The sequence below is a fragment of the Limnobacter sp. genome, from assembly GCF_043511195.1.
Taxonomy (GTDB): domain Bacteria; phylum Pseudomonadota; class Gammaproteobacteria; order Burkholderiales; family Burkholderiaceae_B; genus Limnobacter.
In genome coordinates, this window is the sequence record NZ_CP121330.1 from 1,432,865 (window position 1) to 1,490,535 (window position 57,671).

Annotated in this window: 50 protein-coding genes and 1 tRNA gene (2 of these 51 running past the window's edge); 22 read left to right on the forward strand and 29 right to left on the reverse strand. The window is 52.5% G+C overall.

Annotated elements, in window-relative coordinates; all coding sequences use genetic code 11:
* The 3 genes in view from rsgA to P0D43_RS06870 are tightly spaced (each overlapping or abutting the next) and all read right to left on the reverse strand, a layout consistent with a single transcriptional unit that may run on beyond the window.
* On the reverse strand, window positions 1-424 hold the start of the coding sequence (gene rsgA / locus P0D43_RS06860) for a ribosome small subunit-dependent GTPase A (protein WP_394673591.1). Its footprint begins 569 nt before the window's first position; only the first 424 of its 993 coding nucleotides appear in the window; its start codon is at window positions 422-424; its stop codon lies beyond the left edge, outside the window.
* Window positions 417-797, reverse strand: coding sequence for a 4a-hydroxytetrahydrobiopterin dehydratase (locus tag P0D43_RS06865; RefSeq protein WP_159572878.1), 381 nt, complete (start codon window positions 795-797; stop codon window positions 417-419). The genes rsgA and P0D43_RS06865 overlap by 8 nt, the downstream gene beginning before the upstream one ends.
* Window positions 794-2,050, reverse strand: a complete 1,257-nt coding sequence (locus P0D43_RS06870) for a M48 family metallopeptidase (protein WP_159572880.1) — start codon at window positions 2,048-2,050, stop codon at window positions 794-796. Before P0D43_RS06870 ends, P0D43_RS06865 begins: the two co-directional genes overlap by 4 nt.
* A 90-nt stretch (window positions 2,051-2,140) precedes the next feature.
* Between P0D43_RS06870 and orn the strand changes: the two genes are divergently transcribed.
* Window positions 2,141-2,773 (forward strand): oligoribonuclease, encoded by a 633-nt coding sequence (gene orn / locus P0D43_RS06875; RefSeq protein ID WP_394673592.1) that lies wholly within the window; start codon window positions 2,141-2,143, stop codon window positions 2,771-2,773.
* Here orn and P0D43_RS06880 read toward each other — a convergent pair.
* From P0D43_RS06880 to P0D43_RS06900, 5 genes are all read right to left on the reverse strand, one after another.
* Entirely contained in the window at window positions 2,715-4,133 is a 1,419-nt protein-coding gene (locus P0D43_RS06880) for an MATE family efflux transporter (protein ID WP_394673593.1), read from the reverse strand. The genes orn and P0D43_RS06880 overlap by 59 nt on opposite strands.
* A 9-nt stretch (window positions 4,134-4,142) precedes the next feature.
* Window positions 4,143-5,933, reverse strand: a complete 1,791-nt coding sequence (locus P0D43_RS06885) for a hypothetical protein (RefSeq protein ID WP_159572886.1) — start codon at window positions 5,931-5,933, stop codon at window positions 4,143-4,145.
* A 76-nt stretch (window positions 5,934-6,009) separates the two neighbouring features.
* Entirely contained in the window at window positions 6,010-6,261 is a 252-nt protein-coding gene (locus P0D43_RS06890) for a type B 50S ribosomal protein L31 (RefSeq protein WP_159572888.1), read from the reverse strand.
* 189 nt (window positions 6,262-6,450) lie between these two features.
* The gene (gene groL / locus P0D43_RS06895; protein ID WP_394673594.1) at window positions 6,451-8,097 is read right to left on the reverse strand and encodes a chaperonin GroEL; all 1,647 of its coding nucleotides are present in this window, start codon (window positions 8,095-8,097) and stop codon (window positions 6,451-6,453) included.
* Between the two features lie 29 nt (window positions 8,098-8,126).
* Window positions 8,127-8,417, reverse strand: coding sequence for a co-chaperone GroES (locus tag P0D43_RS06900; protein WP_159572892.1), 291 nt, complete (start codon window positions 8,415-8,417; stop codon window positions 8,127-8,129).
* 205 nt (window positions 8,418-8,622) lie between these two features.
* Between P0D43_RS06900 and P0D43_RS06905 the strand changes: the two genes are divergently transcribed.
* Window positions 8,623-9,480 carry a peroxiredoxin family protein gene (locus tag P0D43_RS06905; protein ID WP_394673595.1) on the forward strand — a complete coding sequence of 286 codons (858 nt, stop codon included), beginning with the start codon at window positions 8,623-8,625 and terminating at the stop codon, window positions 9,478-9,480.
* A gap of 3 nt (window positions 9,481-9,483) precedes the next feature.
* Here P0D43_RS06905 and P0D43_RS06910 read toward each other — a convergent pair whose 3' ends face one another.
* Entirely contained in the window at window positions 9,484-10,509 is a 1,026-nt protein-coding gene (locus P0D43_RS06910; RefSeq protein ID WP_159572896.1) for a TRAP transporter substrate-binding protein, read from the reverse strand.
* A 113-nt stretch (window positions 10,510-10,622) separates the two neighbouring features.
* Between P0D43_RS06910 and P0D43_RS06915 the strand changes: the two genes are divergently transcribed.
* Both P0D43_RS06915 and P0D43_RS06920 read left to right on the forward strand, forming a co-directional pair.
* Entirely contained in the window at window positions 10,623-12,614 is a 1,992-nt protein-coding gene (locus P0D43_RS06915) for a nitrogen regulation protein NR(II) (RefSeq protein ID WP_159572898.1), read from the forward strand.
* On the forward strand, window positions 12,601-13,269 hold the full coding sequence (locus tag P0D43_RS06920; RefSeq protein WP_236550923.1) for a response regulator transcription factor: 669 nt from the start codon (window positions 12,601-12,603) through the stop codon (window positions 13,267-13,269). The genes P0D43_RS06915 and P0D43_RS06920 overlap by 14 nt, the downstream gene beginning before the upstream one ends.
* Here P0D43_RS06920 and P0D43_RS06925 read toward each other — a convergent pair.
* The 3 genes from P0D43_RS06925 to P0D43_RS06935 form a co-directional block, all read right to left on the reverse strand.
* Entirely contained in the window at window positions 13,248-13,799 is a 552-nt protein-coding gene (locus tag P0D43_RS06925) for a hypothetical protein (protein WP_394673596.1), read from the reverse strand. The genes P0D43_RS06920 and P0D43_RS06925 overlap by 22 nt on opposite strands.
* On the reverse strand, window positions 13,796-15,178 hold the full coding sequence (locus tag P0D43_RS06930; protein ID WP_394673597.1) for a chloride channel protein: 1,383 nt from the start codon (window positions 15,176-15,178) through the stop codon (window positions 13,796-13,798). Before P0D43_RS06930 ends, P0D43_RS06925 begins: the two co-directional genes overlap by 4 nt.
* 126 nt (window positions 15,179-15,304) lie before the next feature.
* Window positions 15,305-17,161: a DEAD/DEAH box helicase gene (locus tag P0D43_RS06935; RefSeq protein ID WP_341236298.1), complete on the reverse strand. Its 1,857-nt coding sequence runs from the start codon at window positions 17,159-17,161 to the stop codon at window positions 15,305-15,307.
* Window positions 17,162-17,522: 361 nt separating this feature from the next.
* On the opposite strand from P0D43_RS06935, the gene P0D43_RS06940 reads away from it, so the two are divergent.
* The 5 genes from P0D43_RS06940 (at window position 17,523) to P0D43_RS06960 (ending at window position 20,866) form a co-directional block, all read left to right on the forward strand.
* Window positions 17,523-18,116, forward strand: coding sequence for a hypothetical protein (locus P0D43_RS06940; RefSeq protein WP_159572907.1), 594 nt, complete (start codon window positions 17,523-17,525; stop codon window positions 18,114-18,116).
* Window positions 18,117-18,191: 75 nt separating this feature from the next.
* A complete protein-coding gene (gene dacB, locus P0D43_RS06945) occupies window positions 18,192-19,643 on the forward strand; it encodes a D-alanyl-D-alanine carboxypeptidase/D-alanyl-D-alanine-endopeptidase (RefSeq protein ID WP_341236296.1) in 1,452 nt (483 codons plus the stop codon).
* 102 nt (window positions 19,644-19,745) lie between these two features.
* Window positions 19,746-20,045: a YqjD family protein gene (locus P0D43_RS06950; RefSeq protein WP_138518742.1), complete on the forward strand. Its 300-nt coding sequence runs from the start codon at window positions 19,746-19,748 to the stop codon at window positions 20,043-20,045.
* Between the two features lie 9 nt (window positions 20,046-20,054).
* Window positions 20,055-20,459: a phage holin family protein gene (locus P0D43_RS06955; RefSeq protein ID WP_394673598.1), complete on the forward strand. Its 405-nt coding sequence runs from the start codon at window positions 20,055-20,057 to the stop codon at window positions 20,457-20,459.
* Window positions 20,456-20,866: a hypothetical protein gene (locus P0D43_RS06960; RefSeq protein WP_159572913.1), complete on the forward strand. Its 411-nt coding sequence runs from the start codon at window positions 20,456-20,458 to the stop codon at window positions 20,864-20,866. The genes P0D43_RS06955 and P0D43_RS06960 overlap by 4 nt, the downstream gene beginning before the upstream one ends.
* Here P0D43_RS06960 and P0D43_RS06965 read toward each other — a convergent pair.
* Window positions 20,844-22,427, reverse strand: a complete 1,584-nt coding sequence (locus tag P0D43_RS06965) for a UbiD family decarboxylase (protein WP_394673599.1) — start codon at window positions 22,425-22,427, stop codon at window positions 20,844-20,846. The two genes, P0D43_RS06960 and P0D43_RS06965, sit on opposite strands and share 23 nt — an antisense overlap.
* A 417-nt stretch (window positions 22,428-22,844) precedes the next feature.
* On the opposite strand from P0D43_RS06965, the gene P0D43_RS06970 reads away from it, so the two are divergent.
* Window positions 22,845-23,705, forward strand: a complete 861-nt coding sequence (locus tag P0D43_RS06970) for a transglycosylase SLT domain-containing protein (protein WP_394673600.1) — start codon at window positions 22,845-22,847, stop codon at window positions 23,703-23,705.
* Window positions 23,706-23,714: 9 nt separating this feature from the next.
* Here the strand turns inward: P0D43_RS06970 and P0D43_RS06975 are convergent, their stop codons facing one another.
* On the reverse strand, window positions 23,715-24,881 hold the full coding sequence (locus P0D43_RS06975) for an aminotransferase class I/II-fold pyridoxal phosphate-dependent enzyme (protein WP_394673601.1): 1,167 nt from the start codon (window positions 24,879-24,881) through the stop codon (window positions 23,715-23,717).
* A gap of 123 nt (window positions 24,882-25,004) precedes the next feature.
* Between P0D43_RS06975 and P0D43_RS06980 the strand changes: the two genes are divergently transcribed.
* The 7 genes from P0D43_RS06980 to P0D43_RS07010 all read left to right on the forward strand — a co-directional run bounded on the left by P0D43_RS06980 (window position 25,005) and on the right by P0D43_RS07010 (window position 35,406).
* Window positions 25,005-27,320, forward strand: coding sequence for an NADP-dependent malic enzyme (locus P0D43_RS06980; RefSeq protein WP_305773823.1), 2,316 nt, complete (start codon window positions 25,005-25,007; stop codon window positions 27,318-27,320).
* Between the two features lie 85 nt (window positions 27,321-27,405).
* On the forward strand, window positions 27,406-28,608 hold the full coding sequence (locus tag P0D43_RS06985; RefSeq protein ID WP_394673602.1) for a patatin-like phospholipase family protein: 1,203 nt from the start codon (window positions 27,406-27,408) through the stop codon (window positions 28,606-28,608).
* A gap of 98 nt (window positions 28,609-28,706) precedes the next feature.
* Window positions 28,707-30,461: a chorismate-binding protein gene (locus tag P0D43_RS06990; protein WP_394673603.1), complete on the forward strand. Its 1,755-nt coding sequence runs from the start codon at window positions 28,707-28,709 to the stop codon at window positions 30,459-30,461.
* A 30-nt stretch (window positions 30,462-30,491) separates the two neighbouring features.
* Window positions 30,492-31,751: a putative Na+/H+ antiporter gene (locus P0D43_RS06995; protein WP_159572923.1), complete on the forward strand. Its 1,260-nt coding sequence runs from the start codon at window positions 30,492-30,494 to the stop codon at window positions 31,749-31,751.
* 21 nt (window positions 31,752-31,772) lie between these two features.
* Window positions 31,773-33,269, forward strand: coding sequence for a magnesium transporter (mgtE, locus tag P0D43_RS07000; protein WP_394673604.1), 1,497 nt, complete (start codon window positions 31,773-31,775; stop codon window positions 33,267-33,269).
* A gap of 14 nt (window positions 33,270-33,283) precedes the next feature.
* Entirely contained in the window at window positions 33,284-34,636 is a 1,353-nt protein-coding gene (locus tag P0D43_RS07005) for a TIGR04283 family arsenosugar biosynthesis glycosyltransferase (RefSeq protein WP_394673605.1), read from the forward strand.
* A gap of 20 nt (window positions 34,637-34,656) precedes the next feature.
* On the forward strand, window positions 34,657-35,406 hold the full coding sequence (locus P0D43_RS07010; protein ID WP_394673606.1) for a DUF3047 domain-containing protein: 750 nt from the start codon (window positions 34,657-34,659) through the stop codon (window positions 35,404-35,406).
* A 10-nt stretch (window positions 35,407-35,416) separates the two neighbouring features.
* Here P0D43_RS07010 and P0D43_RS07015 read toward each other — a convergent pair whose 3' ends face one another.
* Genes P0D43_RS07015 through tyrS form a run of 6 tightly spaced genes read right to left on the reverse strand, consistent with a single transcriptional unit; the run spans window position 35,417 to window position 41,025 of the window.
* Window positions 35,417-36,046: a riboflavin synthase gene (locus P0D43_RS07015; RefSeq protein ID WP_394673607.1), complete on the reverse strand. Its 630-nt coding sequence runs from the start codon at window positions 36,044-36,046 to the stop codon at window positions 35,417-35,419.
* A gap of 8 nt (window positions 36,047-36,054) precedes the next feature.
* The gene (gene ribD, locus P0D43_RS07020) at window positions 36,055-37,188 is read right to left on the reverse strand and encodes a bifunctional diaminohydroxyphosphoribosylaminopyrimidine deaminase/5-amino-6-(5-phosphoribosylamino)uracil reductase RibD (protein ID WP_394673608.1); all 1,134 of its coding nucleotides are present in this window, start codon (window positions 37,186-37,188) and stop codon (window positions 36,055-36,057) included.
* Window positions 37,189-37,202: 14 nt separating this feature from the next.
* The gene (gene nrdR / locus P0D43_RS07025; RefSeq protein ID WP_159568265.1) at window positions 37,203-37,715 is read right to left on the reverse strand and encodes a transcriptional regulator NrdR; all 513 of its coding nucleotides are present in this window, start codon (window positions 37,713-37,715) and stop codon (window positions 37,203-37,205) included.
* Window positions 37,716-37,733: 18 nt separating this feature from the next.
* Window positions 37,734-38,978, reverse strand: coding sequence for a serine hydroxymethyltransferase (glyA, locus tag P0D43_RS07030; RefSeq protein ID WP_159568266.1), 1,245 nt, complete (start codon window positions 38,976-38,978; stop codon window positions 37,734-37,736).
* A 53-nt stretch (window positions 38,979-39,031) separates the two neighbouring features.
* A complete protein-coding gene (locus P0D43_RS07035; protein WP_394673609.1) occupies window positions 39,032-39,757 on the reverse strand; it encodes a histidine phosphatase family protein in 726 nt (241 codons plus the stop codon).
* On the reverse strand, window positions 39,754-41,025 hold the full coding sequence (tyrS, locus tag P0D43_RS07040) for a tyrosine--tRNA ligase (protein WP_394673610.1): 1,272 nt from the start codon (window positions 41,023-41,025) through the stop codon (window positions 39,754-39,756). Before tyrS ends, P0D43_RS07035 begins: the two co-directional genes overlap by 4 nt.
* A gap of 281 nt (window positions 41,026-41,306) precedes the next feature.
* Here tyrS and P0D43_RS07045 point away from each other — a divergent pair, with 281 nt between their 5' ends.
* Together P0D43_RS07045 and P0D43_RS07050 are read left to right on the forward strand one after the other, a co-directional pair.
* A complete protein-coding gene (locus tag P0D43_RS07045; protein WP_159568269.1) occupies window positions 41,307-42,542 on the forward strand; it encodes a peptidoglycan DD-metalloendopeptidase family protein in 1,236 nt (411 codons plus the stop codon).
* Window positions 42,543-42,545: 3 nt separating this feature from the next.
* Window positions 42,546-43,664 carry an anhydro-N-acetylmuramic acid kinase gene (locus P0D43_RS07050; RefSeq protein ID WP_159568270.1) on the forward strand — a complete coding sequence of 373 codons (1,119 nt, stop codon included), beginning with the start codon at window positions 42,546-42,548 and terminating at the stop codon, window positions 43,662-43,664.
* 16 nt (window positions 43,665-43,680) lie between these two features.
* On the opposite strand, the gene P0D43_RS07055 is transcribed toward P0D43_RS07050, so the two are convergent.
* Window positions 43,681-45,384 carry a sensor histidine kinase gene (locus tag P0D43_RS07055; protein WP_394673611.1) on the reverse strand — a complete coding sequence of 568 codons (1,704 nt, stop codon included), beginning with the start codon at window positions 45,382-45,384 and terminating at the stop codon, window positions 43,681-43,683.
* 147 nt (window positions 45,385-45,531) lie between these two features.
* Entirely contained in the window at window positions 45,532-46,203 is a 672-nt protein-coding gene (locus tag P0D43_RS07060; RefSeq protein ID WP_394673612.1) for a response regulator transcription factor, read from the reverse strand.
* A gap of 317 nt (window positions 46,204-46,520) precedes the next feature.
* Between P0D43_RS07060 and fabR the strand changes: the two genes are divergently transcribed.
* The 3 genes from fabR to P0D43_RS07075 are packed head-to-tail and all read left to right on the forward strand — an operon-like array spanning window position 46,521 to window position 50,214.
* Window positions 46,521-47,222, forward strand: a complete 702-nt coding sequence (gene fabR, locus P0D43_RS07065) for an HTH-type transcriptional repressor FabR (protein WP_159568273.1) — start codon at window positions 46,521-46,523, stop codon at window positions 47,220-47,222.
* A complete protein-coding gene (locus P0D43_RS07070; RefSeq protein WP_159568274.1) occupies window positions 47,219-48,631 on the forward strand; it encodes a UbiA family prenyltransferase in 1,413 nt (470 codons plus the stop codon). Before fabR ends, P0D43_RS07070 begins: the two co-directional genes overlap by 4 nt.
* Window positions 48,632-48,645: 14 nt before the next feature.
* Window positions 48,646-50,214: an ArnT family glycosyltransferase gene (locus P0D43_RS07075; RefSeq protein WP_394673613.1), complete on the forward strand. Its 1,569-nt coding sequence runs from the start codon at window positions 48,646-48,648 to the stop codon at window positions 50,212-50,214.
* A gap of 21 nt (window positions 50,215-50,235) precedes the next feature.
* Here P0D43_RS07075 and P0D43_RS07080 read toward each other — a convergent pair whose 3' ends face one another.
* From P0D43_RS07080 to tolB, 7 genes are all read right to left on the reverse strand, one after another.
* A complete protein-coding gene (locus P0D43_RS07080) occupies window positions 50,236-51,207 on the reverse strand; it encodes a hypothetical protein (RefSeq protein ID WP_394673614.1) in 972 nt (323 codons plus the stop codon).
* On the reverse strand, window positions 51,194-53,485 hold the full coding sequence (locus tag P0D43_RS07085; protein ID WP_394673615.1) for a galactose oxidase-like domain-containing protein: 2,292 nt from the start codon (window positions 53,483-53,485) through the stop codon (window positions 51,194-51,196). The genes P0D43_RS07080 and P0D43_RS07085 overlap by 14 nt, the downstream gene beginning before the upstream one ends.
* A gap of 307 nt (window positions 53,486-53,792) precedes the next feature.
* Window positions 53,793-53,869 (reverse strand) — tRNA-Met (locus tag P0D43_RS07090).
* Between the two features lie 67 nt (window positions 53,870-53,936).
* Window positions 53,937-55,052: a YeeE/YedE family protein gene (locus tag P0D43_RS07095; RefSeq protein ID WP_341236277.1), complete on the reverse strand. Its 1,116-nt coding sequence runs from the start codon at window positions 55,050-55,052 to the stop codon at window positions 53,937-53,939.
* 86 nt (window positions 55,053-55,138) lie between these two features.
* Window positions 55,139-55,885 carry a tol-pal system protein YbgF gene (ybgF, locus tag P0D43_RS07100; RefSeq protein ID WP_159568279.1) on the reverse strand — a complete coding sequence of 249 codons (747 nt, stop codon included), beginning with the start codon at window positions 55,883-55,885 and terminating at the stop codon, window positions 55,139-55,141.
* Window positions 55,886-55,903: 18 nt separating this feature from the next.
* Entirely contained in the window at window positions 55,904-56,431 is a 528-nt protein-coding gene (gene pal, locus P0D43_RS07105) for a peptidoglycan-associated lipoprotein Pal (RefSeq protein WP_159568280.1), read from the reverse strand.
* 57 nt (window positions 56,432-56,488) lie between these two features.
* Window positions 56,489-57,671: the 3' portion of a Tol-Pal system beta propeller repeat protein TolB gene (tolB, locus tag P0D43_RS07110; protein WP_394673616.1), read on the reverse strand. The gene runs 155 nt beyond the window's last position; the window shows 1,183 of its 1,338 coding nt (coding positions 156-1,338); its start codon lies beyond the right edge, outside the window; it ends in the stop codon at window positions 56,489-56,491.

The following is a 57,671-nucleotide window of genomic DNA, read 5'->3' on the forward strand; positions in this document are numbered from 1 at the left end:
AAATGGTGAGTGGCACGTCTGCATGTTTGCAGGCCGTCAGCGTACGGCCCAATAACTCGGGCGAGTAGGGCGGGCTAATGGCCAGCATCAACAGCACACCGTCCAGGTTGGCTGCAAACATTTTGCTCTTCAGGGCGTCCGATCGGTAAACCAGGTTTTTGCGGGGTTGAATGTCTTCAACCCAGGCTTGCATGTCGCCACTGGGCAAAATAATAATTTCATCACCCACGGCCACCTCTCGCCGCTTTCCCTTGCCATATACCTGCCAAATGGTGCCGCTTTCATCGCGCGCCAGAAAATGGCGTCCGTAGCTGGCCACCACCAAGGCATTCAGCAAATCGGGATTGCCTGAATTTTTTCCGTGATTACCGGTTTGTTTGCCCTTGTAGGTGGGGCGCACCTTGTTGAGAGATGAATTAGCCAACGTGTTTCAGCGCATCATCAAGTTTGGCAGCACAGGCCCAATCATTGTCGGTAATTCCGTTTGCGCTGTGGGTGCTCCACTGCACTTTAACGCGGTTGTAGCTGAAGGTCACTTCGGGGTGGTGATCTTCATCGTCGGCCAAATGGGTAATCGCATGCACTGCCAGCTTCACACCTTCGAAATTGGCAAATGCATATTGTCGCCACAGTGTGCGGGCCAACTCACCCTTCGCATCAAACTCAACCGACCAGTATTCAAACTCATCCAGTTGTGCCTCAATCTCGTCAGCATTCCACGCGTGGCCCTCGCCCAAATGTTGGCAGCGCACATGCAGCCAGTCTTCCGGTGAGCGAACCGGCTTGGGCGCGCTCATTGGGCAACCTGCAAACTGTTCAAACGGCTAATTCGAATGGAAGCCGGCGGGTGGCTGTCGTAAAACGCCGAATGAAGTGGATCCGGTGTTAGCGTAGACGCATTGTCTTGATACAGCTTCACCAAGGCACTCACCAAGTGCTGGGGTGCGCTTTGTTGGGCTGCATAGGCATCCGCCTCAAATTCATGTTTGCGGCTAAGCCAGGACATCACTGGGCGAATCGGGAAAGTAAAGTAGGGTAATACCATCATGAACAACACCAAGGCCATGGCTTGCGCGCCATTGGCCAAATCGGGATTCACGCCCAATTCAGAATAAAACCACGGTGTATTGGCCAGCACGCCAAGTACATAGAACATGACAAGGCTGCCAATGCCTGAAAAAGCCAAGTGCTTCACGATGTGTTTTTTCTTGAAGTGGCCAAGTTCATGCGCCAACACGGCTTCAATTTGATCGTCGTTCAGGCGTGAAAGCAGGGTGTCGAAAAACACGATTCGTTTGGCTTTGCCCATGCCGCTGAAGTAGGCATTGCCGTGGCTGGAGCGTTTGCTGCCGTCCATCACAAACAGGCCGTTTGAATCAAATCCGCAACGCTGCAGCAGGTCAATGATCCGCTGGCGCGTTGCGCCGTCCTCAAGTGGCGTGAACTTGTTGAAAATGGGGGCTATCACGGTGGGGAACAGCCACATCAACAGCAGGCTGAAACCAAACCACAAAGCCCAGGCGTAAACCCACCACTGCTGGCCAGCTTCGCGCATCAGGTAGAGCACAGCGAGCACCAGCGGACCGCCGATCAGTGCGCCCACCAACAGGCCTTTGAGCCAGTCGCCAATGAACAAGCCCTTTTTCATGCGGTTAAAGCCAAAACGTTCTTCAAGCACAAACTGTTTGTAATACGACAGGGGCAAGTCGAGTACGCTGCCAATCAAACCCACTACGGCAATCAGCAACAAACCCGCCAAAATACCCTCTGCGGTGGTGCTCGTGAAACTTTGAATCCATTCCAGACCGCCCAACAGGGTGAAGCCCATCAAAATGGTGGCCTCAATCAGCACGTTGACCATGCCCAAGCGGGTTTTGGCAACAGAGTAGTCCGCAGCCTTTTGGTGGTCTTGCAAGCTGATCTGTTCACTGAATTCGGCTGGCACTTGCGCGCGGTTCATGGCGATGTGCCTCACCTGGCGACTGGCCAGGTACAGGCGAAGTGCCACACTTAAAACCACAGTCAGAACAAAGACTTCAGTAAAAACCATTTCTTGCTACCACCCTTGATTAATTTGCGCTTCAATGCCTGTGAGACAATACCGTTCTCTTAAGATTCAAACTCAAAGCTCAAGCAAATTATGTCACAAGCCACGCCAAGTTCCACCCCCGTTGAAACCAAGATTCCCCGCGACGACAATCGACTGGTGTGGGTTGATATGGAAATGACCGGGCTAGACCCGTTTAACGACAAAATCATAGAAGTCGCGGTGGTGGTGACCGACAGTGAATTGAATGTGTTGGAAGAGGGGCCTGTGCTGGCCATTCACCAAGCCGATGAAATCCTGGCGGGTATGGATGCCTGGAACACAAGTACCCACGGCAAGAGCGGCCTGACTGCGCGCGCGAAAGAATCCACTATCGATGAAGCCCAGGCCGAGGAATTGTTGATTGAGTTTTTGGCCAAGTACATTGGCCCAAATAAAAGCCCCATGTGCGGCAACAGCATTTGCCAGGATCGTCGCTTCATGGCCAAGTACATGCCCAAGCTTGAAGCGTATTTTCACTATCGAAATCTGGATGTCAGCACGCTGAAAGAATTGTGCAAGCGCTGGAACCCCACAACAGCCCGAAAATTTGTGAAAAAGACCAAACACACTGCCTTGGCCGATATTCACGAATCAATTGATGAACTTCGCTTTTACCGGGAACATTTTATTGTGGCGCCAGAGTCGAAGGCGGACACGGCAACTCCGGCAACGCCTGCGGCCTGATATCAAGGGCATTGCGCTGGCGCATCACATGGGCCAGTAACAGTGCCAAGCAGAGACTTGCCAGCAACAAGCCCCCGGCGCTGGCAATCCAGAAACCCTGCGACTTTAAGGGGTTTTGTTGCCAAACGCCCAGCCACATTCCTCCGCCAATGCCCACAAACCACAGACTGATCAGGTAAATCAACATGGGGCGAGCCGATACCCGGTAGGCACGCAGGGAGAATGAGCAGAGCGTTTGAGCAGCATCAATGAAGTGGTAGGCAATCACCCACGGCATCAAGCCCAGTGCAACTTCAATGGTTTTTGTGTCTTTGGTGTAAAACGAAATCAATTCCCGATCGAATACATACAAACCCAGGCACACAAAGGTTGCGACCAGCATGGCTGTCTCAATGCCTCGCTTCACGATGACACCGGCGTACCGGTTATGCCCCGCGCCAATTTGCTGCGAGGCCAGAACCGTGGTGGCATTGCCCAAGGACAAACACACCATGTAAGCCATTGCCGCCATATTGGACACAATTTGATGGCCGCCCAATTGATAAACATCAAAGCGTGACACCAGCAGTGCAATCACCGTGAATGAGCTGACCTCAATCAGATAAGAGCCACCAATTGGCAAGCCAAGCCGAAGAATCTGCCCAAGTCGATGCCAGTCAGGCTTCAAGCTTCGAATGGATTTGAATTCTCTGTAATGCTTGTCGAACAGCCAAATGAAGGCTGAAATACCAAGCACCAGCCACATGGTTGCCGCTGTGGCCCAGCCAAATCCGGCTGCACCCATGGCCGGTAGGCCCCACCCACCCTGCATGAACCAAATGTTCAGAGGGATTTTCAGCAACAGCATGAGCACTTGCAGTGCCACCACAATTTGTGGGCGTGAAATAGACTGGTTCAGCGCATAAAACACGCGAAACACCAAGGCTGCGGGCAAGCCCCAGGCAATGCCAAGCAGGTAGCCACGGGTGTCCTTGGCAATGTCTAAGGGCGTGTTGGTGAGCTGGAATATTGGATCAGGATTGAGCAACACGGCCATGCCAATGCTGCTCATGGTGAGTGCAAGCCACACACCTTGCACAGCGTCCTCTCCAACTTTGCGGTAGTCTCCTGCGCCGAAGTGAGCAGAACAGATGGGAGTCAGGCCAATAATGACGCCCATCAAACCCACATAAAGGCTGATGTAAATAGACGACCCCACTGCCATGGCCGCCAGCACGTCGGGTCCAGCTTGCCCGGCCATCAGGGTGTCGACAAGACCATTGCCCATCACGGCCAGTTGCCCCAGTAAAATGGGCAAGGCCTGGTTCAGCAGTGCTCTGCGTGGCCGGTTTTGGGCGAATAAAACAACATGACTGGCCATGCCAAACCTTTAACGACCGTTGCTTGTTGCCTGGTGGGTTCGCGCGTAAAGGAAGAAGAACTCGTGACGGTCCGAGTTTCGGTTGCCGGTCCAGATCAACTCCCACTGCTCTGATGCCTTGGACTCAAAATCCACTTTGATCTTCAGGCTTTGGCGGGTGTCGTCTTGTACAAGCAAGTACTCGCATTCCGCAGCTTCCTTGAATTGCCCCTTGCGAATGAAATCGACGTTGGCATGGTACTGAAGTGTGGCTCGCTGCGCATAGCCCAGATTGTAGTCACCCACACACTCCCTGCCAGCGGCTGCCTGGTGGTTCTCTACGGCGTAGGTGATTTCCTCGCCCAGCACCTTGAAGCTTTTTGCATAGTCAATTCTGGGGATCCAGAGCGTCATCATGAGCAGCCACAGCAAAATAACGCCACCAGTGGTCAATACCATGGGGCGCCATAGGGCACGGCTTCCTGAGGCGGTGCGCCAAATGATTAGCCGAACCCAGGCAATGCTGGCCAAAAAAGCCAGCGCCAGTTCAAGACCGATGACATCGGGCACATAACCAGGGGATAACTTTTCGAAGTTGGCGGCTATTTTTGCCGGGAATCCGAACGTGGCAGCAGTCCAGCCCAGCCAAACCAACACAGCTGCGAAGGTGAACCACAGCACTGCAAACCAGTCGATCAGGCTGATCAAGCCCCGTTTCATGGTTGAAAGCCCGATTGCTGCCAGCACCGAAAGGGGTGCCAACAATGGGAAATAGTTGGCTTCGTCTGCAGGATTGGTGATCAACAAAACCACGACACCAGCCACTGCGCCGGCCAAAGGAATGCGAATTGAGGGTTCGCTCAACGCCTTTCGGTAGCGCCAAATGGTCCAGCACGCCATGGGCAAAATTGGCCACAAAAACCAGGTCAGGGTTTTCAGGGTGACCACCAGTTTGGGGAAGTCGAACGATTGGCTCGGGTCCAGAATCAGGAACCTGCGTACATTCCATTCATTCCAGGCGTTCCACCACAACTCGCCGTTTTTCTGACTCATCAACCAGAAAAACCAGATTGCGAAAGGCACCGCGAACACGGCGGCTGCCCTGGTCATGCGCCGAAGCAAGCCGAAACGCAGAAAACTGTGAGTTGTCGAGCTGACAAGCAGCAGGAGCAAGAATGGCAAGCAGTGTGCCCAGCCCCGCGCAAAAAAGGCAATGGCGATGCCTGCACCCAGCATCCAGCCCGCGCCAATTGGGCGGTCGAGCGAACGCACAGCGCCCAGCAACATGATTGAAATGCCAGCCAGCTCGGCTATTTCCGGTACTTGCATATGCGATCGAACCAGCAGGCCCAGTGTGCCCAAAAAGCAGAGCACCGACGCATCCGCCACCGCGCGGGCATAATCAACGCGGGTGGGGGCTGTGCCAAGGGGGTCTTCAGGTTGCAATTCAACACGCTTGGCGAGACGGTAGGTGGTATTCCAGATGGCCCAGCCAGCCAGAATCATCCAGAACACATTGCCCAGTCGCATGGCATCGTCGAGCCAGTTGTATGGAAGGTTGATCCACAATGCGATTTTTCCGAACACCCCCGATAGCCATGCGGACAACAGCCCCCCCTCGACATAAAGGCGATCGCCAATTTGTGAAAGTGCCCATTCCGAGAAAGGCAATTGGGACAGGGTAAAGCTTTGCCCGAAGCCGGCTGCGTCGTCGGGTTTCCAGGGGGTGCGCGCAAAAAGCCCTGGCAGGACATAGAGCAAAATCAAGCCCCAGAGGAGCCTGCGCGACAAACGGGTGTTGTTGGCTGCGGTGATGACCATATTCTTATTGTGTCCGGAAAAACAAAAGGCAGCCAGTTTGCCTGAGCTGCCTTTGTATGATCACTTGCGCGAAAAATTACTTCTTGAAGCGATCGAAGCGACGACGGAATTTCTCAACGCGACCAGCGGTATCCACGATTGTGTTTTGTGCGCCAGTGTAGAAGGGGTGAGATTCAGAGCTCACGTCCAGCTTGATCAAAGGATATTCCTTGCCTTCGTGCTCGCCTGACTCGCGGCTAGGCGCTGTTGAGCGGCAAATGAATTTGAAGCCGTTGGACATGTCCACGAACAACACTTCGCGATAATTTGGGTGAATGCCATCTTTCATGAGTTTCTCCGTTGCAGCCAACCTGGCGGTTAATTGGTCAAAATGCCAATCGACAAAGCCAAATCACTTGCTGGTTAATTAGGTAACCGCAAATTATAGGGTTACATATACCTTTGGTCAAGAAAAAAACCGCCGGCAGGTTTTGGCCCGGCCGGCGGTTTTTCAAGCAGTAAAGCTTGGCAGTGGCAATTACATGCCCATGCCGCCCATACCACCCATTCCGCCCATGCCACCCATGTCAGGTGCTGAAGGCTTGTCATCCGCTGCATCAGCAACCATGCAATCGGTGGTCAACATCAACGAAGCAATTGACGCTGCGTTTTGCAATGCAGTACGGGTAACCTTGGTTGGATCCAAAACACCCATGTCAACCATGTCGCCGTACTCGCCAGTGGCTGCGTTGTAACCGTAGTTGCCTTCGCCGCCCATCACGTTGTTGGCCACAACAGATGATTCCTCACCTGCGTTGGTCACGATCATGCGCAGTGGCTCTTCCATGGCGCGCAGAACAATCTTGATGCCTGCGTCCTGGTCTGGGTTTGAACCCTTCAAGCCTTCAATCTTTGCACGAGCGCGCAGCAATGCCACACCGCCGCCTGGCACAATGCCTTCTTCCACCGCTGCGCGTGTTGCGTGCAGGGCGTCTTCAACGCGGGCCTTCTTTTCTTTCATTTCAACTTCAGTGGCTGCGCCAACCTTGATCACGGCAACACCGCCGGCCAGCTTGGCCACGCGTTCCTGCAGTTTCTCACGGTCGTAGTCAGAAGAGGTCTCTTCGATCTGGCCGCGAATCTGCTTCACACGGGCCTCAATGTTTGCGCCTTCGCCAGCACCATCGATGATGATGGTGTTTTCTTTGCCCACTTCGATGCGCTTGGCCTGGCCCAGGTGTTCCAGGGTCACGGTTTCCAGGCTCATGCCGGTTTCTTCAGCGATCACAACGCCGCCAGTCAAAATGGCGATGTCTTCCAGCATGGCTTTGCGGCGATCGCCAAAGCCAGGTGCCTTCACTGCACAAGTTTTCAAAATGCCGCGAATGTTGTTCACAACCAAAGTTGCCAAGGCTTCGCCTTCGATGTCTTCAGCAATAATCAACAGTGGGCGACCAGCTTTGGCCACTTGTTCCAATGTGGGCAGCAAGTCACGGATGTTGCTGATTTTCTTGTCGTGCAACAGCACGAATGGGTTGTCCAGCACTACAACCTGCTTTTCCTGGTTGTTGATGAAGTAGGGGCTCAGGTAGCCGCGGTCAAACTGCATGCCTTCAACCACGTCCAGTTCGTTGTCCAGGCTCTTGCCGTCTTCAACGGTAATGACGCCTTCCTTGCCAACTTTTTCCATGGCTTCGGCAATGATGTTGCCGATGGATTCGTCGCTGTTGGCAGAAATGGAGCCAACCTGCGCAATCGCCTTGGTGGTAGAGCAGGGCTTGGACAAAGCACGCAATTCAACGATTGCGGCTGTTACTGCTTTGTCGATACCGCGCTTCAAGTCCATTGGGTTCATGCCGGCGGTTACGAACTTCATGCCCTCTTTAACAATGGCTTGTGCCAGAACCGTGGCGGTTGTTGTGCCGTCACCAGCGTTGTCGGAAGTGCGTGAAGCAACTTCTTTCACCATTTGCGCGCCCATGTTTTCGAACTTGTCTTTCAGTTCGATTTCTTTGGCCACGGAAACACCGTCTTTGGTGATGGTGGGGGAGCCGAATGAACGCTCAAGTACCACGTTGCGGCCGCGTGGGCCCAAGGTTACCTTTACTGCGTTGGCCAGAATGTTCACGCCACGCACCATACGGCTGCGTGCGTCATCGCCGAAAAATACTTCTTTAGCTGCCATGATTAATCTTCCTCTTGAATTCAGTGTAATTAGGCTTCAATCACGCCCATGATGTCTTCTTCGCGCATAACCAGCACTTCCTTGCCATCTACCTTGATGGCTTGACCGGCGTATTTGCCGAACAGAACGCGCTGGCCTACTTGCACATCCATCGCGATCAGCTTGCCGCTGTCGTCGCGCTTGCCTGGGCCTACTGCAATCACTTCACCTTGATCTGGCTTCTCGGCGGCTGCTTCTGGAATCACGATGCCAGAGGCTGTAGTGCGCTCGCTCTCGAGACGCTTCACGATCACGCGATCATGCAACGGACGAATGTTCATGGATACCACTCCTAAATTTGTCTTTTAAAAAGAATTGCTTAGAGAAACTGACGGATGTGTTGTTAGCACTCAACGCCATCGAGTGCTAATAATAGGGGCGGGGGGAAGGTATTTCAAGGGGAGGGGTGAAAAAAAGTTGCCTGCAAGCGGGGCGTCAGTCACTTTTGTTTACACTAGAGGTCGATTTAATCTTGCATCCCAAAGAATGAACAAAGCCAAGTCAGTTTTTATTGTCCTGTTTCTCATCCTGATCAACCTCAGTTTGCTGCACGTGGCCACCATGAGTTGGCATAGCCCACTGGGGCCCGGCTGGATCGGTGTCTTTGTATTGGCCTTACCCAATTTTTATTTGTTCGTGTGGATGTTCATGAGACGCAGGGCGCGTACGTCCCGCAACCTCCATTTCCTTATGGCCAGCAATTTGATGGGCATTGCGTTGGTGCTTACCGATCCTGCAATGGAATCCGATCCGTGGCCACTTGTGATTGGAAATTTGATTTTCTTTGGCAGCATTGCCTATATTTTCTGGTATTCCAATTTGGGCGAGCGTAGTAATGCAGAGCTAAAAGAAGGTGAAAAATTACCTGTGTTTCAGCTTCAAACATTGGAGGGGGAGAGTTTTTCGAGTGAGCAATTCAAAGGCTCGGCCTGGCTTCTCATGTTCTACCGAGGTAACTGGTGCCCCTTGTGCATGACACAAATTGGCGAAGTGGCCGGGCGCTATATTGAGCTTGATCGCTTGGGTGTGAAAGTCGCGTTGATCAGCCCGCAGCCCGAATCGAAAACCCAGGAACTGGCCAAGCGCTTTAAAGTACCCATGAAATTTTTTGTTGATACCGAATTCAAGGCCAGCAAGAAACTGAAGTTGATGCATGAAAACGGTGTGCCGTTTGGCATGAATTGGCTGGGGAATGGCGAAGACACGGTACTGCCCACGGTGTTGATCATCAACAAACACGGTCGAATTGTGTATTCAGACCAAACTTCAAATTACCGGGTTCGGCCCGAGCCCGAGCAATTTCTGGAAGTGGCACGCCAAAAGCTGGTTGGCGCCGAGTCCTGATTCTTAACGTGAGCCGCTGGGTGTCGCGGCAGCTTGTTCAGCAGCAGCCTTGCGAATGCTGCTGATCAACTCTTTGCTGATTCGGCTTTCCATGCGACGGTGAACAGGTTCAAGTGCCTTGCGCCACAACTCGATTTCAGCACTGCTCAGAATTGTAACTTTGGTGTTCTTCGATTCCTTTACTTTGTTCAAAGCCTGGGTATTGAGTTTTTCCGCCTCGTCATCGTTTTTGCGTGTGGCATCGACCATGCATTTTTCCAGTGTGGTGCGTATGTCTGCAGGCAAGCTATTCCAGAATTTGCGGTTCACAATCACGGCATAGCCCAGGTAGCCGTGGTTGGTTACGGCAACGTATTTCTGAACTTCATGCATTTTCTTCGAATAAAGATTGGAAGGCGGGTTTTCAGTGCCATCTACCAAACCCGTTTCCAGTGCGGTGTGCACATCTGAAAACGCCAGCGGAATGGGTGTAGCGCCCAGCGCTTCCATTTGGGCCTCCAGCACTCGGGACGGTTGAATGCGCATTCGTTTGCCTTTCAAATCCTCTGGCAGGCGCAGTGGTGTATTTGCACTCATCACCTTAAAACCGTTGTCCCAGTACGCGAGCCCCAAAATTCCACGGTCTTCAAGCTGAGCCAGAAGCTGTCGTCCAATGTCGCCCTGGGTTACGGTTTTAAGAACCTGGCGGTTCGGGAAAATGTATGGCAGGTCAAATACCTCGAAATCACGCATGCCCAATTGCCCAAATTTGGCCAGTGAAGGCGCCAGCATTTGCACCGCACCCAACTGAAGAGCCTCGAGTTCTTCTCGGTCCTTGTACAGTGAAGAATTTGGGTAAACCTCTACCTTTACTCGTCCGCGGGTGCGTTCTTCAGCAAGCCTCTTGAATTCCAGTGCCGCAATCCCCTTGGGTGTGTTTTCATCGACGACATGGCTGAACTTGATAAAAATAGGGGGCGCCGCACTGGCGGGTGCCAAGGCAACACCGTGAAGTCCGAGTAGAAGTCCAAGAGCTGACAAATATTTCATATTGCGGCTTGTGTGTAGGTATTCATTGAAAATTCCAGAGTAGGGCAGTCCTCACCATTGTGGGTTTCCACATCCCTTGAAATCTTTTTGCTATTTCGTGGCACTATCCAGCCATGCAACTGTTCGCCCCTTACGAGCCCAATTTAAAGAAGATCAAGCGCCGTCAAGCCATGAGGTTTGGCATGCCCGTGCTTGTTTTTTCACTTTTAATGGCGTTGATGGTGGCCGCAGTTTACTACGCCCAACAGGACGAGCGTGATCAAAACCAGGCAAAACTGATTGCCGATGCACTTTGGGCCCGCCAGAACATTCAGTTTCAGGTGGGTGGCCTGATCAACTCCCTGCAAGCGCTGACCAATGACTCTCTCATTTATCCATCGGCACGTCTTTCGGCAAGCCTGAATCAGCTTAGCCGCAGCTCTGGCGAGCTGGTGGCGGTGTTTCGTGGGCCCGAGTTGACACCGATTGTGAATCTGGAAGACAACTTTGATGAATATGATCTTGAAGCGGTTCGCAATCTGATCTCAGCGCAGGTCAATCAACGCTACGAGTCCCGCCTGGACGGGTTGGTTGGACCCTTTCTGTTTCAGGGGCGCCACTATGTGGCCAATGTGAGTGTGGCCCAACGCGGCGAGGCCGTTACCGCTGGCTTGATCGACCTGGATTTGATGCTGGAAAAGGAGTTGCCCTGGTGGTTTGCTCAAGACAACCAGGTCGAACTGCTCGATGCCAGCGGGGCCATTTTGTCGCGCCTGGTAAAGGCCAGTCCGGGCGCTGGTGTTTACATGCACACGACCTCACTGGAACTCGGAGGGCTGCAGTTTCAACTCAGGGTCAACAGCATTCAAGAAGGCCCCCGATTGTTCAACTACGGCATTACCGGCGCGTTGGCATTTTTACTCCTGCTGCTGTTGTTGAGTTTCATCATGTTGTGGCGCGATTCTCGTCGTCGTCTCGAGATTGAGGCTCGTCTTGAAGAAGAAAAACTGTTTCGCCAGTCCATGCAAGACTCCATGGCGGTGGGTTTGCGTGTGTGGGACTTGCAAGGTTTTATTCGTTACGTGAACCCGGCGTTTTGCAATATGGTGGGTTACAAGCCCGAAGAGTTAATTGGAATTCCGCAGCCCCTGCCGTATTGGCCCAGCAAGAGCACTGAGGAATACAAGCGTTTGGTCGCCAATGTGATTTCAGGCAATGCCCCTCCAGAGGGGTTCGAAACAACGTACCAGCATCAAAATGGCAAGTTCATTGATGTGCTCATTGTGGAAGCGCCTTTGAAAGACGGCCGTGGTGCGCACACCGGCTGGATGAGTTCAGTGATCGACATTACCGATCGCAAGCGTTCGGAATCGCTAATTGCCGAGCAACGCGAGAAATTGCAGGCGGCTTCACGATTTGCGCTGGTGGGCGAGGTGGCCTCTAATATTGCGCATGAATTGAACCAACCCTTGGCTACCATGGTGTCGTATGCACAGGCCGGGATGAATTTAAGCCAACGTGGTGCCAGCCTGGAAATGTACGGCCAGTTGTTTGAGAAGTTGCGCGATCAGGCGCAGCGTGCGGGCCGCGTGGTTGGTTCGGTTCAAAACCTGGTTCGCAAACGCAAACCCACCCGTGAAAATGTGCGCGTGTCGGACCTGATTGATTCCATTCAGTTCATGGTGAATTCCACCGCTGTGCTGCACCAGGTGCGTTTGCATTTTGACATTGTCACACCCGATTTCGTGTTGTATATCGACCGAATCATGGTGGAGCAAGCCTTGGTCAATCTGGTTAAAAACGCATCAGAAGCTTTCACTGCGTCACAACGTATTCGCAATGTGTGGATACGTGCGCGTCAGTTGGAATATTCCTTTGAGTTTTCAGTGCGTGACGACGGCCCGGGTTTGAGTTTGAACAACACCGAGAAAATGTTTGAGGCTTTGGTGTCGACAAAGCCAGACGGTTTGGGCCTGGGCCTTAGCCTTTGCCGCTCGGTCGCTGAGTCGCATGGCGGGCGCCTGAAAGCCGATGCCGTGCCCACAGGTGGTACCTGTTTTACAATGGACTTGCCAATGGCAGTCAAAGAATCCATGGAAGGGGAGCAGTCAGTTGGAGCCAACTAAAAAAGTGCAGGTGTTGCTGCTCGATGATGATGACGATTTGCGCGAAGGCATGAAATGGATGTTCGAAACCGTGGACCTGCCCATGCAGGGTTTTGCCAATTTCGAGAGTTTCAAGTCCCGACTGGATGAATACATCACCAGCGAGGCCGAGCTTTGTCTGTTGCTTGACTTGCGCATGCCCGATATGTCGGGTCTTGAGGTGTTTGAGTGGCTAAAGCGCAGTGGTTACAGCCTGGACCGTTTGCCAGTGATTTTCTTGACGGGGCATGGCGACATATCCACTGCCGTAGAAGCAGTTAAAAATGGTGCATTCGATTTTTACGAAAAACCAACCACCGATCAGCGTTTGATTGAACGGGTTAAACAGGCACTGCAAAAGTCAGGTGAATATTTGGTGAACCTGGAAGTGCTGAAGCAATGGTCTGAACGAATTGACCGATTGTCGCCCCGCGAGCGAGAGGTCATGTTTTTGGTGGCCAAAGGCAAATTAAACAAGGTGATTGCCTCTGAGCTTGATATTTCAATGCGCACTGTGGAAGTGCATCGTGCCAATGTGTTTGACAAACTCAAGGTACGTTCAGCCGCCGAGTTGGCGACCCTGCTTAGCCGCCTTAGCGATCGCCTCGGCTTTGATCAATTGGCCGGGCTGGAATAAATTTCCACCATATTGGGCAAGCTGACAGCATCCCCAAACAACGGGCTTGAGGTGTCTGGGTGTAACTCCAGCACAAATGCCTTGCGGGCAAGCCGGTGGCCCCTGAAGTAGTTTTGAATCGCATCCAGTCTTTGGCTGGCCACAGCAAGATCAAGTTCAGCACTACCTTCTGTTTGGGTGCTGGATCGAATCAAAATGGGACCCGATCGGCCCGATTTGGTGGCTTCATTCAAAGCCTCGAGTTTGACCAAACAGTTTGAGGGAATCCCGCTTTGATCCGGCTCGAAGTGAATCAACAACTCCAGTCGTCGATCCTCTCTGCGAAGCGTTAATTCAGCCGCGGTGTTCTGAGATTCAGAAAGTGCAGTGACCAGGCCGTTGAACAAATCGAGCGTGGGTTGGTGACCACAATGCATAGCCGGGTTGTTTAGCCTTTGAACAACGTTGTCGAAGGCTTGCGCAGGTTTCAGTAACAATGCTGTTGTAAGGCATGCCAGCAGAGCTGCTTTTGCTGCGCAACGCGTGCTCATTTTTTTGGTTCAACAGTGGTCGCTTCGGTCTGAGCAACCTCCTGCGGGGGCGCGGGTACTGGCTCAGGTTGCGTAAAGCTGACCTTGATTTGATTGGCCAACAGGTGGTAAATCGAGGCAGGCAAGATTCGTTTGCTGACTTGTGTTGAAATGGCTGACACGAAAATCAGGGGCATGACCAAATCGTGGTTGTCGACCATTTCCAGCACAATTACAAAAGCAGTAATCGGGCAGTGGGTTACCGCAGACAAAACACCGACCATGGCCAGCAACATCAGTGGCGCGGTTTCGCTGTTGGTCAACCCCGCAAAAAAGTGACCAAATCCTGCACCGATCGACAAGGTGGGTGAGAATACGCCGCCAGGTATGCCACTGGCAAATGACACCACAGTGGCAATCATTTTGGTCAGCCAAAACATGGGGGAAAGCTCTTCACTGTCCTGCAAGGCAGCCTTGGTTTCTTCGTAACCCGCACCAAAAACTTCAACACCAAAAATTAGTGCCATGAGTGAGAGCACCACGCCGCACCCCGCTGCAAATCGATAGGGGAAACGACTGCGCAAACCACCCAAATAGCTGGTGCTCGACACCAGGATCAACATACTGCGCCCGTAAAGGCCGCCCACGATGCCTGTAAGTATCGCCAATACGAAAATGATGAACCATTCCTGTCCCCAGTCGATCGTGGCATTTGAATAACCAAAGTACGAATAGTTGCCCTGAAGAATCAATGCCACCAAACCTGCAAGCACAATGGCCATCAAAAGTGCCGAGGTGTGTCGCATTGTTTTTCGTCGGCCCAATTCTTCAAAGGCAAACATCAGCCCACCCAAGGGTGTATTGAAAGCCCCCGCGACCCCTGCAGCACCGCCAGCAATAATCAGTGAGCGGGTGTCGAACAGCTTGGCAATGTTGGGAAAGCGTCCTGCGTAGGCCATCAGTGCGGCACCAATTTGTACGGTTGGGCCTTCACGCCCCGCAGCGGCACCCGCTGCTATCACGAAAGGCGTGATCAGCAATTTGCCCAAAAAAGCGCGTGGCCCCAACAGCCGTTCCACTAGCCTGGGTTTTGGGTGTTTGGTGACTTTGATTGCTTGCGGAATGCCACTGCCGCCCGAGCCCCAGAAAACGGTGTTGACCAGCCAAAGGGCAATTGGAAACACCACCGGTGGCAACAGCAGCGCGATCCACATGTGCTCGGCGAATAGTTCTTTGTTCCATTCACCTGCGAAGTCAGACATCCAGGCAAACCCCACTGCGAGAAAACCAACCAGCAGGGAAAAGGCGTAGATGACAGAGACGATCATGCCCCGGTCAGCCATGAAGCGTGAAAGTCGAGCGCTTTGCGCCAGCCACTTGTTTTTGGAATTGGGCCGCACTGTAGGAGTCTTCCTGTTTTGTTGGTCAGCAAGCTCCAAATTGTCGCATAAAAACAAAAAACCCTCAGGCTTTCGGCTGAGGGTTTTTCTTGGGGTTTCCCCCGTGGTGCTTTTTACGCCACTTTTTTAGTCAGTGCGACGTCGGCTAAAGCCGCCACGATCGCCCATGTTGCGTGCAGCCTGTTCTTTGCGGGCGCCCGAGGCGTGTTCACGCTTTGGACCCGAAGGTGCAGTGCCTTCGGCACGGAAGGCCGGGCGTGCACGTTCTTCAGAACGGGGGAAGCTTGGGCGCTCTGCGTCGCGATTCCACTTTTTTGGCGCATCCGAGTTGCCGCCAAAACCGGAAGGCTTGCGATCACCAAATGAAGGCTTGTCGCCAAACGACTTGCGCTCACCGAAGGGTTTGCGGTCACCAAATGAAGGCTTGTCGCCGTAAGGCTTGCGGTCACCAAAGGGTTTGCGATCGCCGAAGCTGCGCTCTTCACCTTGGGTAAATGGCTTGCGATCACCAAAGCTGCGCTCTTCGCGTGCTTCGTAAGGCTTGCGATCACCAAATGACTTGCGCTCACCGAATGCAGGCTTGTCGCCGTACGACTTGCGCTCGCCGAATGCAGGCTTGTCGCCGAATGATTTGCGTTCACCGCCATAAGATGGCTTGTCACCATACGACTTGCGCTCACCGAATGCAGGCTTGTCGCCGTACGATTTGCGCTCGCCACCGCCAAAGCTGCGGCCTTCTGAACGACCACCGCTGTTGCCAGCGTAACCGCCACCGCCAGAGCGACCACGGCCACCACTTGGCTTGCCACCGCGTGGCGCCTGTGTGAAGTTGCCACGTGGCTCCAGGCCTTCGACCTGTTCTTCAGGAATGCGTGAGTTGATGAAACGCTCGATGCCGCGAACACTGATGATGTCGCAGGCTTCGGCCAAGGTAACTGCCACGCCACTGCGGCCAGCACGGCCGGTACGGCCAATGCGGTGCACGTAGTCTTCCGACTTCATGGGCATACCGTAGTTGATCACGTGTGAAATTGCAGGCACGTCCAGGCCACGGGCAGCAACATCGGTTGCAACCAATACCTTGATGTCGCCTTTGCGAACGCTGGCCAAACGGCGGTTACGAACCACCTGTGGCATGCCACCGTGCAGGGCGCAGGCGCGTACGCCTTCATCGGCCAAATCGCGGGCCAGGTTTTCTGCGTCAATTTGTGTGCTTGTAAACACGACAGCTTGAACCATGTCTGGGTGCTCCAGCCAGTGGTTCAGCAGTTTGCGTTTGTGGCCACGGTTATCGGCCCACATCAGCTTCTGGGCGATGTCGGTGTTGGCTTCGTTCTGAGCCGCCATTTCAATGCGCTTGGGGTTGTTCATGATGTTTTCAGCCAAGCCAATAATGCGCTTGGCAAAGGTGGCGGAGAACATCAATGTTTGAATTCGGTTGCCACACAGGTGGTCGATTGCTTCCAGGTCTTCAGAAAAGCCCAGGTCAAGCATGCGATCAGCTTCGTCAACAATTAATGTAGTTACTGTGCTCAGGTCCAATTTGCCCTGTTGGGCCAAATCGAGCAAGCGGCCGGGGGTGCCGACAACGATGCGTGCGCCACGCAGGCTGGCCATTTGCTTGCCATAAGGCATACCGCCTACAACAGTTGCTACACGAACGCCCTTGGTGAATTTCACCAGGTTGATCGCGTCTTGGCTAACCTGTTGGGCCAGTTCACGGGTTGGGCACAGCACCAGGCATTCTGGACCGGCCAGCATTTCCATGGGGCTTTGTTCGCCGCTCATCATGCGGTGCATCACGGGCAGCAGGAAACCAAAAGTTTTGCCGCTACCTGTCTGGCTGGACACCATCAGGTCGCCGCCTTCTTTGCCGAGTGGTACCACTTCGGCTTGAACGGGGGTAGGGGCAGTAATGTTTAAAGCATTCAGGGCTTGCAGCAAAGGCGCAGCAAGACCCATGTCATCAAATGACATAGACATGATAAAAGTTCCAATTCGATGTGGACTTAAAAATTCATCGACGAACAGAAATGAGACGACGCGGCTGGGAACTAGGTTGTTCCGGATGGTCGCAAGAGAACTGGCGGCGATGGGCAAAGCACAGCTTCAAGAGCTTGTGCCAACAAAGGCAACCCAACGCGGTCCAATGGTGAGAATCGTAAAACGACCCGTTGATTTGCAATCTGGAGCGAAGTCTACTGGGTTTGGGTGCAATGCACAAGAAAAGATTGTGGGTAAAACCACAATTAGAAGAAAAACACCAACATCCCCGCAATTGCCTATCAATTTTTCCAGAATCCGGACGTTATCACCTGTAGAGGTAGTCAATCAGGACTGGATTATGAGAAAACTAAAGATATTGATGGTGGCGGGCGCTGCGACCATGCTGAGTTCGTGCGATCTGTCGCAGATACCAGGCTTGACAGGCAAGTTGTCAATGGAGGACAGCAAAGCGGTGGGCGCGGCGTGCAGGCATTCAGGCCGCGCGCTGGAGGATTGTTTTACGCTGAACCCCAGTTCGCATCAATCCGGTGTGTTCGAGGGCTGGCGTGACATGAACGACTACATGCTGGCCAATGAAATCGAAGTGGTAAAACCTGAAATTCGAAATTCTGCCTTCAGGCAGGAAAAGACGTCATTGGACTCGCCTGTGTTACCTGGCACACCCGTTGAGTCCGGGTCTGCGGCCTTGGACACCCCCCAGGAAGCCGTACCTCTGGCCCAAGGGCGGCAACGTTGGTTACCCAAGGGTGTAGAAAATCCGGCCATGAATGAGTCTGCAGTGACTCCGCCGGCTGCGGCAGACAAGGCAGAGACCGCAGCAACAGCCCCGGCAACAAGTCCAGAAGACATACCTGCTGCCAAAGAGGCACCTGCTGTTGAATCACCAGCAAGGCCTTGGGAGCGTAAAAAGGATCCGAAGAAACACACCTGACGGCACACTGTGTGCGGCACAAGATGGCTTGGGTGATATCCTGAAAGTTCACAATTGACTTTCAGGATTTCACGCGTGTCTGTTCGCAAAATTGGCGGAGTTTTAATTCTTTTTAATCTGGTTTTGTCGCAAGCCTCATGGTCAAATGCGGCCGAGCCCCAGGTGCGGACCTTTCCTTCAAATGTCACTCAGGCCTTCGTGAAAAAAGGCATTGCGGCGGACGACTTCACGGCTTACGCCCTACCAATTTCACCTTTTGTTCACCGAAAGCCGCAGGCTTATGCACATGGCTCCAGTCAGTTGGTCAATCCCGCTTCTGTGGCCAAGGTGTTTACAACAGCCCTTGCTTTGCAAAAGCTTGAATCCACATATCGATTCAAGACGGGTTTTCATGCAGATTCCGAGCCTGTCGATGGCATGTTGAACGGCCCCTTGTATATCAAAGGCAGCGGTGATCCAGCGTTTTTAAGTGCAGACCTGTGGGCTTCATTGCGACAACTGAGAACGAAGGGAGTTGATGTGATCAACGGTCCAGTTGTGCTGGACGACACCGCGTTTACGGAACAAATGCCCAGCCTTGGTCTTGCCGAAGACGACGCCTTTGATGATGCACCTCACCGTGCTTACCATGCCCAGCCCGATGCCTTGTTGCTGAATTTTGGTGCCATGTCGATTGACTTGAAAATCAATGAGAATACGGTGGTTGTGCTGCCTGAAGAGGCGCCCAAAGACTGGGCGTTCGTGTCAGAAATCAATTTGACCGCTGGCGGTTGCGGTGCCTGGAAGAACGGCATGTCGGTGGATTTTTCGAAAGCAGGGCGAAACGTAGTGGTGACTGTGAAGGGCAACTACCCACGCCGCTGTGGGCAATCCCGCTTGCCCATTCGCATTCCCGCACAGGACTGGCTGTGGGAATCGTGGGTGAAAGAGATCTGGTTGCAGTTGGGGGGCAAATTTGCCGGGCCACAAGGCGGGCAAGTGATCAAAGGAGTCACTCCGGCTAACACCATTGCCTTGTACACACATTATGGGAAGCCGCTTGGCGACTTGATCAAGCAAATCAACAAATGGTCAAGCAACGTGATGGCTCGCCATCTCGAATTGGCAGTGGCTGGAACCCCCGAAGCATTTAACGCGCAACTGAAGGACTGGCTGAAGCAGCAGGGGATTTCTTCAAGTGACTGGTTTTTCGAGAACGGCTCAGGTTTGTCCCGCGGTACCCGGATTGATGCCAAAGGCCTTGCAGAGTTTTTGCGAAACATGGCTGCACGATCCGATTTTCCTGATTACCTGGCCAGCTTTCCACGCGCTGGAGCAGACGGTACGCTTCACAGGCGTGTGAACAACATAGACGGGTTTGCTTACTTGAAAACCGGAAGCTTGAACGGCGTACGTGCTCTGGGCGGTTACTTGCGAGACCGCGAGGGGCAGTTGTGGGCCGTTGGGGTGTTGGTGAAAAGCCCAAGGGCCTACGACAGTTGGGGACCCATGGAAAGCTTGCTCGAGTTTATATACAGAGCGGAATAATTCAAGGCAAAAATGATGCGCTTGCCCGCAAGCCTTTCCCAATCTGGGTTTTCCTTTGTTAGACTGATTCATTATTCTCATCCAACAGCACGAGGCCAACATATGGACAACAGCAAAGACAAACTCTTTAGTGACATGAAAATCGTATTGAGCGACGCCGAAGATCTGTTGAAAGCCGCGGCCTCATCGTCGGGCGAGCGTGCGGTCGAACTTCGCGAAAAGGCCTTGGTCAGCCTTCGCCGAGCCAGGGAAGTGATGCAAGACGCCCAGTCGGCTGTGCTTGAAAAAGGCAAGGCAGCTGCACGTGCCACGGATGACTATGTGCACGATCACCCCTGGAAAGCCGTGGGTATTGCCGCCGCGGTGGGTTTTGTATTGGGTTTGATCATTAACCGTCGTTAAAGGTTGGCTGTGCTAAATCCAAATGCGAGGGCAGCACTAAAACGGGTTGTCGCCAGCTTGTTGGGCATGACCCAAACCCGCATTGAATTGGCGGGTGTCGAGTTGGCGCAGGCCCGCCAGGCCACGGTTCGCACCGTGATTTGGTCTTTGCTGACCGCATTGGCAGCAGCGTTTGCCTCTTTGTTTATTTGCCTGCTGGTCATTGCTTTGGCTTGGGATTCGCACCGATTCCTGGCCATTGCCGGGTGTGCTGCTTTCTATGTGGTGCTGGGCGTGTATTTTTACGTGCAACTGAAAGACACCTTGGCCGCACAACCTCCTTTGTTTGAAGCCACGCTGGCTGAATTGGGTCGCGACAAACAAGCTGTGCTGGACAGTTTGAGCAGTGGTGACACCCCTGGGGAGTCGTCATGAGTAAAAAATTCGATGCTCTGGAAGCGCGCAAAGAATTGTTGATGATGAAAGCTCAACTTGAGCGCATGGAGTTTGGCGGTCAGGTTGATGCGTTAAAAAAAGAATTCGCCTGGGTCAATATGTTTCGCCAGTTTGGCGGCTGGTTGGGCAAGCGAAATATGCGGGCGCTTGGGCCAGTGGTCAGCCTCGGAGGCCAGGTTTGGCAGGAGGGCCTGAAAAAGTACCCGCTGCTCGGCATGTTGGCCTCGACTGCTTTGCTGCGTTTTCGCAAACCGGTTTCCAAAGTGGCGTTGCGCGCTGGTTTGGGTGCCGTGGCGCTGGCTGCGGGCATGTTTTGGTTTCAAACGAGAAGCCCTTGGGCTTCCCGTTCAGTGGCCGAGTCTTCTACAGACCCAAACGACTCATAAGTTCACGCACGCGTTCATCCAGTTTGGGATCGGGCTGAATGCTGCGGCCCCACTCCCGAGTGGTTTCACCCGGCCATTTGTTCGTGGCATCCAAACCCATCTTCCCACCCAGTCCACTCACCGGGCTTGCAAAGTCCAGGTAATCAATCGGCGTGTTTTGAATCAGCACGGTATCCCGCACCGGGTCCATTCGCGTGGTGATTGCCCAAATCACTTCTTTCCAGTCGCGGGCGTTTACGTCGTCGTCGACCACCACAATAAATTTGGTGTACATAAATTGACGCAAGAAACTCCAGGCGCCCATCATCACGCGCTTGGCATGACCTGCGTAGGCCTTTTTCATTGAGATTACGGCCATGCGGTAGCTGCAACCTTCGGGCGGCAGGTAGAAGTCCACAATTTCTGGAAACTGCTTTTGCAAGATGGGTACAAATACCTCATTCAGTGCCACGCCAAGCACAGCGGGCTCATCCGGCGGTTTGCCGGTGTAAGTGCTGTGGTAAATGGCATCGTCGCGCAGGGTGATCCTGTCGACAGTGAACACGGGAAACCAGTCTTGTTCATTGTAATAGCCGGTGTGGTCTCCATAAGGGCCCTCTAGCGCACAGTCCCAACCCTTCAAGTACTCGGGTACTGGTGGCGGCTCGCGCAACACGGTAACGCCTTCCCGTATTTCCGGCACCTCGCCATCGGTTCTGCCTTTTCGTGCGGCCACAGCAATCGGGTGTTCGTAGGGGTAAATATGGCCTTCCAGCACCATTTCCGCCTCTGCAGGCACTTGCAGATTATTGCCCTTGCAGGCCACCAGTTCTGTTCGGCTACCCCGCAGCAAACCGGCAAATTGATATTCAGAGAGCGTATCCGGCACCGGCGTGACCGCGCCGAGGATAGTGGCTGGGTCGGCGCCCAAGGCCACTGAAATCGGGAAAGGTTGGCCTGGATGTTTCAAGGCGTGGTCGCGGAAATCGAGCGCGCCACCCCTGTGGGCCAGCCAGCGCATGATCAGGCGGTTTTTTCCAATTTGTTGTTGTCGGTAAATACCCAGGTTCTGCCGCTTGCGATTGGGCCCTTTGGTGACCACCAAACCCCAGGTCAACAGGGGGGCAGCATCGTCGGGCCAGCATGTCCAGATCGGAATCTGGTTAAGGTCAACGTCTGGGCCCTCGACAACGTTTTCCTGACATGGTGCTTTACTGACTACTTTGGGGGCCATCGACAGCACCTGTTTCACCAAAGGCAACTTGTCCAGTGCATCGCGCATTCCCTTGGGTGGCTCAGGTTCTTTCAGGTAGGCCAAGGTGCGGCCGATGTCCCTTAGTGCTTCGGTGTTGCTGGCGCCCATGCCCATGGCCACCCGTTTTGGTGTGCCAAACAAATTGCCCAATACACGGTGTTTGTAGCCTTGTGGTGCGTCAAACAACAAGGCGGGGCCTTCAGCGCGCAATACCTTGTCGCAAAGATGGGTCATTTCCAGAACTGGGCTGACTGATTCGGGGACTCGTTGAAGTTCACCTTCTTTGTAGAGTAAATCGATGAAGTCTCGAAGGTTCTTGTATCGCATTGTGAAAAAAACTACCTGTTTGTGGTCCGGAAGGAACAGTTAACAAGAAATTACAACCCATACCTAGAGGGCTTTTTCAAGCCCCCCAAAAGCGCATAAGGCCTCGTTTTAGGGGTATGTTCTTGTTTTGAGTAGAAAGACTCTACCAGATTTTGCATTGACCCCTGTCCGGGTTGACCCTAGAATCCGCTCAGCTTTGTGACAGGTATCACCTAAGTCACACAAACGCAGTTGGAGGGCAAAACTTAAGGGAACTTAAGTCAGCCTAACTTCATCTTAAGAGTGCTTTGACCATGTAGTGCAAGTAGTAAATGGTTAAAGCAGAACGTTCTGCCTCACGGACAAAATGGAGGCAGATGCACCGCTGAGTCAAACAATGCAGGGTTAAGCCTGCGTTTGCGTAGCAGAGGAGGTTGCATGAAGCAGTACGAAACCGTTCTGAGCGTCAATGGCCAGCAGGTCCAGACCCCGAACTTGATTCAATCATTGAAAAACGCCGTCACCGGTCTTGGTGTGGCCACATCGGTTCTGGTAGCGGGTGCAATAGCAATATTGCTGTCCAATGCCGAACTTCGCAGCCAGGTGTTTTTCTCTGCCCCAGTGCAGGCAATATTCGCCACTGAAATTGACTTGCTTAGTACTGGCCTTGCGGCTGGTGGCGCAGAGGTTGTAAATACCACTGCCAAGTCACCTGCAAATTCATCCGGTTCTAAAAACCTGATGCCAGTGAAGTTCAACTCGATTGATTCGAGCAAACCACTGACAGCAGGTCAGCGGCAGGTTACTTCTTACCTGGCCAAACGCTACAGCGTGTCGCCTGAAGCCGTGGAGTCGATTGTTCGATTGGCTTACAAGGTAGGCAAGGAAGAAAAGGTAGAGCCAACCCTGATCCTGGCGATCGTGGGTATTGAATCTTCCTACAATCCTTTTGCTGCCAGTCCGGTTGGCGCTCGCGGCTTGATGCAGGTGATGCCTAAAATTCACAAAGACAAATTTGAAGCATTGTCACCCGGTGACTGGTCCCCTTTGAACCCTGAAATGAACATGCGAGTGGGTGCCAAAATCATTCGCGAGTACACACGTCGTACAGGCTCCGTTAGTGCCGGTTTGCGTTGGTATGTGGGTGCAGCCATTCATGGCAATGACGGTGGCTATCCTGGCAAAGTGCTGTCGCTTAAATCACGCATTGATTCAACCTACCAGCAAGGTCATCTGGTGGCGTCCCGCGAGAACAGCGAAAAAGTATCCGCTGTAACAGTGCCAGGCTCTGAAGGCTGATCTCTCAGGTCAACTTCGATTAAAAAATTGTATCCGTTCGATGGCAGTCTCTAGCCTGTCCATCGAATTGGCATACGAGAATCGCATCATTTCCTCCCCCCGAAATTCTGAAAAATCCTTGCCGGGCACGGCGCATACCAAAGCCTGCTCCAGCAATTCTTTGCAATAGCGCTCGCTGTTGTAGGGTGACTTCGCGTAAATGTAAAACGCCGAATCGGGCGTTGAATGCAGTTCGATGCCAGCCTTTGGTAGTGCATTGACCATAAAGTCTCTGCGTGCCTTGAAAATCAAACGTCGCTCTTCGCAAATCGCCAGCGTTTCGGGTGTGAAGCAGGCCAGGGCGGCCCATTGTGCCGGGGTGTTTGGACAAATGCTCAGGTTTTGGGCAAATCGTTCAATTGCTGGCAACAGGCTGTCTGGCACCACCATCCACCCCAAGCGCAAACCTGTCATTCCAAAGTACTTGGAGAAGCTGTTGATCACCACCAAGGGGTTTTGTGTGTTGGGTGCACCAGTCACTTGCAGCACGCTTTGTGGCGGACTGTCGTAGCAAAGTGACTGATAAATCTCGTCAACAATTACAAAGCCATTGAGGGCAGTTACACCATCGACTATTTCCCGCATGGCCCGGGGGCTGAGTTGAGTGCCGGTGGGGTTATTGGGTGATGCCAAAAGTACGCCCGCCGTTTTCGGCGTCCATTGGCTGGAAAGATCGGTCCAGGCAGGTTGAAAATTTTCTGCCTCTTGGGTTTGTACAAAGGCGGGAGTTCCGCCTGCCATTTGCACAAAAGTTTTGTTGCAGGGGTAACCGGGGTCGGCCAGTAACACTTCCTCGCCCGGGTTGATCAGGGCAAGGCAGGCATACATGAGCGCAGCCGATGCGCCCGAGGTAATCACGATTTGATGCGCTGGTACCCGAACGTGAAAATTAGTCTGGTAATACTGGCTAATGGCTTCGCGCAGCTCGGGCAGGCCCAAAGCCGCAGTGTATCGGGTTTTGTGTGCCGAGATCGCCCGGGCGAATGCCTGCTCAACGGGCTCGGGCATGGGAAAGTCGGGTTCACCGATAGAAAGGTGAATGACCGGTTTTCCCTCGGCTTGCAAGGCGTCGGCTGCTTTCACCAGTTCCATGACATGGAAGGGTTGAACAAGTTGACTAAGGCTGGACTGCTTCAATTCTTCACCATTGTTAGTGAGTGGCGCCAACAAGTTGCGCGATTTGTGGAAACCCCTAGGGACAGCCTCTCTCGCTGAGCCTATAATTTTCGGTTCTGTTGTTCACCTCAAAGAGAAGATTATATGGCTCAACCAATGGATCAGCGCTTCAGGCAGGCCGCCCTTGAATATCATGAATTTCCAAAGCCTGGGAAATTGCAGATTTCGGCGACTAAAAGCCTGGTCAACCAGCGTGACTTGGCTTTGGCCTATTCTCCCGGTGTTGCAGCAGCCTGTGAAGAAATCGAAGCAGACCCGTCTACTGCGGTGCGTTATACCGCCAAAGCAAACCTGGTGGGTGTGGTCACCAACGGTACGGCCGTGCTTGGTTTGGGTAACATCGGCCCACTGGCCGCCAAGCCAGTGATGGAAGGCAAGGCGGTGTTGTTCAAGAAGTTTGCCGGTATCGATGTGTTTGACATTGAAATCAACGAGAACGACCCCGACAAGCTGATTGAGATTATTGCCTCGCTGGAGCCCACATTTGGCGGCATCAACCTTGAAGACATCAAGGCGCCTGATTGCTTCAAGGTAGAACGTGCCTTGCGTGGGCGCATGAATATTCCTGTGTTCCACGACGATCAGCACGGCACCGCAATTGTGGTGGGTGCAGCCATTTTGAATGGCCTCGAGGTGATCGGCAAGAAACTGGATGAAGTGAAATTTGTGGTGTCTGGCGCGGGTGCTGCGGCATTGGCTTGCCTGGAGTTGCTGGTTGAGTTGGGCTTGCCGCGCAAAAACGTGTGGGTCACCGACATTGATGGCGTGGTTTACAAAGGCCGCACCACCAATATGGACCCTGATAAAGATTTATTTGCACAAGACACCACGGCTCGCACTTTGGCCGACGTAATCAAAGAAGCGGATGTATTTTTGGGTTTGTCTGCCGGCGGTGTGCTGAAGCAAGACATGGTGCGGGCCATGGCCGCCAAGCCTTTGATTCTGGCGCTGGCCAACCCCACACCTGAAATTCTGCCCGAGCAGGTCAAGGAAGTTCGCGACGACGCCATTATGTGTACAGGCCGCACTGACTATCCGAACCAGGTGAACAATGTATTGTGTTTCCCCTTTATTTTCCGGGGTGCACTCGATGTGGGTGCAACCACAATTACCAAGGAAATGGAAATTGCAGCGGTTCGTGCCGTGGCAGAGCTGGCACGTAAAGAGCAATCGGATGTGGTCGCGTCTGCGTACCGTACCCAAAACCTGAGTTTTGGTCCTGAATACCTGATTCCCAAACCCTTTGACCCTCGCCTGATTGTTCACATTGCGCCAGCGGTTGCCAAAGCAGCCATGGAAAGCGGCGTTGCAACCCGCCCAATCGCAGACCTGGAAGCTTACAAAGATCAGTTGCAGCAGTTTGTGTACCATTCCGGTACCTTCATGAAGCCGATTTTTGCGGTGGCCAAACGTTGTGTGGCTGAAACACCGCAAACCTCCCGCATTGTGTTTGCTGAAGGTGAAGACGAACGCGTGATGCGTGCAGTGCAGGTGGTGGTGGATGAAGCCATTGCCAAGCCCATCATGATTGGTCGCCCCGCAGTGATTGAGCGTCGTCTTGAGCGCTTTGGTCTGCGCATTAAAGCGGGCGTTGATTTTGAGTTGATCAACCCTGAGTACGATGAGCGCTACAAAGACTACTGGCGCATGTATCACGACTTGACCAAGCGCAAGGGTGTGACCGAGGCTTACGCAAAAATTGAAATGCGTCGTCGCAATACGCTGATTGGTTCAATGATGATTCACAAAGGCAATGCAGACGGCATGATTTGTGGCACCTTCGGCACCCATTCCCTGCATTTGCATTACGTGGACCAAGTGCTGGGTCGCCGTGCAGGCTGCAATACCTACGGTGCAATGAATGGCCTGATGTTGACCAATCGTCAGGTGTTTTTGGTCGATACCCATGTGAACTACGACCCCACTGCCGAACAAATTGCTGAAATTACATTGATGGCGGCTGAGGAAATGTTGCGTTTGGGTGTTCAACCCAAGGCCGCATTGCTGTCCCATTCCAACTTTGGTTCGAGCAATCAGCCCTCTGCCGTGAAAATGCGTGAAGCGCTTCAAATTCTCCGCAACATTGCGCCATGGCTCGAAGTCGACGGCGAGATGCACGGCGATTGCGCCATTGACGAACAGGTACGTAACACCATTTTCTCGGGTTCTACCCTGACTGGTGAAGCCAATTTGCTGGTATGCCCAAATATTGACGCGGCCAATATTTCCTACAACTTGCTGAAGTCAGCAGCAGGCAATGGCATTGCGGTGGGTCCGATTTTGTTGGGCTCTGACAAACCGGTTCACATTTTGACGGCGTCGGCCACGGTTCGTCGTATCGTCAACATGACCGCACTGACAGTGCTCGACTCAAACTCAGAGCGGGTTAGTTCAATTTAAACCCGTACTTTAAAACAACAAATGGGCGTGCAAGACACGCCTGTTTTTGTTTTAACTTACCCAAAATGTGTCGCACAATGGTTTCATGAGCGAACGCAACACATTTCACAGTGAAGACCATGATGACATCACCGGACTGGTGTTGTCAGGCGGTGGTGCGCGGGCCGCCTACCAAGTGGGTGTGCTGCATCAGCTTGCCAAGTGGTTTGAACAAGAAAACAAGCGCGAGTTTGATTTTCCGTTCAAGATTTTGTGTGGTACGTCGGCCGGGGCAATCAATGCCGCAGCGCTTGCATGTGCTGGGCGCAACTTTTACCAGTCCACTGACCGAATGCTCAAGGTCTGGGAAAACTTCAGTTCTGAGCAAGTATTCCGGTCTGATTCGCTTGGCATTATTCGCACAGGCGCGCGCTGGTTGTCGGCGCTTTCAATTGGCTGGATGTTGCGCAAGCGTCCGAAGTGTTTGCTCGACAATTCCCCCCTGTCTCATTTAATGCATCAGTTGCTGCATTTTCGCAGGTTGGACGAGGCACTCGAGAACGGTACCATTCACGCCTTGGCTGTGACTGCATCCAGTTACAGTTCGGGGCGCAGCGTGACTTTTTTCCAAACCCAGAGAGCCATCGAAAGTTGGGCGAGAACGCAGCGTGTGGCGTTGCCAGACCGAATCACGGTTGAGCATCTCTTGGCCTCCGCAGCAATTCCTTTTGTATTTCCAGCCGTAAAACTGAACATTGAAGGGCAAATGGAGCATTTTGGTGATGGGTCCATTCGTCAGCTTGCACCCATTAGTCCAGCGATTCATTTGGGGGCAAACCGGGTGATGGTGATTGGTTCGAGTCAGTCAGACAAGGACCATACCCAGCCTGTTGAAGTTCAAAACGCTTATCCCAGCTTGGCTCAAATTGCGGGCCATGCAATGGCGTCCATTTTCCTGGACAGTTTGTCGATTGACATTGAGCGCCTGAGCCGGGTGAACAAAACCTTGGGTTTATTGCCGCCCGAGATGGCAAACAAAACCACATTGAAACCGATCGAGTTGTTGGTCATTTCGCCCTCGGAGCGAATTGATGAGATTGCAGCACGTCACACTCAAGACCTGCCAAGACCAGTGCGTACCTTGTTGTCCGCTTTGGGAGCTACCGAGGCCAGTGGTTCGTCATTGGCCAGTTATTTGCTGTTCGAGTCAAATTACACACGCGAGCTGATTCGCATGGGTATCGCCGATACGATTGCCAAGCGAGAGGCCGTGTTCGAGTTCTTTCACCTGGGTCAGTCTGGCCGCTGAGTTCCGCGCAAAGCCGCGTTACAATTGACGCTTCGAGGCAGTTCGGGCGTTTTCTTTCCATGTACTCACCTTTGGTTTCCGCTGCTTGGCATGCCAGGATGACTCACGCCGAAGGTGCGGATGGCCTTTGTGTGGCGCATGGCAAGCCTGTTCGGGTGCTCAGTACCTTTGACCCAGGTCAGGTGCGCACCCTGATCGAGCAAGCGCACGATTTGTCCAATCAAGGTTTGTATGTGGTGGGCGGCTTAAGTTACGAGGCTGCGTCAGCATTCGATCCTGCCTTGATTGTTTGTGATTCAACCGACTTCCCCTTGCTGGAATTTCATGCCTTTGCGCCGACTCAGGTGAGTTTGCTGGGTATGTGTGACTTGCAACGTCTTCCTCTTGATCACGCATTGTTGCCGTGGCTGGATCAACAAAACTACGACAATTATCATGACACCTACCAGCAGGTGCAGCAGGCCATTGAGGCGGGCGAGTTTTACCAAATCAACCTGACGACGCGGCTGAAAGCAGACAATCCCAAGTTGGATGCGTGGGCGTTATTTCAGCACCTCTATGCCAGTCAGCCTGCACCTCAAAGTCTTTTTTTGCGCGGAAGCACATTCAATGCGATCAGCCTGTCGCCCGAGTTGTTTTTTAGCTGGGATGGCAGCGAATTGCAGACTGCACCGATGAAGGGAACCCGCCGACCGGTGGAGGGTAGTCTGGATGTGCTTAGCGACAGCGAAAAGGATCGTGCCGAGAATGTCATGATTGTCGATCTGTTGCGAAACGACATGGCCAAAATATGCCAACCCAAGTCGGTGCAGGTGCGTTCGCTTTTCGATGTGATGCATTTGCCCACAGTGGACCAAATGACGTCCAGTATTTCCGGGCGAACTTTGCCAAATGCTACTTTGGCTGATTTGTTTGCAGCCTTGTTTCCTTGCGGCAGTGTGACTGGTGCACCCAAATCGCAGGCCATGCTGCGAATTTCGCAGTGGGAGCGATCCCCACGAAAATTGTATTGCGGCGCTTTGGGCGTGTTGAGCCCGGGCGGCCATGCACATTTCAATGTGCCCATTCGTACGGTTATAGAGCAAGCCGATGCGTTGGAATACGGTGTGGGTAGCGGCATTACCTGGTATTCCACAGCGCGAGATGAAAAAAAAGAGTGGTGGCAGAAAACCACTTTTCTACGGGAAGCCACTTGCGATTTTCAGGTGCTTGAAACCTTGCGCCTGGAACAAGGGCAGTGGCTCAATCTCGATGAGCATGTCAGTCGAATGTCGACTTCGGCCAATCGGTTTTCTTTTCTGTGTGAAGAACACTTGATACGTCAGAAATTAGAAGACATCGCAAGCGAGAACGCCCAAGGTCTTTTTCGTGCGCGTTGTTTACTGGATGCCCGGGGTGAGTTGACCGTCGAGTTGCATGAATTCAATGTGAATCCATTGCCCGTTGTTGTGCGGTTGGCTGATTCACCCATGCGGGGCAAGCCCGAGTTCGTTCTTCACAAAACCACCTATCGACCTGAGTATTCGTATTTTCAGAATCAGTCCAATGGCGCGTTCGATGTGCTCCTCTTCAGCCCCCAAGGTTTGATTACCGAAACCTGCCGGTGCAATGTGGTGCTGAAAATTGGTGGCGAGTGGTTAACGCCACAAATTAGTGAAAGTGCCGATACTTATTTGTTACCCGGGGTGTTGCGGGGGCGCCTTTTAAGGGAAAATACGATTCGGCAAACCACACTGAATGTGCAAGACTTGCAACGCGCTGATGAAGTGTGGTTGATCAATAGCTTGCGAGGCTGGGTGCCCGTGGCAAAAGTGGTTGATGCACATGACTCGGTGCTTTTTTCTGCCAACTAAAAATAAATAATAATCAAAAAGGGATGTGAAATGAACCCGACCACCATAGAACTGATTGGCGCAATTTTGTTTGCCATCGCAGTCATTCATACTTTTTCTACCAAATACTTTGAGCGCCTGGCGCACACGCAGCCCAACCACGCTGGCCTGTGGCATTTGCTCGGTGAGGTCGAGGCCGTATTTGGTTTCTGGGCCATGGTGCTTGTGGTGTTCATGTTTTTCATCATTGGGCAAAGTGGTGCCGTTGAGTACATTGACACGCGCAATTACACCGAGCCTTTGTTTGTGTTTGCCATTATGGTGATTGCTGGAAGCAAGCCAATTCTGGTGCTGGCTGGTCGCATTGTGCGTGTGGTGGCATCGCTCATTCCGATAGACAGGCAAGTGGCTTACTTTTTCACCACCTTGTCGATTGTGCCGCTGCTGGGCTCTTTCATCACCGAGCCTGCGGCCATGACCCTTGCCGCCTTTTTGTTGCGTGACCGGTTTTACACGCAGGGCATTAGCAACAAGTTGATGTACGGCACATTGGGTGTGCTTTTCGTGAACATTTCAATCGGTGGAACATTGACCCCTTTTGCCGCACCGCCCGTGCTGATGGTGGCTGCCAAGTGGGGTTTTGACATGCAGTACATGCTGACCATGTTTGGCTGGAAAGCAGCGATTGCCGTGTTTGTGAATGCGACGGCACTCACCTTTCTGTTTGCCAAAGAACTGACAGCCATGAAAAAGCCCGCTGAAAACGGCCCCAAAGAAGACATGCCATTTTGGGTCATCGCTACGCACTTGCTATTTTTGGTTGGTGTGGTGGTGTTTGCTCACCACGCAGCCATGTTCATGGGTTTATTTCTTTTCTTCCTTGGTTACACGTCGGCTTACAGCCGTTATCAAGACAAATTGATTTTGAAAGAAGGTTTGATGGTTGCGTTTTTCCTGGCAGGCTTGGTGGTGTTGGGAGGCATGCAAGCGTGGTGGCTGCAAGACACATTGAAGGGCATGAGCCCGACCGCGCTTTACTATGGGGCAACTGCATTGACAGCGATTACCGACAACGCGGCACTCACCTATCTTGGTTCGCTGGTCGAGGGCGTGAATGACCAGTTTAAGTATGCGCTGGTGGCTGGCGCGGTAACGGGTGGTGGTTTGACCGTAATTGCCAACGCGCCAAACCCTGCAGGCTTTGCCATTTTGCAAAAGTATTTCAACGATGGATCAATTAATGCTGGCAAGTTGTTTTTAGCCGCACTTGCCCCTACGCTGGTGGCAGTTGTAGCTTTTCAGTTCTTTTAAACCGCTTTCGGGAATTTTGCTTTGAGCGAACAAAACATCGATTATCACGATCAAGAGCCAGTCATCGAGCTGCCTCATGATCTCGATGATGCACAGCGGGCTTTGGCCGAAGTGCAGGCCATGTTGCGCAAACAAAGAGTAATCGAGAGTGTTGTTCACAATCAGCAAACTACCGTAAATCCCGAGCGGCAAAGTTTGGTCGAGGAGCTGGTGCACCGCCAACACCTGACCGAACTTGGCAACAAGTTGTACTTGTTGCACCCCGCAGACGTGGCTTATGTGCTTGAAAGCCTGCCGCAAGAAGACCGTATGTTGGTGTGGGGCTTGGTCCGTTCTGACCGCGACGGTGACATTCTTCTCGAGTTGAGTGATGCAGTTCGGGAAACGTTGATCAAGTCCATGGACAGCGAAGAACTGTTCGCTGCCACTGAGTCGCTTGATGCCGATGAAATTGCGGAACTTGCCCCCGACCTGCCGCGCGATGTGGTGGAGAAACTGGCCAGCAGCTTGAGCCTTGAGGAGCGCGAACAATTGCGCGCCGCCATGAGCTACCCCGAAGACACCGTGGGTGAGCGCATGGACTTCGACATGGTGACCATTCGCGACGACGTAACGCTTGAGGTGGTGCTGCGTTACTTGCGCCGGTTTGACGAGCTGCCTGATCAAACCGACCAGGTATTTGTGGTGGACCGCGTGGATCATTTCAAGGGCAGTTTGCCCTTGGACCGCTTGCTGGTGAACGAACCGGAAACACTGGTGAGCGAGGTCATGAGCCGCGAGGTGCTGATGTTGTCGGCACTGGATGATGCCTACGAGGCTGCCCAGGCTTTCGAGCGATACGACCTGGTGTCTGCCCCAGTACTCGATCCATCGGGCAAGTTGATCGGCCGTTTGACCGTGAATGAAGTGGTGGACGTGATCCGTGAAGAAAGCGAAGCTGATTTGCTCTCGAGCGCCGGTTTGCGTGAAGAAGAAGACTTGTTTGCGTCGGTGTGGGAGTCGGCCAAAAACCGGTGGTTGTGGTTGGGTTTGAACCTTTGCACTGCATTTTTTGCCAGTCGTGTGATCGATACATTTGAAGGCACAATTGCGAAAGTGGTGGCCTTGGCCACCCTGATGCCTATTGTGGCTGGCATTGCAGGTAATTCGGGCAACCAGACCATGACCCTGATGATCCGCTCCCTGGCATTGGGTCAGGTCACGGCAGCCAACTTCAAGTTGCTGTTGAAAAAAGAACTGGCGATCGCCGGGTTGAATGGCTTGGTGTGGGGCAGTGTGGCGGGCCTGGCGGCCTGGGGGCTGTACTTCGGGTCGCCCAATGCGGTCATGTTGGGTTTGTTGATGACACTTGCAGTGATGCTAAACCTTTTGGTTGGTTCCTTGATTGGGGTCATGGTTCCATTGGGACTTGAGAAAATGGGCCGTGATCCTGCCATGGGTTCATCGGTGCTGTTGACATTCACGACCGACAGCATGGGCTTTTTCATCTTCCTGGGACTGGCCTCCCTGTTCTTTTAAGGCTGCGGCAGCACATGCCTTTTGTCTCTATCGTCATGCCGGTGTACAACGAGGTGCCGGGCCCCGGTGACGATTCATTGTCGGTTCGAATTCATGCACTTATTGAACTGCTGAGGCAGGGCGACGAGTTGTTGTTGGTTGATGGGGGCTCCACTGACCACAGTTGGGCCACCTTGCAATTGTTGGCTGTTCACCCGCAAGTTACTGCAATTCAAAGCGGTAAGGGGCGGGCGCAACAAATGAATTCGGGTGCAGCTCAAGCCCGTGGCGAGGTTCTTTTGTTTTTACATGCCGATACCGTGTTGAATTCTGAAGCCTGGTCGGCTTTGTTGACGAAGCTGAATGAATGCCTGTGGGGTCGGTTTGACGTGCGCATCGAAGGCAAAAGTGCCTGGTTGCCCGTGGTGGCCTGGTTCATGAATCGTCGATCAAGGCTCAGCAAAATTGGTACAGGTGATCAGGCCTTGTTTGTTAGCCGAGCGCTTTTCAATCGCGTTGGGGGGTTTCCGGATCAGTCTTTGATGGAAGACATTGAATTGTGCAAGCGCCTGAAGCGAGTCGCACCGCGACAATTCCTTGCCATTTCCTCTCAGGTATTCACCTCGGGGCGTCGCTGGGATTTAAATGGTGCTTGGGCAACTATTCTATTGATGTGGCGTTTCCGATTTTTGTATTGGCGCGGTGTGTCGGCTGAGACTTTGGCAAAGCTGTATGCAGACACTCGGCAAAAGTCACCTTTGACGGTGGCCGTATTTGCCAAGTACCCGTATCCTGGGCGAGTTAAAACAAGATTGGCGCCATTGCTCGGTGCTGAACAATGCGCCGCATTTGCGCGATACCTGTTGTTGAGTACCTTGGATAAACTACAAGGCATGAACGTGGTCTTGTGGACCGACGGCGGAAGTGATCAGCAATGGGCTGAGTTGCTGCGTGGCAGGGCAGTGCAGCGTTGTGTGCAGCCAGAAGGGCATTTGGGCAAACGAATGCAAACTGCCGTTGAAACTCATTTAAAGCGCAGTGAACTGGTGGTGCTACTGGGGCCAGATGCGATCGAGTTTACCCAGGCCGATTTGCATGAATTGCAAAGAGCCGCCAGGCAGTGCGGACTGGCGTTTGTGCCCGCACACGATGGCGGTTATGTGGCCCTGGCGTGCAACCGCAATGTGCCTGAAATTTTCTCTGCCTCCATTGCATGGGGTACCGCCAGTGTGGCTGAGCAAACCCGCGCGGCACTGCAGCAGCACCACTTGTCTGCTGTGTGGTTGCCTTCGCAATTGGACATCGATGAACCCGCTGATCTTGACCGGGCGATTGAATTGGGTTGTTTACCTGTTGATTGGCCAGTGCGTTATCAAGCGACTGAATAGAAATGACGAAAGGTTTTTTTATGATCATTTTGGCGCGAAAAGCACGTGTTTTTAAAGTACCTGCATTGCTTGCTTTGATGGGTGTGTTGAGTGGTGTGAATGCTCAGGACATCAGTTCATTGAAGCCTTGGCCTGCGGAACCCGCTGCGGGAATTCCTGTACCCTGGAAGGCGCAGTACCACCCGGATATTGCTGCGCATACTCAATTCAAATTGTTGAAGCAGGGTGATCAGACGGTGTTGCAAGCGGAGGCTGATATGGCCTACGGGACCTTGGTGCATCCGTTTTCCAAGCCGGTGGTGCTGAAAACTTTGAGTTGGGATTGGCAAGTATTGATGCAGCCGACCAAGGCCAATTTACAAACCAAGGCAGGCGACGATGCCGGAGCGAAGGTGTGTACCTTTATTCAGATTGATGAAGGAAAACTCGGTTTGGGAACTCGCCTCGCTTTGGCTGCGGCGCGTACTTTATCCGGTGAGCGTTTGCCCGCTGCAACCTTGTGTTATGTGTGGGGAACGCCAGGTGAGAAAACAGGGCAAGTGTTTGACAACCCCTACACCGATCGAGTGAAAAACATGGTGATTCGCGATGCTGCAAGCGCCTCCGGCTTGATTTCCGAGAACAGGGATTTGCAGGCAGACGCGCGGAAAGCCTTCGGCAAAGAATTGCCGGAAGGCCCCGTGATGTTCACCGCCATTGCGTTGGGTGCCGATTCAGACAATACCAAGTCGAAAGCCAAAGCCTTGTTTGGTAGTCTCAGTGCACAGTGAACACGCCAGTTCAGCCTTGATTCAGATTCATGGTTTTCACAATTCGTTCGCAGTAGCGCGCAATCTGATCAATTTCCAGATTCACCGGGCTGCCAGCTTTCAAGTGTTTGAGCGTGGTCATTTGAACGGTGTGTGGAATCAGGTTGATGTGAATATCGCATTCACCTGTGGCATGGTCGTCCACTTTGTTGACGGTCAAACTGACGCCGTTTACTGTCACTGAGCCCTTGTAGGCAAAGAACGGCGACAGGGTTTTCGGCGCGCGAATTTGCAGGTGCCAGCTTTCACCCACGGGTGAAAAATCAACCACGTCACCCAGTCCGTCTACATGACCGCTTACCAAATGCCCGCCCACGCGATCAGACAATCTCATTGCCTTTTCAAGGTTAACCTCTCCCGGCTGGCTCAAGCCCACGGTTTTCGACAAACTTTCCTGCGATACATCGACGTGAAAGGTTTGAGCTTCCATGGCCACCACTGTCATGCAAGCGCCTTGAATGGCAATGCTGTCACCCAGTTTGACATCTGAAAAATCGAGCGTGGGTGCATGCACAGCGAGTCGAACTCCCGCGTATGCAGAGTTTTGAAGGGGCTCTACAGTTTTAATTTGTCCAATTGATTCAATGATGCCGGAGAACATGTTTGCTACTACTCCTGATTATTTCGAACCCACGTAATGCGCAGGTCTTGTCCTTTTTGTTCAAACGAATGAATGGTCCAGTCCACATAGGCGGGAAGGGCATCAAGTTCAGGCAAGCGGAACAGGCCTTGGCCTGGTCCCAGGAAGCGCGGGGCAATGTATTGAACGATTTCATCCACCAACCCGGCTTGCAGGAAAGACCCGTTCAATCCAAAACCTGCCTCAAGATGAAGTTCATTGATGCCACGTGCGGCCAGTTCTTGCAACAGCCGCAACAGGTCGGTTTTCACTTTGCCTGCATGCAGGCCCGCGGCAACAGGCGCCACGTTCAGTGCTTCGATATTGACGGCATTGGGGTGGGTGCCCAGCCATGCGGGTGGCTGCAGCTCAGTGTGGGCAATCAGCACCTTGCCGGTTTGCAGCAATCGCGCATCGGGCGATATTTCCAGCTTGCTGTCCACGACCACCTTCAGTGGCTGGCGTTCGGTGTCGATGCCGCGCACATTCAATTGTGGGTTGTCCGCTTTCACTGTGCCAATGCCGCTGAGTACAGCACAGGCCTGCGCACGCAGGTGGTGTCCGTCAAGTCGCGCTTCTTCGCCGGTGATCCACTGGCTTACGCCATTGTTCAGCGCGCTGATGCCGTCTGCGCTGCTGGCTACTTTCAATCGCACCCAGGGGCGCTTGTGTTCCATGCGGCTGAAAAAGCCTCGGTTGATCCAACGGGCATTTTCAATTAAAACGCCATGGGACGTTTCAATGCCTGCTGCTTGCAAAATGGCCATGCCCTGGCCTGCCACCAGTGGGTTGGGGTCGAGTACGGCGGCAACAACCCGTTTTACACCGGTGCCCACCAGCGCTTCTGCGCAAGGGCCTGTGCGACCATGGTGTGCGCAGGGTTCAAGGGTGACATAGGCTGTGCTGTCTTGCAGGGAAATACCGCGCGCTTTGGCGTCGGCGATGGCTTGCACTTCGGCGTGACCTTCGCCTGCCCTGGCATGAAAGCCTTCAGCAATGGCAACGCCATCGCGTACAAACACGCAACCCACGCGTGGATTTGGCGTGGTGCTGTACTGGCCCTTCCAGGCCAGGTTCAGCGCCTGCTGCATCCAGTGTTCGTCGTTGTGATGAATACTAGCCATGGTCTCAGTTACTTTTAAACGCCTTTTTTGACAGTGGAACGGGCTTTGGGTTTGGGTGCGCTTGCTACGTTCTCGGCAGGTGCGGTCAGGTGGGCAATTTCTTCCGAGAAACTTTGCAGGTCTTCGAAGCTTTTGTAGACCGATGCAAAGCGAATGTAGGCAACGGTATCCAGTTGTTTGAGTTGCTGCATCACCAACTCGCCTAAAAACTTGGTGTCGACCTCGCGCGCTGCGCTCACCAGCAGTTTTTCTTCAATACTTGAAATGGCTTCATCAATGGCCTCGGCGCGAACGGGGCGTTTGCGCAGGGCAAGCATTAAGCTGCCACGCAATTTGTCGCGAGAAAACTCAACTCGGGAGCCGTCTTTTTTGACGATGGCGGGCAGAAACAGTTCTGCCCGTTCGTAGGTGGTGAATCGTTTGCCACAACTGCTGCATTGCCTGCGGCGGCGAATCGCGTCGCCTTCTTCAGACGTACGCGAGTCGACCACCTGGGTGTCGGCGTTGCCACAGAAGGGGCATTTCATAACGCCGCCGCCCCTTGCTTACTTGTAAACAGGGAACTGGCTGGTCAATTCCTTGACCTTGGCACGAACGGTGGCCAATGTGGCTTCGTCCTCTGGGTTTTCCAAAACGTCGGCGAGCAAGTGGCCAACCGCGCGGGCTTGCTCTTCCTTGAAGCCGCGAGTGGTCATGGCCGGGCTGCCCAAGCGAATGCCGCTGGTTACAAATGGCTTTTCAGGGTCATTTGGAATGGCGTTTTTGTTCACGGTAATGTGCGCGTTGCCCAAAGCCGCTTCGGCTGCTTTGCCGGTAATGCCCTTGGCCCGCAGGTCAACCAGCATGACGTGGCTTTCGGTGCGACCAGAGACAATGCGCAAACCGCGCTCGACCAGTGTTTCAGCCAATGCTTTGGCGTTCAATACCACTTGTTGCTGGTATTCCTTAAATGAAGGCTGCAGGGCTTCGTGGAAAGCCACAGCTTTACCGGCGATTACGTGCATCAAAGGGCCACCCTGAATGCCAGGGAAAATCGCACTGTTGATTTTCTTGGCCAGTTCTTCTTTCATCAAGATGATACCGCCGCGTGGGCCACGCAGTGATTTGTGCGTGGTCGATGTACATACATCAGCATGTGGCACCGGGTTGGGGTACACACCCGCTGCAATCAGACCCGCGTAGTGGGCCATGTCCACCATGAAGTAGGCGCCCACTTCCTTGGCAATTTTTGCAAAGCGTTCGAAATCAATGCGCAGTGCGTAAGCTGACGCGCCGGCGATGATGATTTTTGGTTTGTGTTCACGGGCCAGGGCTTCAACCTGGTCGTAATCAATGGCTTCTTCCTTGTTCAGGCCGTAGGACACCACGTTGAACCACTTTCCAGACATGTTCAGTGGCATGCCGTGTGTAAGGTGTCCGCCTTCAGCAAGCGACAGGCCCATGATGGTGTCGCCAGGCTGCAGCAAGGCGAAGAACACGGCCTGGTTGGCCTGCGAGCCAGAGTTGGGTTGCACGTTGGCGGCTTCAGCGCCAAAAAGCTTTTTCAGGCGCTCAATGGCCAGGTCTTCAACCACGTCCACGTGCTCGCAACCGCCGTAGTAGCGCTTGCCAGGGTAACCCTCGGCGTATTTGTTGGTCAGCTGTGAACCCTGGGCTTCCATTACGGCTGGGCTCGCGTAGTTCTCAGACGCGATCAGCTCGATGTGGTCTTCCTGACGGGTGGTTTCCTGCTGCATGGCAGTCCACAATTCTGGGTCGGTTTGGGCGATGCCCTTTTGGCGGTCAAACATAACGATTTCCGGAAAGGATTGGGTTCAAGACAAGCCCAACATTCTAAATGATTTCAAGCGATTCGACCATCGACTTCGTCCATGTTTTGGCCGGGTTTATCGTTGTTCAAATGCCCCAGCCAGGCCCACACGGGTACGCTTTTATCGCCTGAAGGCTCAATGTTGATCACGTTCAGGGCGCAGTTGGGCAGTTGCCAGTCACGTTGTTTTTCAAGCGGTTCGCCCGCGCAGTACCGGTAAATACAATCCAGTACACCGCCGTGGGCCACCAACAGCGTGGTACGGCCTTGTTGTTCAGTTGCGATTTGTTGAAATGCAGATACTACGCGCTGGTAAAACTGCTCCAGGCTTTCGCCACCCAACAAGGGTGCATCGGGTACGCGGTTGCGAAGACTGGCAAATTCTTCTGGGCTTTTCTCGCGCATTTCATCGCCAGTCAGCCCGGACAGGTGCCCGTAGTTTCGTTCGCGCAGGCTGTTGCTCAACACGATTGCGGGGGTTTTGTCGCCATGAATTGTTTTGGCGGTGGTGTGGGCGCGGCCCAGGTCGCTGCTGACGCAATATTCGTAAAGCTGCATGCCAGCCGCTTCCAGCAGATCAAAATAACGCCGAACAAGTTGGGCCTGCAACACGCCGTGGGTATTCAGGGCAATGTCGGTGTGCCCCTGAAAACGTTTTTCCTTGTTCCAGTCTGTTTCGCCATGGCGCACCAGAATGAAACGGGTGCCCTTGGGTTTCTTGCTGACAACGGTTCGGAAATTCGAGGCGTGTGTACTCAATTCAACTGCACCCTTGCGAATCGGCGTTTGCCCACCTGAATCACATGGCTGCCTTTGGGCAGGCGGGTTGCTTTGTCAGTCACCTTTTCACCTTCAATTTTTACGCCACCTTGTTGAATGTTCCGGTTGGCGTCGCTGCTGCTTTCACACAGCCCGGCTGATTTCAGTACCCACGCCAAGCCTGCGTCGGTTTCACCCTCCGGCAATTCCAAAACCACTTCGGGCATGTCGTCGGGAAGAACACCCTGCTTGAAGCGGGCTTCAAATTCAGCCAGGGCGTCCACAGCGGCTTGCTGGCTGTGAAAACGGGTCACCAGTTCCTGGGCCAGGGCCACCTTTGCATTGCGCGGATTTTCCCCATTGGCACAGGCGGTTTTAAGGGTTTCGATTTCCGCAATTGATTTGAAGCTGAGCAGGGTGTACCAGTTCCACATTAAATTGTCTGAAATCGACATCACCTTGCCAAACATGTTCGACGGGGTTTCGGTCACGCCCACGTAGTTGTTCTTGGACTTTGACATTTTGTCGACGCCATCCGTGCCCACCAGCAACGGCATGGTCAAAACACATTGCTGGGCCTGCCCGTGTTGTTTCTGAAGTTCACGGCCCACCAGCAAGTTGAATTTCTGGTCGGTGCCGCCCATTTCCAGATCCGATTGAAGGGCCACGGAATCATAGCCTTGCATCAGCGGGTACAGAAACTCGTGAATAGCAATGGGAATACCCCCTTGATATCGCTTTGTAAAGTCTTCCCTTTCCAGCATTCTTGCAACTGTGTAGCTGGAAGCCAGTTTGATCATGCCATCGGCGCCCAAGGGCATGCACCATTCACTGTTGAATCGAATTTCAGTTTTGTCAGCATCCAGAATTTTCACAGCTTGCTGATGGTAGGTTTTGGCGTTTTCCTGAATTTGCTCGCGAGTCAACGGTGGGCGTGTGCTGTTTCGACCGGAAGGGTCGCCGATCATCGAGGTGAAGTCGCCAATCAGGAAAATAACCTGATGGCCCAAGTCTTGAAGTTGGCGAAGCTTGTTGAGTACCACGGTGTGACCCAAATGAATGTCGGGTGCCGTAGGGTCCAATCCCAATTTGATGCGCAGGGGTTTGCCTGTTTTTTCGCTTTGAACCAGTTTCTGAATCCACTCCGATTCAATTAACAGTTCTTCGCAGCCGCGCTTGGTCACTTCAAGTGCGTGCCGAACGGAATCAGACAAATTCTCAGTAATTTCCGTAATTTTGGGGGGGCTACTATCAGGTGACTGGTTCATTTGGCAATCCTTTGTTACACTCTTGCAAACTTCAGTGTTGTATTTTTGAAAATAAAGCTGATTGTGGGCGATCGGCTCGTGAACTTTCACACCTCTAAAACTAAAACATGATGCTTCAGAATTTACTAGAGCGAGCAATCGCCGCATGGGGACAGGGTTTTTCTCTTACCAAGCACCTTATCAAGTCGGGGTGGCAATATGCCGACTCCGCGCTTCCCCAATCTCACAATCATAGAAAGTGGGTCATTGTAGGGTTTTTTTCGTTCCCTGTTCTTGGTGCAGTGGTTGCAATCGCTGGCTCTGTTCAAAATTCCCCGGTCGATTCCGCCCTGTTGAACTCCGAGGTCGTGGTCGAGGCTGTGGAGTTGAATTTGGCCGAACAGGGCGTGTACACCTTTGACCCTTTGGTGGCTGAAGAACGTATTCGCCGGGGCGATACCCTGGTGGGTTTGCTTGACCGAATGGGCGTAAACACCAGCGGCTTGGCGGCTTTTTTGGGGCAAGACAAAACAGCGCGTAACCTGGTTAATTTGCGCGCCGGGCGAGTGCTCACGGTTCAACAAACTGCCGACGGTGATTTGCAATGGCTGCGCTACAAAAGCGGTATCGATGAAGACAGCCAGGAATCGATTCTGGTTCAAAAAACAAACGGTCAATTCACCGCCAAGCTTGAATCTGTAAATTTTCAGAAGCAAATCGTATTTCGTTCTGGGCAAATTGAGTCTTCCCTGTTCGCTGCGGCTGACAAGTCCGGGATGCCAGATTCCGTCGCAATTCAGCTAACAGAAATTTTCGGCTCTGACATCGATTTTCACCGTGAGCTACGCAAGGGCGACGAGTTCAAGGTTGTGTATGAAGACTTGACCCTCGAAGGCCGTTCTGCGCGAGCGGGTCGGGTATTGGCCGTAGAATTTGTGAACAACAACAAGCCGTTCAAGGCCTATTGGTTTGCGCCAAGCGGTAACCGCAATGCGGGGTATTACAACGAGGAAGGCCGTAGCCTGAAAAAGTCTTTCCTGCGCTCACCCCTTGCATTCTCACGCATTTCCTCGGGTTTCACCCCCCGTCGTTTCCATCCGATCCAACAGCGCTGGAAAGCGCACAACGGCGTTGATTACGCAGCCCCCACGGGCACGCCCATCATGGCCACCGCAAGTGGTACGGTCAAGTTCGCCGGCACCCAGAACGGTTATGGAAATTTTGTTGAAATACAGCATCACAGTGGTTACAGCACTGCGTATGCGCACCTATCCCGTTTTGGCAAAGGTGTGCGCGTGGGGCAGAAAGTTGAGCAAGGCGATGTAATTGGTTACGTGGGTTCCACTGGGTGGGCAACCGGCCCGCACCTGCATTATGAGTTCCGTGTGAACCGTGTTCCTAAAAATCCCTTGAGTATTACCGTTGCACAGGCCGAGCCGCTGGATCGCAACTCCTTCGGTGAGTTCAAGCGGGTACAGTTGGCACTGGATCGTCGCATGGAGTTGGCTACCGCGCAACGTTTGGCCCGTGCCCAATAAGCCATGATTGCCTTGGGCGCCATGTCTGGCACCAGTACAGACGGTGTTGACGTTGCGGCAGTTCAAATTGATCCTGACTCTCAGGAAATGCGGTTTCTCGGCGTGTTCAGTGCCGAGTTTCCGCCTGAGTTAAAGCAAGTACTGTTGTCCCTACAGGAAATCCCCCCTCGTTTTGCTCCCAATATTGACCCAATCGCCACGCTTTTACAGGCCCGGAAAGATCTGACAGATCAATACGCTGGCGCGGTCAATGAATTGCTGTCTTTTCTTGGACTTGATTCTGGCGATGTGCGGGTACTGGGTGCCCATGGGCAAACACTTCGTCATCGCCCCGATCTTGGGTATACCTATCAAATGCTCGACGGGGCTTTGCTGGCCAGCCAAACAGGCATTGATGTCGTACATGATTTTCGGTCTAAAGATATCGCATTGGGCGGGCAGGGTGCTCCCCTTGTTCCTGCCTTTCACCAAGCCTGGTTGAATGGTAAGGGTGTTTACGATCAAACTGCGGTCTTGAACCTGGGTGGCTTTTCAAACTTGACTGTGCTGAATGGGCAAGGTCAGGCCCTGACAGGGGGGGATTGCGGTCCCGCCAACTGTTTAATGGACCTGTGGGCTCAACGTGCCTTCAGTTTGCCGATGGATCAAGATGGCGAGATCGCTGCCATGGGTAGTCCAGACACGGACCTGCTTGAACGTTTTTGGGCGCATCCTTTCTTTCATCAATCCTGGCCAAAGAGTACGGGTCGTGATGATTTCAGCGCGCAGTGGTTTGAGCAATGCCTTGCCGATTCGAATCAACTTTCTTCCGAAGACATAATGGCAACGTTGCTAGCTTTGACGGTGAGGGCGGTGAAGTCGTGTTTGCCCGTGTTGGTTGAACAAGTGTATGTGTGTGGCGGTGGCGCGAGAAACAGCACTTTGATTGGCCAGTTGCGTTGTGAATGCGCACCGGCCGACGTGCTGCCAATTGAGAACCTAGGCCTGCCAGCACAGGCGGTTGAGGCAACTGCGTTTGCCTGGTTGGGTGTGCAGTATCTACTGAACTTGGCGGGCAACTGCCCTACGGTTACGGGTGCAAGCAGGCCCGCAGTTCTGGGTGCTTTGCATACGGCCAAGTAAAAAAACCTGGTGGTGGTTAGTTTGGTATCAGTGAATTAGTAATATTTTTGCCGGCAATTTTTGAATCGCTCTGCGGGGTGTTGAATTCTGGCGGTGTTTTCTCCCTGTGTGGAAAAAGTTCGGATATCACGCTAAGACAGGCGTCAGCTTGACCTGGGATCAACGGAATTCGAATCATTTCATGTCCAAACTCAACTTGAGGATTGTTTTCCTGGCTCGCGTTGTACATCAAAATACAGCAGGGCTCATAGTCAAGCAGAGATCCAAGAAGTTTCAGTTGCTCAATGGCATTTACCTTTTGCGCCGGGTCGCCTGCATACAGTATGTAAACAGGTGACATGCCTTTACGCAGGGCGGTAAGGTAAGCTCGATAGGCACCGTTGCGACTGAACTCCACCTTGTCGAACCCTTGAACGGGTAGCTTTCGTTGAATTTCGAGCAAATGCTCATTGCTCATGGCCATTACTTGGGCTTCAAATACCATTTGGGCAGTCAAAGCGGGTCGCTTGTTGCGGTGGTTGACTTCAGCCTCTTCGGGCAATATCACTTCGAATACCGAACCGGCCAAGTTACCGTTGTAATACCGGTTGCGGCATTCTGTTTTGGCAAGTATCTGCTCGCTTAGGTCTCTAACGATGTTGGAGCCATGCCCCCAGCCTTTGTTGTGCGCAGCCACTTTGTTGTTTTCGACGCCCGAACCTGTGTCTGCGATCTGAATGCTCACCCGCCCTTTTCGTCTTCGCAGTCCTACGACCACGCCACCTTTGTTGGTGTATTTGATGGCATTGTCCAGTCCATTGCGAATTATTTTCGACAGAGCTTCTTTGTTGCTCATGACCGTGATTTCACTGGGTACATATCGAATTTGAAGTTCTTTAACGTCCGCCAGCATCCGGTATTCTTCAATCAGCGGCGCAAGAATGTCGTGAACTGCGACTGGGGCCATTGGGGCTGAGCGCTCAACCTGGGGGTACTTGATTGCATTGCCCAATTGATCAAAAAAATCCTCAAGCATGTTTTTTAGTGCTTTTTGAGCTGTTTGAATGTGCTGATACCGAGCGGTTACCTCTGGGTCTTTCGAGATGGCTTTCCCCACGCTGGCCAATATTCCCAAGGTGCTAAGGGGTTGGCGCAGGTCATGCCGAAAGTCTTTTAAAACCCGTCGTCCCCGAAATGCGAACTTCATGATGTCTTGATCAATTCTTGTCTGTCCTTCAAGCCCTTTTTTGGTACGTGTACGTGAGAAATCCTGAAACACCATGTGAAAAACACAGGTACCGAGCAGGATGTAAAACAGAACCTTGACCACAGAGAAGTCGATAAGCAAGGCCAGATCTGTGGACGTAGAGGCATGGAAGAGTCCGTTGACGATGCAATACAGCACACTGAAATACACGGCCTTGATTAACGTGACCTTGGGCAAATTGCTGTAGGTTTTGGTAATGGTCAATAAACAGACCGCTTGAATTCCAATAAATACGGTGTAGACCAGGCCAGAGGTGGTGAACATATCGGCAAGCGCTGTAATGCACGCAATTGAAAAGGGCACCAAAGCGGATCGTTCTGCGGAGACAAGGCCTCGTTTTCGACCCAGAAAAGCGCTGCCAAAAAACAAAAATGAAAGCAATTGAAAGGCGGCGTGTACCGGATCACCATGTTGAAGTACTGGTTGTGTGTCGAAACCAAGAATGATGAATCCCAGCAGAACCACACCAATCACGGCGGCTGCGTTCTGCCGTTGATTGGGAAGGTGATTTGCAAAGAATGGGTATAAGGCAATACCCAGCAGTACGGCTAACCCTGATAGTGAACTGTCTGTCATTTTATAGTTATTAGAATTGGCCGGCTTGTTGCCGGCTATTGGTTTCTATGCCATGGCTGACGCATTGAGTCGCGGAATTTTGCGATAAAGACTGACGGCCTGGGTTCTGTTTTTCACATTCATGCGCGTGAAAATCTCGCGCAAGTGTGTTTTTATTGTTTCTGGTGACAAATCGAGCTTTCGGGCAATTTCCTTGTTAGAAAGACCCGAGGCCAGAAAATGCATGACTTGTTGTTGTTTGTGAGTTAACTGAATGCCGTTGTTCTGACCCAGTCGCCCGGTGATATGTTCGCCGTTGGTTTGGCGATTTGACAGGGCATTGGGGCGCCACTGAACCTGTACGCCTGCACGGGTAAGCGCCTCTAGCAATACAGCGGAGGTTTGCTCAAACCCTTCTGATTTGGACAGTGTCCACGATGGGGCATGCTGGTTCGGTATCACAGAGTGAAGAAGTGAGTCATCGCCACTCATGATTAACGTGGGCAGGTTAGCACTCATCAAGGCCAGGGCGTCGATCACCTCTTGCCCTTGACCGTTGGGTAGACGCAGGTCGGTGATGATTAACGCCGGCGAATTTTTGGCGCACAGTTCTTTGGCATGAGCGATGCTGGCCGCGCAGAGAATGTCTGCGTTGGTTGCCACGAATTCGACCAGGTCTTTAATGCCGGTTGCGAAAAGTGGGTGATCCTCAATAACCAAAATTTGGTTTGATGGCATGAATGTCTCCTCCCGAGGAAAAGCTAGTTGAAAAGGTGTCACCAGATGTGAGCATGTAAACATCTTTATTGGATTAACACCTTTTTCCAACCCTCTTTAGGGGGAGTTAATCGTCTTGGGTTCATGCAGTCAATACGCAAAACCCGTAATTACAGTAATAATTCTCGAAATGGCTTAGTTCTGTTGCTTCTTTTCAGTGTGTTCAGGTCCTATTTCACAGGCTTGCAGACTGTTAAGCTGTGAACAGGCTGCTTTTCATTACAATAACGGGGTAGATCAGGAAGTTGTCTGATCCAGACTAGGCTCGAGCAAGAACCATGAGAACAAGATTAAGCGCCGCGACCAAGCCAGTGGATGAAACACAGGCCAGGGTGCGACGCAAAGAACAAACACGCCAGAATTTGATGCAGGCTGCACTTACCCTTGTGGGCAACGGGAGCAGCTTCACCGCCTTGGGCATTCGGGAAATTACCCGGGAGGCTGGCGTGGTGCCGACCGCGTTTTATCGACATTTCAAGACCACCGATGAATTGGGTCTGGCCCTTGTTGAGGACGGTGGTATTACCTTGCGGCGTTTGCTTCGTGAAGCAAGGCAGGCCAGTTTGCCTGGTGAGGACATGATTCGCCATTCCGTGAGTGTGTTTGTGACTTACCTGAAGCAACATCACCTGGAGTGGCGTTTTATCAGCTCCGAAAGATCAGGCGGTTCGCAATCGTTGCGAAATGCGATTCGAAATGAAATTGCACATTTCACCAATGAGATGGCCAGCGACTTGCGTCTGTTGAATATTTTCCCCGGACTTTCTACACACACCCTTACCTTGATTTGTAGTTTGGTGGTTACTTTGATGATGAACTCGGCCACTGACTTTCTGGATGTCAGAGCTGATCAACCACAAATTGAGAAAGAGATGCTCGACAATTTTGTGAAGCAGATCGTGATGGTGTTTCTTGGTGCAGCCCATTGGGAAGAAGAGCCAACGCAGTCACTTCTCAGTGGTTTGTCCAAACCAAAATGACAAAGCCTATTGTTTACGTTGATCTGGACGGCACGCTGAGCCCATCGGATGTGCTGCTTGAAAGTTGCTTGTTGCTTCTCAAGCGAAATATTTTTTACGTGTTTCCAATGTTGGTGTGGGCAATTCGCGGAGCCTGGGTATTTAAAACCGAGTTGGCCAAACGAATCGACCCGGTTTTGGATCACTTGCCGATTGATCCCTTGGTACTTGAGCGCTTGAATCAGCTGAGCTCTGCCGGACACGAACTGGTCTTGGCCAGTGCCTCCATGCGGCGCGATGTGCTGAAAATTTCTACTCGTCTGGGCGTGTTTGCCAGGGTTATTGCCAGCGAACACAGCAATTTGAAAGGGCAGCAGAAACTGCAAGCCATTCAGGCAGACAGCCAAGGTCAGCCCTTTATGTATTTTGGCGATGCCACTGTGGACATTCCGATCTGGAAGCGGGCGGCGCTCGCTTTTGGTGTGAACACGGGGCGAAGTACCCGCAGCAAGGCTGCAGCAGCAGGCATTCAGTTGAACCGCCTTGATACACGCCGCACAGGCCTGAAAGTGTGGTTCAAAGCAATGCGCCTGCAACAGTGGGCAAAGAACGGATTGCTGTTTTTACCACTGATTGCTGCCCATGAAACTGACATCGTTCTGTGGAGCAAAATGGCATGGGGCTTTTTGGCGTTTGGCCTTTTGGCGTCCTCGACGTATATCTGGAATGACCTGATGGACTTGAACGCGGATCGCCAACATCCGCGCAAGCGCCATCGCCCCATGGCCAGTGGTGCGCTTGGTATTGGCAAAGCCTTTGTGTTCATGAAGCTTTTGGGCCTTTTGGGTTTTGCTGTGGCCTGGTTTGCAGTGGGTTGGCAATTTACCTTGGTGTTGTTGGTTTACACCGTGGTTACCTTGCTTTACACATTTGTTTTCAAGCGAACGGCTTTTGTGGATGTTTTGCTGTTGGCCATGCTGTACACGGTGCGGGTGATTGCAGGTGGTGTGGGCACTGGCATTGAACTATCCAGTTGGTTGTTGGCCATTTCCCTGTTTGTTTTTTTAAGTTTGGCATTGGTGAAGCGTTGCGCTGAACTCGAGTTTTTGCAACTTGAGGGTACTCAACCACAGGGGCGTGGGTACCGCATGACCGACCTCAGCTACCTGGTGTCCATGGGGATTTCCAGCGGGTTTGTGGCTGTACTGGTGTTGGCCTTGTATGTAGACAGTCAAAATGGCTCCATGCTGTATGCAACGCCCGAGTTTTTGTGGGGTATTTGCCCCTTGTTCCTGTACTGGTTGATGCGGATCTGGATCATGACTTCCCGCAAGGAAATGATCGACGACCCAGTGCATTTCGCCATTCACGATCGCATCAGTTGGGGCTTCCTGGCTTCCGTGGGTGTGCTCGTCTATTTGGCCTCTTAAGACCCATTACACACATGCCAAGTCACTTTTCCCGACCCGATCAACACGGACCAGAGTTGACCCTGAAAACCGCGAAAAGCCTTTTTGGGTGGATTGTGGTGATCACTGCGGTCATCAAAATTTGGTTGGCCTGGTTTTTCCCGATGACAGGCGATGAGGCCTTCTTTCATTTGTGGTCGACTGACCTGAATTGGGGTTATTACGATCACCCTCCCATGGTGGGGTGGTGGTTGTGGGCACTTAGCCATTTGGGCAATGAGCCAATTGTAATTCGCAGCCTGACCCTGTTGCTGACCACCGCAATTGCAGGTGGGGTGGTGCTGCTGGCCCGCGAGTTGTTGCCCCGTGAGCAAGAGTCCCGGGCCTGGCTGGCAGGAGCCGTGTACCTGTCAATGCCAGCATCCTGGTTCGCTGTGTTTGTAACCACCGACACGCCCTTGATATTTTTCATGGGTCTTGCCATCTATGCGTATGTAAAAGCAATTCGCTCTGAATCGGGCGCAGGTATTTTTCTGGCGGGTTGTTTTTTGGGGCTGGCGTTTCTGTCCAAATATTTCGCAGTGTTGCTGGGTGTGGCATTTGGTTTTCATTTGCTGTTTCAGCGGCAGCGCTTCAAGTACCTGTTTTTGTTACTTGTGGGTGTCTTGCCGTTTGCAAGCGTGAACATTGGGTACAACCTGCACAATTGCTGGAACAACATTATGTTCAACCTGGTGAACCGGCATGAGGATGCCCAGTTGGGCTGGGGTACCGTGCTCACCTACCTGGGGATGATGCTTTACCTGATCACACCTTGGGCCATGTGGAGTTTGCTCAAGGGTAGCCGTGTGTGGCTGCGACAAAGCGCCTTGGCCTTCGCGTTGCTTGTGCCCTTGGTTTTGTTTCTGGTTATTTCGCTCGAGAAAACGGTGGGTTTGCATTGGGTGCTGGGATTTCTGCCCATTGCTTTTGTACTGCTGGCTCTGTGCACTCAGGGCATCGGGATGAAACGTTACGTTTGGTTCAATGCTTTTTTGTCTGTTCCGCATCTGGTTTTGTTTGGCTTGTTGATGCATGCCGATGTTTCTGTCTGGCCTAAAAAGGATTTTCAGGAAGATGTGCTTTTCCACAGAAACATGCCTGAAATTCTCGCCGAGTTTAAACGCGACATGCCAGCCAATGGCGTGCTGACTACAATAGCCTATTCACCCGCCGCGTTAATGACCTACCACTATGGCCAAGTGGTACCAGTGTTCGGTCCTGGAAAGTACCATGCACGCAACGACGATACCTTTGTGGATTGGCGGCAAATGGATGGCAAGCCCATTCGGATCGTGGCCAAGGCCAAGCCGATTGACCCATCGCTTTACACGGATTATCTCAGCGATATCTCGGTAAAAACGCAGACCATTGGTGGCGTGCCTTTCACGATTGTGGATGGCAGCAATTTCAATTATCAGCGGTTCAGGGATGTGGTGCTGCGGGAGGCCGTGGAAAAGTATTACCAAATCCCATCGGCTTTGCCTGTTCTGGATTGTCCGTTTGCACGCAAGTATGGATTCGAGGAAGAGTGCCGCCTGGGTGACATTGGTGTATTCAATTAGTCCACACCAAGCGGTTAAAGATTATTTTTCTTTGTCAACAATCGCTTGCCATTTAAGCTCGCCGTTCAGCGTGCTTTGCTGCTCACCGTCTTTAAGTTTGACAGGAATAACCCAACTGCCAGTCTCTGAGGTTTTTTCGGGTTTGTTGTCCAGGCGTGGATCGGCATAGGTCACAGTTCCGGTTTCCGACACTTTGACCCAGGGCGATTGATCTGTTCCCGGGTTGTGGAAAAGTTCTACAGAGTTTGCCCAGGCATGCATGCTGTTTAGCCAAACTCCATCTTTGCGAAGTTCCAGGAATGGCTGCCCCTGGTCGTCGAGCACCTGGAACTCTCCTTTTGCCGTGCCCAGACGGCTTAACATGAAGGTGTTGCCACTCAGGCCGGGTACCATGGCGTTCAAGCCGGTGAAGTCGGGCTCATTGATCAACAAAGGGCGCCAGTAACCCGTCATGGGTTTTGGCTCAATACGTTCTATCCGGACATTGAGCGGTTTGCCGTTACTCAACAGGCTCAAGTTGAAATGAGCAACGTCCTCCTTGATCAAGCGCGGGTCGTACCACCCATAGCCGGGTTGCTTGTTCAACAGTACCCAGTTGGGCTTCATTTTTGGATTGTCTTTTAGCCGGTCAGGCACAGGGCCACCACCGGGCTGGCGGGAACGGTGCCAGCCTGTCGCGTTCAGATCCGCGTACAGTTTGTCGCCATCAAAGCGCAAAAAGGCGCGTTTGTCTTCTCCCAGGATCTCGATTTGCTGTTGTCCATCGGTGGCCAATGCAAATTGATAGGCGTTGGTTTTCACGACTTGCAGTGAAATGCCTTTGGGTAATTTGGCTTTCGGACTGACGGTGGGAATGCCACCTTCCGAACCATGCTCGGCATGCGCGAAAGCTGTGTTTGTAACAAATGGGCTGGAAATTAGCAGGGTAGAAAAAGAAAACGCCAGGCAGGCGCCCAGCGTTTTCTTCACCCAGTTCGTTTTAACGACGGGCATTGGCGGTCATCACTCCTTGTCCCTTGTCATGCTTCAACATGAAGCTGACAGCTTTGGATGGCAACAGTGCACCATCCGCTTGCTTGGCGCGTACGAATGTCATGTAGGCACCTTGTGGAACTACAGCTGCCTGATCTGGAATGTTAAAGCGAATGCTTTGACCGGTCACAGTCAGTTGATTTTTGGGAATGACAACAGTGCGCTGGTCAGCGTCGGTCAAGTGGGTTGTCACTGTATGACGAACCAGGGAGATTGAGTCAATTTTGCTCATGTCTGTACCCGGTGCCATTTCCAGTGTTACTTGTTGCCCTTTGCGGAATTCACGCATCATTGTTTTGCCGTTGCCTACAGGTGTTGCATTGCCACCGGCGAAGCCAATCAAGTTGGGGCGGTTTGGATTGTTCACGTAGGGTGGTGAGTAAATCTCGAAAGAGGGATCACGACCATCGTTGGGTGAAAAGCCAAATGCTGCCAAATTGATGTTCTTCAGGTACAAGGTGGAAATTGGCGCATGGCCACCGATCAACACGCGACCATCTTGCATTAGCAAGGCAGTGTTGTGATAAGTGCGGGGGTTGTTGGCCACAGCCATTTGGGTCCACTTTTTGGTAACCGGATCAAAACGCTCTGCAGTTTTGCGGGGGAATTCCACGCCAGGGGCTGCAACACCGTCGCGGTCACCGCCGCTGAACACCATGACTGAATCATCGGGGATCAATACGCCTGAACCGTACCAGCGGGTTTCATTCAGCGAACCAGTTACTTCACTTTGATAGTCGACAATATTGTCACCATCAGTTTTCACTGTGTCGATGCGTGAAGCTGCAACTGCCACATATCCACCGGGCGAAGTAGCACCAACCAGCGGCAAAACGCCACCTGCTGTCAGGAAGCTGGCTTCCTTGTACTGACCCTGCGCATTGGGGCGCAGCGGCATCATGACGGAGAATGTGGAGCCACGCATGCCTGAACCAACGATTTTTTGAACCATTTGCTCAGGGTTGCCCCCAGGGTTCGCCGTGCTCAAAAGCTTTTGCAATGCTTGAGGGCTTTTCATGGGTGCGCTCATCAATGTTTTGGTGAGGGCGCTCATGGCTGCGTTGGGAGCAGTTTGTGGATTCAGAATTTGAGTCAGGGACTCAAGACCTGCGTCGCTGAATTTCAGCGGAAAACCCGCGTATGCCAGATCAGACCAGGTTTGGTTGGCCGGATTGTAGGTTGCCGCAATATTCCACAGTGGCTGGTCATAAGACTGACCATTCGGGTTGAATGCCTGACCGCCCGCGTTGTAGTACACATGGCCGTTGGGCAGCAGGTGAATTCTTGGGTACAAGGGAAGCGAGCGTTGAGCTGTTTGCGCGTTTACCGTCCACTTGTTCGTAACTGGATCATAGGTTTCGGTTTGAACCACATTCCTGCCGCTTTGCTCTGGTGCGTTAGGATAAATTGGTTTGATCAGCTTTGTGACGCCACTGGCCACGAACATTTTGCTATCGGGCAGCGTAATCAGCGCAGGGTACCAACGGCCAAAGTTCATGTCCGCCAACTGGCTCCATGTATTGGTGTTGGCATTGTAGGCGCGGCTATTCTTCAAGCCTTCCAGTTCAGTCAAACCGTAGCCAATGAAATTGCTGCCTGGCTCGCTGTAGTAGGCGGTTCCACCCACGGCCATAATGCGACCGTCGGCCAGCATGGCCACGTCGGCGCAGAACAGGGCACCATCCGCGCTGTTGGTTTCTTTGTTGGACAGGCCAGGAATGAGTTCAGTAATTTCATAGCCGTCGGGGTTTGCACCAGAATCCACGTCGGTTGGGCGAGTCCACAGGCTGGCAGCGTTTGCTCCCTCTGGAATTCGCATCATGCGTGTCTGGTCGTTAATGGCTTTTTGACCAAAATCAAGCAAAATGCTGAATTCGAAATCTTCGGTTCCTTCAAGGGCGTTGAAGTACAGGAAGTCTCCGTTTGGCAGCAATGAAATGGTGCCGGCGGCAGGTTTGCAGCGAAGCTTCCCATTGGCGCCAATGCCTTCGCACTTGTTGTCAGTGCGGAAGCCTTGCAGGTCTGGGTTGTTGTCGTCGCCCACAGAGCGTTCGTACACGAACGGCTCAGCGAAAGGCTTGGTGAAAGAGCCTTTTTGGCCCTCAGCTGCCACACCTTTGTTTGTGCTTACGGGGTTGAATTTCGCACCGATCAGGTCATCAAGAAGACCGGCTTGTACGGGTAGAGCAGTTCCCAATCCAATGGCGATTACTGCAGATAATTTATTCAGCTTGAACACGTGTCATCTCCTCCTAGCAAGCTGTTTTTGTAGAAGAAAGACCAGGCGCAGCTGTTTTGGTACTGCGATTGCTCTTCCTTGCCTGTGTTAACAGTTGTTACTGTTGAAGTGCATTTTTAGATGCATCTTTCTAAAAATAATAACCGTGATTATGGTTTTGAACAATCGTTGCAATACTATTAAAAAACAGTAATGCAACGTATATCAGGCAATCATTTGGATGTTCTTTGAGAAGGATTTGTGAGCAAAGTCAACAGGCAAGCAGAAAAGAAAAAACCCCCCAGCTTTCACTGAGGGGTTTCTTGTTTGGTGGCGAATCAGGGATTCGAACCCCGGACCTGCGGATTATGATTCCGTCGCTCTAACCGGCTGAGCTAATTCGCCGAAGACCGAGATTATAACTGAGCTTTCTCAAAAAAAGAAGCGCTTCTTCACTTCTTTGTGATCAAACTTAAACCATGCGCTCAACACGCCACATTTGATATTTCAAAGCCGCCATGGCGCCAACAACAATGCTGCCCAAAGCCACAAAGGATCCCAGTGAAAGGGTGCTTACACCGCTTAAACCCTGGCCCACTGTGCAGCCCAAGGCCAGCACCCCGCCTACACCCATCAGCACAGCCCCCACCGTGTGGTTGGCTGTGTCTTCAACGCCCTGAAACGTTTCCCAGCGAAAAGATTTTTCAAGCAAGGCGTTGGCCGTGGCACCCAGAATCACGCCGAAACAAGCCACTACACCCACTGTGAGCACGCGTGTGATGTCTGAGAAAAACATGAGCCATTCAAGGGTATACGCATAGGGGGCCACAAAGCTGAAGCCTTCGGCACGGTTTGCATAACTACCCAAATAGGCTGCCTCCAGGGTATCCGGATGTTCTGGAATGTAGGCCACCTGAAACACAATCCACCACGCTGCCAAGATGGTCAGCCCCACGCCTGCGCCACCCACAATCACTTCTTTGTTCCAGGCAGATTTGCTGGCCAAAGTACCGATCAACAAGGCTGCGGGCAAGGCAATGGCCAGAATTTGAACCAGGGTGCCTGACTCGGCGCTGATCAGATTGGCCAGGAGTTCGGGGAGGTAGGGGCTGCTGCTGAATTCAAAACGAACCGGGTCAAGGTAATTGGCGCGGAACACGCCAAATACGCCTTTAAGCGTCATGTAGGCCGTAATTCCCATAATGACAAACACCATGAGTGCCTTTAAATTGCCGGCGCCAAGGCGAATCAGTGTTTTGCTGCCGCAACCCGAGGCCAACACCATGCCTGCGCCGAAAAGCAAACCGCCGACAATGCCGGACAACCAAGACCATTGGCTGTTTAGGAAAATGGTGTCGTTCAGATTCGCATGGCCGGTGATGCTCAAGCCCTGTAAGCCGAGTGCTGCAACTGCAATGGCCAGCAACCACATGCGCATCCGGTTCCAGTCGCCAAAGTTGACTACATCGGCAATTGCACCCATGGTGCAAAAGTGCGTGCGGTGGGAAATGGCACCGAAGGCCAGGCCAACCGCGAATGTGGCCCAAAGCACAGTGCTTTGGATACTGCTAAGGTTGATTTCTTCCATGAACCGGCACCTTTGGATTGAAGTGCCAGTATTTTAACTGTGTCTGCACACTTGCGGGCGTGCAGGCTGTGATTAGTTTGGTGCGATCACTTCAGTGCTTCCAGTCGCGCTTTCGCGCTCGCCGCTGCGGGGCTGCCTGGGTACTTGGTGATCAGCTCACCCAGCGTTTTCTTGGCGCCTGGAATACTTTTCAACTCCAGTTGAGAGCTGGCCATGCTGAGCAATGCATCGGGAGCACGAGGGCTGTCCGGGAAGTCTTTCGCCAAATCGCGTTGGGTAATCAGTGCCGATTTATACTCGCCCTGCGCGAACTGTGTACTGCCCAGAAAGTAGCGAACCTGTGGCTCAAGCTTGCTTTGTTTGTATTTGTTCAGGAAATCCTGAAATTGCAGGGCAGCGTCTTTGTAATTTCCTGCCTTGAAATGATCAAGGCCAGCTTGGTAATTGTTGAATTGTTCTGGGGGAACTGTGAGCTCTTCGCCATCCAGTTGAACGGCCTTGGGTTCCAATTGCTTGATGCGTTCGTCAAGATTGGTATACAGAATTCGATTGTCTTCTTGCAGTTTTCTAATGTTGTTGTTGGCGACTTCGAGATCACCACGCAAGCGGGCGATCTCTCGGTCTTTTTCACTCAGGGATTCGGCCAGTGATAGCTGCCCCTGATTTGAGGCCTCCATTCGAGCAACCCGATCTTCAAGCACTTTAACCTGCTGGCGCAAGTCCAGAATTGCCTTGCGTGCTTCCGTGTCATCGAATATCGCAAAAGCGGAATTGGATGCAAAGGCGCAGAACAGGGCAGTTGCCCAGGTAAGTTGCTTGAAGTTAAAAGTCATCTCGAATGGGTTCCTTGATTACTGGTAAACGATGTCAGAGCGACGGTTTTCAGCCCAAGCTGCTTCGTTGCTACCAGTGGCTTTTGGCTTTTCCTTGCCGAAGCTTACTGTTTCAACTTGACCTTCTTTTACGCCCAAAGCCAGCATCAGTGTTTTCACTGCGTCGGCACGGCGCTGACCCAAGGCCAGGTTGTACTCAGCACCGCCGCGTTCGTCGGTATTGCCTTGAACAACGATTTTACGGCTTGGGTTGGCAACCAGATATTTGGCGTGGTTTTGAACCAGATCGCGATACTCGGACTTGACAGAGTAGCTGTCGTAGTCAAAGTAAACGCTGCGCTTGGCCAATACACCTTGTGGGTCGTTCAGTGGGTCGGCGTCACCTGGGGTTACTGTGGGTACGGCGCGGCCGTCACCTGAACCTGGGGCTGTGCCAGTTTTTGATTCAACTGTAGGCTTGTCGTTCAAAGGAACGGCAGAGCTACAAGCGGCCAATACTGCCACCATTGCGGAAATTGCCAGGTACTTGACCATTGAGTGTTTCATATTTTTCTCCAGACCTAAAGAATGTTTAGTGTAAAACCAGTTAAAACAAATGCAAAATCAATCATTAATGAATGGACCCCAAGTGGGTTCCGAAATGTCAGCACCAGAACTGCTCAAGGTGTACTTGATTCGTCCGTCTTTTGACACCACGGCCAAGGTCCCTTTGCCGCCCGACTTGGTTGCATACAAAATGTAGCGTCCATTCGGCGCGAAACTTGGGCTTTCATCTCGCCCTGTATTGGTCAGCAGCATCTCTGTGCCGCCCCCCAAATCAAGTGCGGCGATTCGAAACTGCCCGTCTCGACGAGTTACATATGTCAATGTTTTGTCATCGGGACTAATTCGAGGCGAGATATTGTATCCACCTTCGAATGTCACGCGTGACGCATCACCGCCATTTGTACCCATTCGGTAAATTTGTGGGCCACCTCCGCGATCAGAGGTGAAATAGATGCTTCGACCATCATGGCTGTAAACGGGCTCGGTGTTGATTCCACCTGTGTTGGTCAAGCGGTTCAAGCCAGATCCATCTGCACTCATCGTGAAAATTTGTGACCCACCATCTTTGGTTAACACCACAGCAATTTGCTGACCATTCGTTGACCATGCTGGCGCACTGTTGCTGCCCCTGAAATTCGCCAACGCCTTACGACGACCTGTTGCAAGTGTGTGAACAAATACGACAGGTTTACGAGTTTCGAAGGAAACATAGGCAAGTTGTGTGCCGTCTGGTGACCAAGCTGGCGAAATAATTGGCTCTTTGGAGGCCAGTGCAACTTGAGGATTGGCACCGTCGGCATCGGCAATAATCAGACGATAGCGACCTGGGGATTTTTCTACATACGCCAGGCGAGTAGCAAACACGCCTTTTTCACCCAGCATTTTCTCGTATACAAAATCAGCGATTTTGTGGGCATGCAAGCGCAAGGCAGACGCTGCGATCACATAGCTGAATTTGCCCAATGACTTTTGTTGCGCTGTGTCGTGCAGGTTGAAGCGCAAATCCAGTCTGCCGTCTGGCAGCTTTTTGACTGAACCCACGATCAGCGCATCAACACCAATTGATTTCCATGCTGAAGGGTCGATCAGGGTGGACTCATTGAGTTCCACATTGCTGGTGGTGTTGATCGAGCGAAAAAAGCCACTGCGAACCAAATCGTCCTCAATTACCTTCTTAATGTCTTCGGGCAAACCTTGGTTGCCCTGAAATGGTGCAGCGGAGAATGCGATTTGATTCGCC

Coding starts and splice junctions, on each gene's coding strand:
- P0D43_RS06935 (WP_341236298.1), bottom strand. CDS start 17,161: ATGTCTATGTCATTTGATGACATGGGTCTTGCTGCGCCTTTGCTGCAA.
- P0D43_RS06910 (WP_159572896.1), bottom strand. CDS start 10,509: ATGAAATATTTGTCAGCTCTTGGACTTCTACTCGGACTTCACGGTGTT.
- tyrS (WP_394673610.1), bottom strand. CDS start 41,025: ATGAACCAGTCACCTGATAGTAGCCCCCCCAAAATTACGGAAATTACT.
- pal (WP_159568280.1), bottom strand. CDS start 56,431: ATGAAACACTCAATGGTCAAGTACCTGGCAATTTCCGCAATGGTGGCA.
- glyA (WP_159568266.1), bottom strand. CDS start 38,978: ATGTTTGACCGCCAAAAGGGCATCGCCCAAACCGACCCAGAATTGTGG.
- P0D43_RS06925 (WP_394673596.1), bottom strand. CDS start 13,799: ATGAGCACGCGTTGCGCAGCAAAAGCAGCTCTGCTGGCATGCCTTACA.
- P0D43_RS06985 (WP_394673602.1), top strand. CDS start 27,406: ATGAGCGAACGCAACACATTTCACAGTGAAGACCATGATGACATCACC.
- P0D43_RS06890 (WP_159572888.1), bottom strand. CDS start 6,261: ATGAAAGATGGCATTCACCCAAATTATCGCGAAGTGTTGTTCGTGGAC.
- P0D43_RS06870 (WP_159572880.1), bottom strand. CDS start 2,050: ATGGTTTTTACTGAAGTCTTTGTTCTGACTGTGGTTTTAAGTGTGGCA.
- P0D43_RS06970 (WP_394673600.1), top strand. CDS start 22,845: ATGAAGCAGTACGAAACCGTTCTGAGCGTCAATGGCCAGCAGGTCCAG.
- P0D43_RS06960 (WP_159572913.1), top strand. CDS start 20,456: ATGAGTAAAAAATTCGATGCTCTGGAAGCGCGCAAAGAATTGTTGATG.
- ribD (WP_394673608.1), bottom strand. CDS start 37,188: ATGGCTAGTATTCATCACAACGACGAACACTGGATGCAGCAGGCGCTG.
- P0D43_RS07095 (WP_341236277.1), bottom strand. CDS start 55,052: ATGGAAGAAATCAACCTTAGCAGTATCCAAAGCACTGTGCTTTGGGCC.
- fabR (WP_159568273.1), top strand. CDS start 46,521: ATGAGAACAAGATTAAGCGCCGCGACCAAGCCAGTGGATGAAACACAG.
- nrdR (WP_159568265.1), bottom strand. CDS start 37,715: ATGAAATGCCCCTTCTGTGGCAACGCCGACACCCAGGTGGTCGACTCG.
- P0D43_RS06980 (WP_305773823.1), top strand. CDS start 25,005: ATGGCTCAACCAATGGATCAGCGCTTCAGGCAGGCCGCCCTTGAATAT.
- P0D43_RS06990 (WP_394673603.1), top strand. CDS start 28,707: ATGACTCACGCCGAAGGTGCGGATGGCCTTTGTGTGGCGCATGGCAAG.
- P0D43_RS07005 (WP_394673605.1), top strand. CDS start 33,284: ATGCCTTTTGTCTCTATCGTCATGCCGGTGTACAACGAGGTGCCGGGC.
- P0D43_RS06950 (WP_138518742.1), top strand. CDS start 19,746: ATGGACAACAGCAAAGACAAACTCTTTAGTGACATGAAAATCGTATTG.
- P0D43_RS06940 (WP_159572907.1), top strand. CDS start 17,523: ATGAGAAAACTAAAGATATTGATGGTGGCGGGCGCTGCGACCATGCTG.
- P0D43_RS06965 (WP_394673599.1), bottom strand. CDS start 22,427: ATGCGATACAAGAACCTTCGAGACTTCATCGATTTACTCTACAAAGAA.
- P0D43_RS07050 (WP_159568270.1), top strand. CDS start 42,546: ATGATTGCCTTGGGCGCCATGTCTGGCACCAGTACAGACGGTGTTGAC.
- P0D43_RS06865 (WP_159572878.1), bottom strand. CDS start 797: ATGAGCGCGCCCAAGCCGGTTCGCTCACCGGAAGACTGGCTGCATGTG.
- P0D43_RS07080 (WP_394673614.1), bottom strand. CDS start 51,207: ATGCCCGTCGTTAAAACGAACTGGGTGAAGAAAACGCTGGGCGCCTGC.
- P0D43_RS06995 (WP_159572923.1), top strand. CDS start 30,492: ATGAACCCGACCACCATAGAACTGATTGGCGCAATTTTGTTTGCCATC.
- P0D43_RS07075 (WP_394673613.1), top strand. CDS start 48,646: ATGCCAAGTCACTTTTCCCGACCCGATCAACACGGACCAGAGTTGACC.
- P0D43_RS07060 (WP_394673612.1), bottom strand. CDS start 46,203: ATGCCATCAAACCAAATTTTGGTTATTGAGGATCACCCACTTTTCGCA.
- groL (WP_394673594.1), bottom strand. CDS start 8,097: ATGGCAGCTAAAGAAGTATTTTTCGGCGATGACGCACGCAGCCGTATG.
- P0D43_RS06880 (WP_394673593.1), bottom strand. CDS start 4,133: ATGGCCAGTCATGTTGTTTTATTCGCCCAAAACCGGCCACGCAGAGCA.
- P0D43_RS06915 (WP_159572898.1), top strand. CDS start 10,623: ATGCAACTGTTCGCCCCTTACGAGCCCAATTTAAAGAAGATCAAGCGC.
- P0D43_RS06885 (WP_159572886.1), bottom strand. CDS start 5,933: ATGGTCATCACCGCAGCCAACAACACCCGTTTGTCGCGCAGGCTCCTC.
- P0D43_RS06900 (WP_159572892.1), bottom strand. CDS start 8,417: ATGAACATTCGTCCGTTGCATGATCGCGTGATCGTGAAGCGTCTCGAG.
- P0D43_RS07010 (WP_394673606.1), top strand. CDS start 34,657: ATGATCATTTTGGCGCGAAAAGCACGTGTTTTTAAAGTACCTGCATTG.
- P0D43_RS07070 (WP_159568274.1), top strand. CDS start 47,219: ATGACAAAGCCTATTGTTTACGTTGATCTGGACGGCACGCTGAGCCCA.
- P0D43_RS06905 (WP_394673595.1), top strand. CDS start 8,623: ATGAACAAAGCCAAGTCAGTTTTTATTGTCCTGTTTCTCATCCTGATC.
- P0D43_RS07015 (WP_394673607.1), bottom strand. CDS start 36,046: ATGTTCTCCGGCATCATTGAATCAATTGGACAAATTAAAACTGTAGAG.
- orn (WP_394673592.1), top strand. CDS start 2,141: ATGTCACAAGCCACGCCAAGTTCCACCCCCGTTGAAACCAAGATTCCC.
- ybgF (WP_159568279.1), bottom strand. CDS start 55,885: ATGACTTTTAACTTCAAGCAACTTACCTGGGCAACTGCCCTGTTCTGC.